Source organism: Pseudaquabacterium pictum, from assembly GCF_005403045.1.
Classification (GTDB): Bacteria; Pseudomonadota; Gammaproteobacteria; order Burkholderiales; family Burkholderiaceae_C; genus Pseudaquabacterium; species Pseudaquabacterium pictum.
Genome location: NZ_BJCL01000002.1, coordinates 611,251 through 654,939, shown reverse-complemented (window position 1 = coordinate 654,939; position 43,689 = coordinate 611,251). Strand labels below are relative to the sequence as shown.

The window sequence follows — 43,689 nt, the reverse complement described above, 5'->3', positions numbered from 1 at the left end:
TGGTCATGCAGGTGCTGCGGGGAAGGAGCCATCGGCCTGGGGCGCAGGGGCCGCAGGGGAAACATCAAACGCAAGGGCGGCCGGGGTGTCATCGGCAGCCGGGGGAAGATCGAGCGGCAGGGCCGCCGTGGTGGTGCCGACCGTGGTCCGCGCGAGGACGGCGCCCCGGCCGATGGCGCCCAGGTGCTCACCATCACCGCCACGGCAGGCGATGACGAAGATGGCGACGACGACGGCGACGACAGCCCGGCGGTGGCCATCGAACAGCCCCCGGCGTTGCCCAAGGACGTCGGCGAGACCTTCGCTGCCGTGCTGTCGGGCGACTACGACGCGCTGCCGATCGAGCTGCCCAGCGGCGAGCCCGAGCGCCGTGTGCTGGCCGCCGAGCCCGACGCGCCCAAGCTGCACAAGGTGCTGGCCCAGGCCGGCATCGGCTCGCGCCGCGACATGGAGGCCCTGATCGCCGAAGGCCAGGTGCAGGTCAATGGCCAGGTGGCCCACACCGGCCAGCGCATCAGCTTTGGTGACCGCATCAGCGTGGCCGGCCGCCAGATCAAGGTGCGCATCGCGCCGCCGGCGCCGCGCATCATGGCTTACCACAAGCCGGTGGGCGAAGTCGTCACCCATGACGACCCGCAGCACCGGCCCACGGTGTTCCGCCGCCTGCCGCGGCTGCCGCACGGCAAGTGGCAATCGGTCGGCCGGCTCGACATCAACACCGAAGGCCTGCTGCTGTTCACCAACTCCGGTGAGTTGGCCAACCAGCTGATGCACCCGCGCTTCGGCGTGGAGCGTGAATACGCGGTGCGGGTGCTGGGCACGCTGACGGCCGAGTCCAAGGCCCGCCTGCTCGAGGGCGTCGAGATCGACGGCCAGCGCGCCAGCTTCAAGTCCATCGAGGACGGCGGCGGCGAGGGTGTCAACCACTGGTACCGCGTGGTCATCACCGAAGGCCGCAACCGCGAGGTGCGCAAGCTCTTCGACAAGGTGGGCCTGGGCGTGAGCCGGCTGATCCGCATCCGCTACGGCTGCGTGGTGCTGCCGCGCGGGCTGAAGCGCGGCGTCTTCGTCGACCTGAACGAGGCCGATGTGCGCGAAGTGCGCCGCCTGGCCGGCAATGCCCGCGAACAGCAGGCCGAGGCGCGCGGCCCGAAGCCGCAGCGGCAGGATGGTCCGCGCGAGGGTGGCCAGCGTGATGGTCCCCGTGACGGCGGCCCGCGCCAGAACAACGGCGGCAACGGTAACAACAACCGCCGCAACGGCCCGCCGCAGCAACGGGCCGAGCGCGACCGCCCCGAGCGCGGCCCGCGGCCCGACCGGCCGCCGCAGGAGCGCCGCGAGCGCCCGCCCGCCGACCGCGAGGATGACGACATCGAGCACCTGAACTTCGCCGCCATCCCCAACCCGCTGATGCAGACCTTCGACAAGCGGGCCATCCGCGAGGCGCGGGCGCCGCGGCGCGAGATCTCCGAGGACGGCCCGATCCCCAACCCGCTGGAGCAGACCTACGACAAGCGCTTCGTGCAGAAGGGCAAGGGCGGCTTCGGCATCGGCGGCGGCCGCAAGGGCGGTGGTGGCGGAGGCGGTGGCGGCAATGGCGGCCAGCCCGACCCGATGAAGACCTCGCTGGGCTACATCGGCGCCGATGCCTTCGTGCGCAAGTTCCAGGGCAACGGCGGTGGTGGTGGTGGCGGTGGCGGTGGTGGTGGCAAGCGCGGCGGTGGCGGTGGCGGTGGCCGCCGTGGCGGCGGCCGCTGAAACGGCCCGCACCGCACCGACACACGCCCACGCTAGAATCCGCGATTGACCTTTAAGTCTTTGATTTCAGGAGAAATATTCCATGGCCATCGAACGCACCCTCTCGATCATCAAGCCCGACGCCGTCGCCAAGAACGTGATCGGCCAGATCTACGCCCGCTTTGAAGGCGCCGGCCTGAAGGTCGTCGCCGCCAAGATGGCGCACCTCTCGCGTGGCGAGGCCGAGGCCTTCTACGCCGTGCACAAGGCGCGTCCCTTCTTCAACGACCTGGTGACCTTCATGATCTCCGGCCCGGTGATGATCCAGGCGCTGGAAGGCGAAGGCGCCATCGCCAAGAACCGCGAGCTGATGGGCGCCACCGACCCGAAGAAGGCCGACAAGGGCACCATCCGCGCCGACTTCGCCGACAGCATCGACGCCAACGCGGTGCACGGCTCCGACGCGCCCGAGACCGCGGCCGTCGAGATCGCGTTCTTCTTCCCCGGCATGAACGTCTACTCGCGCTGATTGCCTGACTCCGTGGCCCCACCGGTCAACCTGCTCGATTTCGACCTGGACGCGCTCACCGCCTGGTGTGCCACGCTGGGTGAGAAGCGCTTCCGCGCGGTGCAGCTGTTCCGGTGGGTGCACCAGAAGGGCGAGTCGGACTTTGCCCGCATGTCCGATCTGGCCAAGTCGCTGCGCGACAAGCTGGCCAGCACGGCTGAAGTCCGCCCGCTGAAGATCCTGACCGAGCAGGCTTCGGCCGACGGCACGATCAAGTGGTTGTTCGACGTCGGCGGCGGTGATGCGGTGGAAGCCGTCTTCATCCCCGAGGACGACCGCGGCACGCTGTGCGTGTCGTCGCAGGCCGGCTGTGCGGTCGGCTGCCGCTTCTGCAGCACCGGCCACCAGGGCTTCAGCCGCAACCTGAGCACCGGCGAGATCCTCGCGCAGCTTTGGTTTGCCGAGCACCACCTGCGCCAGCGGCTGAACACCCCCGACCGCGTCATCAGCAACGTGGTGATGATGGGCATGGGCGAGCCGCTGCAGAACTACAGCGCGCTGGTGCCGGCGCTGCGGGTGATGCTCGACGACCATGGCTACGGCCTGTCGCGCCGGCGGGTCACCGTGTCCACCTCGGGCGTGGTGCCGATGATCGAGCGGCTGCAACACGATTGCCCGGTGGCGCTGGCCGTCAGCCTGCATGCGCCGACTGATGCGCTGCGCGACCCGCTGGTGCCGCTGAACCGCAAGTACCCGCTGGCCGAGCTGCTGGCCGCCTGCCGCCAGTACCTGGCGGCGGCGCCGCGTGACTTCATCACCTTCGAATACTGCATGCTCGACGGCGTCAACGACAGCCCCGAGCAGGCCCGCCAGCTGATTGCCCTGGTCAACGGCCAGGCCGGCGCGCCGCGCGTGCCCTGCAAGTTCAACCTGATCCCCTTCAACCCGTTCCCGGCCTCGGGCCTGCTGCGCTCGCCGCGCGAGCGGGTGCTGGCCTTCGCCAAGATCCTGCAGGACGCCGGCATCGTCACCACGGTACGCAAGACCCGCGGCGACGACATCGACGCCGCCTGCGGGCAGCTGGCCGGCGAGGTGCAGGACCGCACCCAGGTGCACAGCCGCCTCACCCGCCCGGATGTGCGGCCGGTGATCCCGATCACCGCCGCCCCGCCGGTGCAGCCATGAGCTGCGTCCCGCGTCCGCTCTGGCCGCTGCTGCTGGCGATGGCTGCGCTGCTGTCCGCCTGTGCCGGTGGCCCTGGCGGCACCGCGGTCGACCAGCCCGCACCGGTGCTCACCGCCTCCGACCAGACCGACCAGGATCGCCGCGCCCGGGTGCGGCTGGAGCTGGCCGCCGCCTACTTCGGCCGCGGCCAGCTGGAGACGGCGCTCGACGAGACCAAGCTGGCGGTGCAGGTCAAGCCCGACCTGGCCGAGGCCTTCAACCTGCGCGCGCTGATCTATGCCGCGATGGGCGAGGACCGGCTGGCCGAGGACAGCTTCGCCCGCGCCCTGCAGCTCAATCCGCGTGACGGCGCCGCCCTGCACAACCAGGCCTGGTTCCTGTGCCAGCGTGGCCAGTACGGCACCGCCCAGGCCCGCTTCGACGCCGCCCTGGCCCTGCCGCAGTACCGCGACCAGGCGCGCAGCCTGCTGGCCCGCGGCGTCTGCTACGGCCGCGACGGCAAGCTGGCCGAGGCCGAGGCCGCGCTGATGCGGGCCTACGAGCTGGACCCGGCCAACCCCAACACCGGCCTGAACCTGGCCGATGTGCTGTACCGCCGCCAGGCCTACGAGCGGGCCAGTTTCTACATCGGCCGGGTCAACGAGACGCCCGACGCCGTGAACGCCCAGACCCTGTGGCTGGCAGCCCGCATCGAGCGCAAGCTCGGCCGTGACGCGGCCGTGCGCGTGCTCGGCGACCGCCTGCGCCGGGGATTCGCCTCTTCTGCCGAGGCCGCGCTGTTCGACCGCGGCCGCTTTGATGACTGACTCCACCGACGCCAGCCGTGCCGCCCCGAACGCCGATGCCGTGCAGGCCGGCGCCCTGTTGCGTGCCGCCCGCCAGCAGCAGGGGCTGCACATCGCCGCGCTGGCCGCGTCGATCAAGGTCACGCCGGCCAAGCTGGAAGCACTGGAATCCGGCCGCACCGATGAGTTGCCCGACCTCACCTTCACCCGTGCGCTGGCCCAGACCGTCTGCCGGGTGCTGAAGATCGACGCCGCGCCGGTGCTGGCGCTGTTGCCGGGCGCGCCCGCCGGCAGCCTGGAGCGGGTGGATTCCGGCCTGAACACGCCGTTCCGCGAGCGCAACGGCCGCGCCGACCCGGCCGCCTGGCTGCCCTGGCGCCATCCCGTGCTGTGGCTGGCCGGCCTGCTGCTGGCCGCTGCGGCGGCCTTTGTGCTGGTGCCCAGCCAGCCCGGCCAGCTGCCCCAGCTCGACAACGCCACCGCCCCGGTGATGCCGCCCAGCGGCGCTGGCGGTCCGCCCCAGGTCAGCGAGGCGGTACCTGCCGCCGCCCCGGCGGTGGATCCGGCGTCTGGTGGCATGGGCAGCGTTGTTGCGCCCGCCACCGTGCCCGATGTCCCGGCCAGCGCGGCCCGCCCGGCTGCAGCGGCCAGCCAACCCGTGGTGGCCGATGTGGCCGCCACCGCAGCGGCGGCTGAAGCCGCCCTGGTGCTGCGTGCCGTGCAGGCCACTTGGGTGCAGGCCGTCGACGGCGGTGGTCAGACCCTGATGGCCCGCCTGGTGCCCGCGGGCGAGACGGTGGCATTGACACCTGCGCTGCCGGTTCGCCTGAGAATCGGCAACGCCAAAGGCACCGAACTGCAGTTCCGCGGCCAGCCGGTCGACCTGTCGACCGCTGCGCGGGACAACATCGCCAACATCACCCTGCCGTGACGCCAACGCCATGCCCGATCTGGACACCCTGACGCTGATCCCGCCCGCGCTGCCGCTGGCCCGCCGTTCGCTGCAGGCCCGGGTGGTCTGGGGCAGCCGGGTCGTCACCGTGGGCGGCGACGCCCCGGTGCGTGTGCAGAGCATGACCAACACCGACACCGTCGATGTCATCGGCACCGCCATCCAGGTGAAGGAGCTGGCGATCGCCGGCAGCGAGATGGTGCGCATCACCGTCAACACGCCCGAAGCCGCCCAGGCCGTGCCGCACATCCGCGAGCAGCTCGACCGCATGGGCATCGACGTGCCGCTGGTGGGTGACTTCCACTACAACGGCCACACGCTGCTGACCGAACATCCGGCCTGTGCCCAGGCGCTGAGCAAGTACCGCATCAACCCCGGCAACGTGGGCAAGGGCGAGAAGCGTGACCGCCAGTTCACCGCCATGGTCGAAGCCGCGATGCGCTTCGACAAGCCGGTGCGCATCGGCGTCAACTGGGGCAGCCTCGACCAGGAACTGCTGGCGCAGATGATGGACGACAACGCCCGCAGCGCCCAGCCCTGGGATGCCAAGCAGGTGACGTACCAGGCACTGGTCAAGAGCGCACTGCAGTCGGCCGACTGGGCGGTGGAGCTGGGCATGCCGGCGAACCAGGTCATCATCAGCTGCAAGGTCAGCGGCGTGCAGGACCTGATCACCGTCTACCAGGCGCTGGCCGCGCGCTGCAACTACCCGCTGCACCTGGGCCTGACCGAAGCCGGCATGGGCACCAAGGGCACGGTGGCCTCGGCCGTGGCACTGGGCCAGCTGCTGCAGCAGGGCATCGGCGACACCATCCGCGTGAGCCTGACGCCGCAGCCCGGCGAGGCCCGCACCCAAGAGGTGGTGGTGGCGCTGGAGATCCTGCAGGCCCTGGGCCTGCGCAACTTCAACCCCAGCGTGACCGCCTGCCCCGGCTGCGGCCGCACCACCAGCACCACCTTCCAGGAACTGGCCAAGCAGATCGACGACTTCCTGCGGGCGCAGATGCCGGTGTGGAAGGCCAGGTACCCGGGCGTCGAGAACCTGAAGGTCGCGGTGATGGGCTGCATCGTCAACGGCCCCGGCGAGAGCAAGCATGCCGACATCGGCATCAGCCTGCCCGGCACCGGCGAGGCACCGGCCGCGCCGGTGTTCATCGACGGCCAGAAGGCGATGACGCTGCGTGGCGAGGGCATCGCAGCCGAGTTCCACAAGATCGTCGAGGGCTACATCGAGCGCCGGTTCGGCACCGTGACCGCCGCGCATTGACGCGGCACGCGTCAACCTCCGCCCCGCCTCCCCGACTTCTGCAGGGGCGCCACCCGGCGCCCGACACCCCATGGCCGACAAACTCGTTGCCGTCAAAGGCATGAACGACATCCTGCCGGGCGGCGTCCCGCGCAAGGACAAGCTGCCCGATTCCGCCATCTGGCGCTGGTTCGAACGCACCGTCGACACGGTGATGTCGCGCCACGGCTACCAGCACCTGCTGACGCCCATCGTCGAGCCCACGCCGCTGTTCGTGCGCGGCATCGGCGAGGCCACCGACATCGTCGAGAAGGAGATGTACTCCTGGCACGATGCGATGAACGGCGACGCGCTGACCCTGCGCCCCGAGATCACCGCCGGCATCGTGCGGGCGATGGTCGAGCACAACGCGCTGTACAACGGCCCGCTGCGGGTGTGGTCCATCGGGCCGGTGTTCCGGCATGAGCGGCCGCAGAAGGGCCGCTACCGCCAGTTCTACCAGCTCGATGTCGAGGCCCTGGGCTTCGCCGGGCCGGATGTCGATGCCGAGCTGATCCTGATGCTGCGCAGCCTCTGGCTGGCGCTGGGCCTGCAGATCGGCACCCATGTGCGGCTGGAGCTCAACAGCCTGGGCCAGCCGGCCGAGCGCGCCGCCCACCGCGCCGCGCTGGTGGCCTACTTCACCGCGCATGCCGACGAGCTGGACGAGGACGGCAAGCGCCGGCTGCACACCAACCCGCTGCGCATCCTGGACACCAAGAACCCGGCGATGCAGGCCCTGGTGGAGGCCGCGCCCAAGCTGTCCGACCACCTGGGCGAGGCCTCGCGCGCCCACCTGGCCGCCGTGTGCGCGGTGCTGGATGCGGCCGGCCTGCCGTACCGCATCAACCCGCGCCTGGTGCGCGGGCTGGACTACTACAACCTCACCGTCTTCGAGTGGGTGACCGACCAGCTCGGCTCCCAGGGCACGGTGTGCGGCGGTGGCCGCTACGACGGCCTGTTCGAGCAGCTCGGCGGCAAGCCGACGCCGGCCATCGGCTTTGGCCTGGGCATCGAGCGGCTGCTGCTGCTGCTGCAGGAGATCGGCGTGCCGGTGCCCACGGCGGCACCGGACGTCTACGCCGTGCTGCCCGATGCCGCTGCACTGCCGCCCGCCATGGTGGTGCTGGACGCGTTGCGCCAGGCCGGCCTGGCGGTGCAGATGCACGCCGGCGGCGGCAGCTTGAAGGCCCAGTTCAAGAAGGCCGACGCCAGCGGTGCGCGGTTTGCGCTGGTGTTCGGCGCCGACGAGCTGGCCCAGGGCCAGGTGGCAGTGAAGCCGCTGCGCGACGCGGCAGCGGCGCAGGTGCTGCGGCCGCTGGCCGGCGTGGCCGCCTGGGCGCCCGAGTTGCGCAACGCATAATCCGCCCTTCGATTTCAGGGCACGGCCCACAGGCGCTTCATGGCGAACACACTCAATCTGCAGGACCAGGAACAGCTCGACGACCTCAAGGCGTTCTGGAAGCGCCACGGCAACTGGATCACCTGGCTGGTCACGCTGGTGCTGCTGGCCTTCGCCGGCTGGAACGGCTGGAACTGGTACCAGCGCAACCAGTCGGTGCAGGCTGCGGCCATGTTCGATGAACTGGACAAGGCCGCCAGCGCCGGTGATGCCGACAAGGCCGGCCGCGTCTTCAACGACATGAAGGAGCGCTACGCCGCCGCCAACCTCACCCAGCAGGGTGGCTTGATCGCCGCCCGGGTGCAGTTCGACAAGGGCCAGGCCGATGCCGCCAAGGCGAGCCTGGGCTGGGTGGCCGAGAAGGCCGCCGAGGACGAGTACCGCGCCATCGCCCGCCTGCGCCTGGCCGGCCTGCTGCTCGACGCGAAGGACTATCCCGGCGCGCTGAAGGCGCTGGACGGCGTCACGGCCAAGGAATTCGCCGCGCTGGCGTCCGACCGCCGCGGTGATGTGCTGCTGGCCCAGGGCAAGACCGACGAGGCCCGTGCCGCCTACCAGGCCGCCTACAAGGCCATGGACGACAAGATCGACTACCGCCGCCTGGTGGAGGTCAAGCTCACCGCGCTGGCTGCGCCGCCTGCGCCGGCCGTCGCCGCGTCGGGGGCCGCCAAGTGATGGCGGGTCGGAAGGTCCAGGCCGCATGGCTGGCGCTCGCCGCCGCGGTGCTGGCCGGCTGCGCGGCCGACAAGCCCAAGCCGACGCCGCTGGAACCGGTGACCGCGCAGATCGCCGGCCGCCAGGTGTGGAGCGCCAAGCTCGACTCGGTGCAGTTCCCGCTGGCCGTCACCCTGCGTGACGGCAACTTCATCGTCGCCGGCACCGATGGCACCGTGCTGTCGCTGGAGGCTCAGAGCGGCCGTGAGGTCTGGCGTGGCCAGGCCGGCGGCAAGCTGTCGGCCGGCGTGGGCAGCGATGGCCGCCGCGCCGCGGTGGTCACCGTCGACAACGAGCTGGTGGTGCTGGACCAGGGCGCGAAGCTCTGGAGCACGCGGCTGGCCTCGCGCACCACCACCGCGCCGTTGGTGGCCGGTGAACGGGTGTTCGTCATCGGCGTCGACCGCGTGGTGCATGCCTTCGACGCACTGGACGGCCGGCGCCTTTGGACGGTGCAGCGCCCCGGCGAGGCACTGACGCTGGCCCAGCCAGGCCTGCTGGCCGCGCACAAGAACACCCTGGTCGCCGGCATCGGCGCGCTGATGACCGGCATCGATCCCACCACCGGCAGCGTGCGCTGGGAGGTGCCGGTCACCTCGCCGCGCGGCACCAACGAGGTCGAGCGCCTGAACGACCTGGTCGGCCCACCGCTGCGCCTGGGCGATACCTTGTGTGCCCGCGCCTTCCAGACGGCCGTGGGCTGCGTCAACATCGCCGGCCCCGACCGTGCCAGCCTGCGCTGGAGCCGCATCGCCGGCGGCCAGCAGACCATCGGCGGTGATGCCGATTTCATCTTCGGTGCCGACGGCTCCGACCGCGTCAGCGCCTGGAAGGCCGGCGGCGGAGAACTGGTCTGGCAGAACGAGCGCCTGCTGTTCCGCGGCCTGAGCGCACCGGTCTCGGCCGGCCGCACCGTGGTGTTCGGCGACCTGGAAGGCCAGCTCCATTTTCTCGACCGCAACGATGGCAAGACCCTGCTGCGCCTGCCCACCGACGGCTCGGCCGTCGTGGGCCAGCCGGCGCTGGCCGGCACCACGATGCTGGTGGTCACCCGCAAGGGCGGCCTGTTCGCCTTCCGTCCGGAGTGACGGACCTCTTTCCTGAAAGTGCACGCCCATGAAGCCGGTGATCGCCCTGGTGGGCCGGCCCAATGTCGGCAAGTCCACCCTGTTCAACCGCATCACCAAGAGCCGTGATGCGATCGTCGCCGACTTTGCCGGCCTGACGCGGGATCGCCACTACGGCGACGCCCGCCACAACGGCCGCGAGCTGATCGTCGTCGACACCGGCGGCTTCGAGCCCGAGAAGCCCACCGGCATCGTGGCGATGATGGCCGCCCAGACCAAGGCCGCGGTGGCCGAGGCCGATGCGGTGATCTTCGTCGTCGACGCCCGCAACGGCGTGGCCGGCCAGGACCACGACATCGCCCGCTACCTGCGCGGCGCCAACAAGCGGGTGCTGCTGTGCGTCAACAAGGCCGAGGGCCTGAGCGAATCACCGCTGCTGGCCGAATTCCATGAACTGGGCATGGGCGAGCCGCATCCGGTGTCGGCCGCCCACGGTCAAGGCATCCGCAGCCTGCTCGACGCCGCCCTGGCCGACTTCTTCGACCCCGAGGACGACGACGACCCGCTGGCCGACGGCACCGACAAGCCGATCCGACTGGCGGTGGCCGGCCGGCCCAACGTGGGCAAGAGCACGCTGATCAACACCTGGCTGGGCGAAGACCGGCTGGTGGCCTACGACCAGCCCGGCACCACGCGCGATGCCATCAGCGTGCCCTTCGAACGCGACGGCAAGCGCTTCGAGCTGATCGACACCGCCGGCCTGCGCCGCAAGGGCAAGGTGTTCGAGGCGATCGAGAAGTTCTCGGTGGTCAAGACGCTGCAGGCGATCGCCGATGCCAACGTGGTGCTGCTGCTGATCGACGCCACCCAGGGCGTCAGCGAGCAGGACGCCCACATCGCCGGCTACATCCTGGAGAGCGGCCGCGCGGTGGTGGTGGCCGTCAACAAGTGGGACGCGGTCGACAGCTACCAGCGCCAGATGTTCGAGCGCTCGGTCGAGCAGCGGCTGGCGTTCCTGAAGTTCGCGCCGTTGCTGCACATCTCGGCGCTCAAGCGCCAGGGCCTGGGTCCGGTGTGGAAGGCCATCGCCGATGCCCATGCCTCGGCCACCCGCAAGATGCCCACGCCGGTGCTCACCCGCCTGCTGCAGGAGGCGGTGCAGCACCAGGCACCGCAGCGCAGCGGCGCCTTCCGCCCCAAGCTGCGCTATGCCCACCAGGGCGGCATGAATCCGCCGATCGTGGTCATCCACGGCAACGGGCTGGAGCATGTGACCGATGCCTACAAGCGCTTCCTCGAAGGCCGCGTGCGGGACCACTTCAAGCTCAGCGGCACGCCGCTGCGCATTGAATTCAAGTCCTCGCGGAACCCTTTCGACGAAGACAAGGTCTGACGGCAGCGCGCAGCTTTTTCAGGTGCCTTTCCATGGCGCCTACGCGCTTTCCCTGATGTGATAAGGTCTTCGCATCGACACTTTTCAACACGGAGTCATATCGTGAGCAACAAAGGGCAACTCCTGCAAGACCCCTTCCTGAACCTGCTGCGCAAGGAGCATGTGCCGGTGTCCATCTACCTGGTCAACGGCATCAAGCTGCAGGGTCACATCGAGTCTTTCGACCAGTACGTTGTCCTGCTGCGCAACACCGTGACGCAGATGGTCTACAAGCACGCCATCTCCACCGTGGTGCCCGGCCGTCCGGTGAACTTCCACGCCAACGAGCCGACTGACCCGGCTTGAGCCGTCACCCGGACACGACGGTCTTCCCCACCGCCTCCACCTTGAACGCCCCGCAGCGGGATGCCATGCCGCCGGCCACCGGCCCGGCGGGCGCCGCCCGTGTGGTGCTGGTCGGCGTCGACTTCGGCAACGGCCAGCACTTCGACCCCACGCTCGACGAACTGGCGCTGCTGGCCGAGAGCGCGGGCGACGTGCCGGTCGAGCGGGTGATCGCCCGCCGCAAGGCGCCGGATCCGGCGCTGTTCGTCGGCAGCGGCAAGGCCGAGGAGATCAAGCTGCTGGTGCAGATGCATGGCGCCGAATGCGTCATTTTCGACCAGGCACTGTCGCCGGCCCAGCAGCGCAATCTGGAGCGCACCCTGGGCGTGGCCGTGGCCGACCGCACCGCGTTGATCCTGGAGATCTTCGCCCAGCGCGCCCAGAGCCATGAAGGCAAGCTGCAGGTCGAGCTGGCCCGCCTGCAGTACCTCAGCAGCCGCCTGGTGCGACGCTGGAGCCACCTTGAGCGACAGACCGGCGGGGCGGGCCAGCGCGGCGGCCCGGGCGAGGCGCAGATCGAACTCGACAAGCGCATGATCGCCGAGCGGGTGAAGTCGCTGAAGGCCCGCCTGGTCAAGGTGAAGCGCCAGCGCGACACCCAGCGCCATGCACGCCGCAAGAGCGGCAGCTTCCGCGTCTCGCTGGTGGGTTACACCAATGCCGGCAAGAGCACGCTGTTCAATGCGTTGGTCAAGGCGCGGGCCTACGCGGCCGACCAGCTGTTCGCCACGCTGGACACCACCACCCGTTCGCTCTACCTCGAGCCGCTGGGCGGCACGGTCTCGCTGTCGGACACCGTCGGCTTCATCCGCGATCTGCCGCACAAGCTGGTGGAAGCCTTCGAGGCCACGCTGCAGGAGGCCTGCGACGCCGACCTGCTGCTGCATGTGGTCGATGCCGCCAGCCCGGTGCTGCAGGAGCAGCGCGACGAGGTCGAGCGGGTGCTGGCCGAGATCGGCGCGGCCGAGGTGCCGCAGATCCTGGTGTTCAACAAGCTCGACCGGATGGACCCGCTGCCCCGTGATCTGCAGGACTGGGTGGAACGCCCGGGCGCCAACGCGGTGCCGCGCGTGTTTGTCAGCGCGCTGCGCGGCACCGGCCTGGACACGCTGCGCGCCTGGATCGCGCAAGCGGCTGCACAGGGCGGCTTGAATCCGCCAGGACGCACCCCAACTGACGGGCTGTCGGAGACGCCAGCCGATCCAGGCACCGCCCAGACCCCTGCAGGTGCCCCGTTACCATCGGCGATGACATGACCATGCATTCCAACTTCCACTCCGATGCCGCTGCTGTGCCCTGGCAGGCGCGCCTCGGTGCCGTGGCCCAGGCCGCCCGGGCCCTGCTGGCCGGTGTGCTGCGCCGGCCGCAGCCGCTGCTGTCCAACGGTGGCCGCAACGACGGCCCGCCCGATCTCGACGAGCTCTGGCGCGACTTCAACCGCAAGCTCACCGGCCTGTTCAACGGCAAGGGCGGCGGCAACAACAACCCGCCGCCGCGGCGCGACCCGGGCGAGGGCGGCGGTGGCCCGTCGTTCCAGCCCGACATGAAGAGCGCCGGCATCGGCGTGGGGCTGATCGCTGTCGTCGTGGCCGTGGTCTGGCTGGGCAGCGGCTTCTTCATCGTGCAGGAAGGCCAGCAGGCCATCGTCACCACCTTCGGCCGATACAGCAGCACGGTGGACGCCGGCTTCCAGTGGCGCTTCCCCGCGCCCATCCAGGCCCACGAGACGGTGTCGGTCACCCAGCTGCGTTCGGCCGAGATCGGCCGCAGCGGCGTGGGCCAGACCACCGGCCTGCGCGATTCGTCGATGCTGACGCAGGACGAGAACATCATCGACATCCGCTTCACCGTGCAATACCGGTTGAAGGATGCGAAGAACTTCCTGTTCGAGAACCGCGACCCCGACAACGCAGTGGTGCAGGCCAGCGAATCGGCGGTGCGCGAGATCGTCGGCAAGAGCAAGGTCGACTCGGTGCTGTACGAGGCCCGCGACGCCATCGCCGCCGACCTGGTCAAGTCCATCCAGGGCCAGCTCGATCGGTTGAAGTCCGGCATCCTGGTGGTCAATGTCAACGTGCAGAACGTGCAGGTGCCCGAGCAGGTGCAGGCTGCGTTCAACGACGCGGTGAAGGCCGGTGCCGACCGTGACCGTTTCAAGAACGAAGGCCAGGCCTACGCCAGCGACGTGATCCCCAAGGCGCGCGGCACCGCCGCGCGGCTGAAGGAAGAAGCCGACGGCTACAGCCAGCGTGTGGTGGCCCAGGCCGAGGGTGATGCGCAGCGCTTCCGCTCGGTGCTGACCGAGTACCAGAAGGCGCCCGGCGTCACCCGCGACCGGCTCTACATCGACACCATGCAGCAGGTCTACTCCAACGTGAGCAAGGTGATGGTGGAAAGCCGCAGCGGCAGCAACCTGCTGTACCTGCCGCTGGACAAGCTGATCCAACAGGCCGCGCCAGGCGCCGTGCCCAGTGGCACGGTGGTGCCGCAGGCCACGCCGTCGGCCGCCATGCCCACCGACGGCGGTGCCGCTGGCGCCGCCGGTGCCGATGCCCGCTCCCGCGACAGCGGCCGCAACCGTGAGCGCGACGTGCGCTGATCAAGGGCGACCCCAACATGAACCGAATCGGACTCATCGTCGCCGGCGCCCTGCTGGCCCTGATGCTCTTCACCTCCACGCTGTTCGTCGTCGACCAGCGTCAGCTGGCTGTGGTCTACGCCCTGGGTGAAATCAAGGAAGTCGTCACCGACCCCGGCCTCAAGTTCAAGATGCCGCCGCCGTTCCAGAACGTGGTGTTCCTGGACAAGCGGGTGCAGACGCTCGACAGCCCCGAGACCCGGCCGATCTTCACGGCCGAGAAGAAGAGCCTGGTGATCGACTGGCTGGTGAAATGGCGCATCGCCGAACCGCGCCAGTTCATCCGCAACAACGGCACCGACATGCGCAACCTGGAGAGCCGGCTCAGCCCGGTGGTGCAGGCGGCATTCAACGAAGAGATCACCAAGCGCACCGTGCGCGGCGTGCTGGCTGCCGAGCGTGACAAGGTGATGCAGGACGTCATGGTGCGTCTGAAGGACGAATCCAAGGCCTTCGGCATCGAGATCGTCGACGTGCGCATCAAGCGGGTGGACTTCGTCGCCGACATCACCGACTCGGTCTACCGCCGCATGGAATCCGAGCGCAAGCAGGTGGCCAACGAGTTGCGCTCGCAGGGCGCGGCCGAGGGCGAGAAGATCCGCGCCGATGCCGACAAGCAGCGCGAGGTGATCATCGCCGAGGCCTACCGCGATGCGCAGAAGGTCAAGGGTGAGGGGGATGCCAAGGCCAGCGCCTTGTATGCCGATGCCTTCGGCCGCGATCCGCAGTTCGCCCAGTTCTACCGCAGCCTCGAGGCCTACCGCGCCAGCTTCCGCAACAAGAGCGACGTGATGGTGATCGATCCGTCCAGCGACTTCTTCAAGGCGATGCGCGGCGGTTCGTCCGTGCAGTCGGCGCCCGCCGCACCGGCCAAGCGCTGACCCTGGCTGCCCGCCATGATGGATTGGGTGTGGGGCGCCCTGGCCCTGATGCTGGTGTTCGAGGGCCTGCTGCCCTTCCTCAGCCCTACCGCCTGGCGCCAGGTGTTCGAGCGGGCACTGAAGCTGAGCGATGGACAGATCCGTTTCCTGGGTCTGTCCAGCATGCTGGTGGGCCTGTTGCTGCTGTTGCTCTGGCGCTGAGCGCGCGCACCTGCGCGGCACCGATCTGTCGCCACCGGCCGGTACAATGCCGGTTTTAATCCCCCCGGGTTGTTTCATGTCCTCTGCTTGGCTGCTGCCCGAGCACATCGCCGACGTATTGCCGGCCGAGGCCCGGCGCCTCGAAGACCTGCGCCGCACCCTGCTGGAGATGGCGCGCAGCTACGGCTTCGAGCTGGTGATGCCGCCGCTGCTGGAGCACCTGGAGTCGCTGCTGAGCGGCACCGGCAGGGCCCTCGATCTGCGCACCTTCAAGCTGGTCGATCAGTTGAGCGGCCGCTCGCTGGGCATCCGGGCCGATGCCACGCCGCAGGTGGCGCGCATCGATGCCCATCTGCTGAACCGCCAGGGCGTCACCCGGCTCTGCTACTGCGGGCCGGTGCTGCACACCCGGCCGCAGTCGGCCCAGTCGACACGTGAGCCGCTGCAGCTGGGCGCCGAGATCTACGGCCATGCCGGCCTGGAGGCCGACCTGGAAGTGCAGGACCTGGCGCTCGACGGCCTGCGAGCCGCCGGCCTGCAGAAGCTGGTGCTCGATCTGGCCGATGCCCGCATCGTGCGCGGCGTGCTGGCCGGCCTGGCGGTGGATGCGACGCAGTTGACCGAGGTGGTGGCGGCCCTGGCCGCCAAGGACAACGCCACCCTGCGCCGCCTGTCCGCCGGCTTCCCGGCCGACACCCGCGAGGCGCTGCTGGCGCTGCCGGGCCTGTATGGCGATGCCTCGGTGCTGGACGCCGCCCGGCGTGCGTTGCCCGCCCGCCCGGTGATCACCGCCGCGCTGGACGACCTGGCCAGCCTGGCCCGGCATGTCGGCCGCGCCCACCCGGACGTGCAGGTCGGCTTCGACCTGGCGGACATGGGCGGCTACGCCTACTACTCCGGAGCCCGCTTTGCGGTGTATGCGCCTGGCGCGGCCGATGCGCTGCTGCGCGGTGGCCGCTACGACGAAGTGGGCGCGGTGTTCGGCCGCAACCGTCCGGCGGTGGGCTTCTCCACCGATCTGAAGCTGCTGGCCGCGGTGGCTGCACCGGACAGCCGCCGCACCGCCATCCGCGCGCCCTGGGGCGAAGACCCCGCGCTGCGCGGCGCCGTGCGCCGCCTGCGCGAGCAGGGCGAGACGGTGGTCTGCATCCTGCCCGGCCACGGCCACGAGGGCGAGGAATTCGACTGTGACCGCGAACTGATCGCGGTCGACGGCCACTGGGTGCTGCGCACGCTCTGAGCGTGCGCCACCTGCTGCATCAACTGGACACTCTACACATGCAACAAGGCAAGACCGCGGCCGGCGGCCGCAACGTGGTGGTCGTCGGCACCCAGTGGGGCGACGAAGGCAAGGGCAAGGTCGTCGACTGGCTGACCGACCATGCCCAGGGCGTGGTGCGCTTCCAGGGCGGCCACAACGCCGGCCACACGCTGGTCATCAACGGCGTCAAGACGGCGCTGCAGCTGATCCCCTCGGGCATCATGCGTGCCGGCGTGCCCTGCTACATCGGCAATGGTGTGGTGGTCGACCCCACCCACCTGCTGATGGAGATCGAGCGGCTGGAGAAGATCGGTGTCGAAGTGCGCTCGCGCCTGTTCATCAGCGAGAGCTGCCCGCTGATCCTGCCCTTCCATGTGGCGGTGGACAAGGCGCGCGAGGCGCTGCGTGAAACCACCCCGGCCGGCAAGATCGGCACCACCGGCAAGGGCATCGGCCCGGCCTATGAAGACAAGGTGGCGCGCCGTGCGCTGCGGGTGCAGGACCTGAAGCACCCCGAGCGCTTCGCCGCCAAGCTGCGCGAGTTGCTGGCGCTGCACAATGAATCGCTGCGTGGTGCACTCAACGGCGAGGCGCTGGAGTTCCAGCCGATCTTCGACCAGGCCATGCAGGTGGCCGAGCAGCTCAAGCCGATGATGGCCGACGTGGGCTACCGCATCCACCAGGCCAGCGCGGGCGGCGCCAACATCCTGTTCGAGGGTGCGCAGGGCACGCTGCTGGACATCGACCACGGCACTTACCCGTACGTGACCAGCAGCAACTGCGTGGCCGGCAACGCCGCTGCCGGTGCCGGCGTGGGCCCGGGCATGCTGCACTACATCCTGGGCATCACCAAGGCCTACACCACGCGGGTGGGCAGCGGGCCGTTCCCGACCGAACTGGACATCAACGCCGAAGGCACCGTGGGCCACCATCTGTCGGTGGTGGGCCAGGAGCGCGGCACCGTCACCGGTCGCGCCCGCCGCTGCGGCTGGCTGGATGCCGCGGCGCTGAAGCGCTCGATGATCATCAACGGCATCTCCGGCCTGTGCATCACCAAGCTGGACGTGCTGGACAAGCTGTCAGAGATCAAGGTCTGCGTGGGTTACAAGCTGCGCGGCCAGTCCATCGACATCCTGCCGCTGGACGCCGACGACATCACCGCCTGCGAGCCGGTGTGGGAGACCTTCCCCGGCTGGGCCGACAGCACCTTCGGCATCACATCCTGGGATGCGCTGCCGGCCAATGCCCGCGCCTACCTGCAGCGGGTGCAGCAGCTGATCGGCGTGCCGATCGACATGGTGTCCACCGGCCCCGACCGCGACCACACCATCCTGCTGCGCCACCCCTACCAAGCCTGACACCCTGCGACCACGAGGAGACATGCGCATGCTGACCGACGACGGCAAACACCTGTACGTGAGCTGGGACGAGTACCACATGCTCATCGAGCGCCTGGCCCTGAAGGTGGCGCATTCGGGCTGGGAGTTCGACCAGATCCTGTGCCTGGCGCGTGGCGGCATGCGCCCGGGCGACGTTCTGTCGCGGGTGTTCGACAAGCCGCTGGCCATCATGAGCACCAGCAGCTACCGCGCCGAGGCCGGCACCATCCAGGGCCGGCTGGACATGGCCAAGTACATCACCATGCCCAAGGGCGAACTGGCCGGCCGGGTGCTGCTGGTCGACGACCTGGCGGATTCCGGCGTCACCTTGCGCGCAGTGGTCGACCGCCTGCGTGGCGTGCCGTCGATCAGCGAGCTGCGCACCGCGGTGATCTGGGTGAAGGGTGTGTCGACCTACACGCCCGAGTACTACGTGGAGATGCTGCCCAGCAGCCCGTGGATCCACCAGCCGTTCGAGGACTACGACAACCTGCGGCCCGAAGGGCTGGCGAAGAAGTTCTCGGTTTGAAGCGCTGCTTGACCGACGACCTGCAACACCCCATGGCTGCCCCGTGCAGCCAGCAACAACCCACCGGCCGGCCTGCTGCGATTGCAGTGGTGTCGGCCATTGTTTTTGCGGCGCCCCAGATGCAGGGACACACCGTCCCGCGCATCTTTCGAACGGCCAAAACAAAAGGCCAGCACGTGTGTGCTGGCCTTTATGATTTTGGTGCCCAGAAGAGGACTCGAACCTCCACGCCGCTAAGCGCTAGTACCTGAAACTAGTGCGTCTACCAATTCCGCCATCTGGGCAGGTACTGAACTACTGAAGCTAGGAGTATAGCATCATCAAAAACGAGAAGACAAGCCCCCCCGCCACCGGCGCTGCATTGCTGAGTGAAGTGGAGGGCACCGTGCTCGGACACCGCGACGGCCACGGCTTTGTGCGGCGTGACGACAACGAACCCGACATCTACCTCTCGCCGCAGGACATGCGCTCGGTGCTGCACCGCGACCGCGTGCGCGTGCGTGTGGTGCGCTTTGACCGCAAGGGCCGGCCTGAAGGCCGTGTGATCGACATCGTCGAGCGGCGCAAGAGCCCGATCATCGGCCGCCTGCTGCATGAAAACGGCACCTGGCTGGTGGCCCCTGAAGATCGGCGTTATGGCCAGGACATCCTGATTCCGAAGAACGCCACCGCCAGTGCGGCGGTGGGCCAGGTGGTGGCCATCGAGCTGACCGAGCCGCCGTCGATGTACTCGCAGCCGGTGGGCCGCATCACCGAGGTGCTGGGCGAGATCGACGACCCCGGCATGGAGATCGAGATCGCGGTGCGCAAGTACGAGGTGCCGCACCGCTTCTCGCCCGAGACGCTGGCCCAGACCGCCGCACTGCCCGACCATGTGCGCCCGGTGGACAAGCGCCACCGCATCGACCTGACCGACGTGCCGCTGGTCACCATCGACGGCGAAGACGCCCGCGACTTCGACGATGCGGTGTATTGCGAGCCGCTGAAGAAGGGCCGCGGCAAGAGCGCGTTCGAGGGCTGGCGCCTGATCGTCGCCATCGCCGACGTGAGCCACTATGTGAAGCCGGGCGACCCGGTGGACGACGACGCCTACGAGCGCGCCACCTCGGTCTACTTCCCGCGCCGGGTGATCCCGATGCTGCCGGAGAAGCTGAGCAACGGCCTGTGTTCGCTGAACCCCGACACCGAGCGGCTGAGCATGGTCTGCGACATGCTGGTGGATGCCACCGGCGAGATCACCGCCTACCAGTTCTACCCGGCGGTCATCCGCTCGCATGCGCGGCTGACCTACACCGAGGTGGCGGCGGTGCTGGCCAACACCCGCGGTGCCGAGGCCCAGCGCCGCGCCGACCTGGTGCCGCACCTGATCCACCTGCACGAGGTCTACCGCGCGCTGCTGAAGCAACGTGCCGGCCGCGGCGCCATCGACTTCGAGAGCACCGAGACGCAGATCGTCTGCGACGACAACGGCCGCATCGAGAAGATCGTGCCGCGCACCCGCACCGAGGCGCACAAGCTGATCGAGGAATCGATGCTGGCGGCCAATGTCTGCGCGGCCGAGTTCATCGAATCGCACAAGCACCCGGCGCTGTTCCGCGTGCATGAAGGTCCCACGCCCGAGAAGCGGGTGACGCTGCAGAACTACCTGCGTGCCCTGGGCATCGGCGTGAGCCTGAGCGACGATCCCAAGCCGGCCGAGATCCAGGCCATCGCCCAGGCCACCAAGGACCGGGTGGATGCGGCGCAGATCTCGTCGATGCTGCTGCGCTCGATGCAGCAGGCGATCTACACCCATGTGAATTCGGGTCACTTCGGCCTGGCCTACGAGGCCTATGCCCACTTCACCAGCCCGATCCGGCGCTACCCCGATCTGCTGGTGCACCGGGTGATCAAGGCGCTGCTGCTGGGCAAGCGCTACCCGCTGGGCGGTGGTGCGGTGGAGGCCACGGCCGCCTCGGCGCCAGCGGCCAAGACAGTGCGCAAGGGCAGCAAGCCGGCCAAGGCGCCCACCAGCAGCCAGGATGCCGCGCTGTGGGACGCCGCCGGCGCGCACTGCAGCGCCAACGAGCGGCGCGCCGACGAGGCCAGCCGCGACGTGGAAGCCTGGCTGAAGTGCCGCTTCATGCGCGACCACCTGGGCGAGGAGTACGCGGGCACGGTCAACGCGGCCACCAGCTTCGGCCTGTTCGTCACGCTGGACCAGCTGTACGTGGAAGGCCTGGTGCACATCACCGAGCTGGGCGGCGAGTACTTCCGCTTCGACGAGGCGCGGCAGGAACTGCGTGGCGAGCGCAGTGGCGTGAAGTACGCGGTGGGCTCGCGGGTGCGGGTGCAGGTCAGCCGGGTCGACCTGGACGGCCGCAAGATCGACTTCCGCCTGGTGCGCGAGGGCGAGACCGATGCCCTGGTGCCGCGCAAGCCGGCCAGCGGCAAGGGCGCTTCTGCCAGCGACGAACTGAAGGACGTGCAGACCCGCGACCGCGCTGCGAAGGCCGCCCGCGCCAAGGCCGTGGCCTCGCGCGGCGCGCCGGCGGGCAAGAAGTCGCGCGGCGGCGCCAAGTCGACCAAGCGCAGCACCCGACGCTGACGCCGAATGGCCGGGCTGCGGTCCGGCCTAGGCCGGCAGCGACGCGGCCATGGCGTCGATCAGGTCGCCAGCCCGCAGCGGCAGCCTTGGGTCGCCGGCCTCGGCGGCGCGGCCATGCAGCCACGCCGCCGCCGCAGCGGCGGTGTGGGCATCGCGGTCGGCTGCCTGGGACCAGAGGCCGCCCAGCCAGCCGGCCAGCACATCGCCGCTGCCGCCGGTGCCCAGGCGGGCGTTGCCGGTCGGGTTGATCCAGGGCGGGCGGCCCGGGCTGGCGATCACGCTGCCCGATCCCTTCAGCACCACCGTGGCCTGCAGGGCCTCGGCCAGCGCCTGGGCCTGGCCGAGGCGGTCGGCCTGCACGGCGGCCGTGCTGCTGCCGAGCAGGCGGGCGGCTTCCAGTGGATGGGGCGTCAGGACCGTGGCCTGACCGCGGGCTGACCGTGCCTGCAGGGCCGTGCGCAGCGCGCCGTCGGCGGCCACCGCGTTCAGGCCGTCCGCATCCAGCACCAACTGCGGCGCGTGCAGCAGCACGGCGGCCAGATGTTCGGCGACCGCGCTGCCGCCACCGCAGCCGCAGACCACGGTGGCACGCTGCAGCAGTGCGGGCTGCAGCGCATCGGCCAGGGCACGCGGCATCAGCTCGGGCCGCAGCGGGTCGGGTGCGTGGTCGCCGTCCAACCGCGTCACCAGGGTGCGGCCAGCGCCAGCGGCCAGCGCGGCACGGGCGGCCAGCAGGGCCGCGCCGCCCATGCCGGTGGCACCGCCGAGCACCAGCACATCACCGAAGCTGCCCTTGTGCTGGGCATGCAGGCGGCCGGGCAGCGTCTGTTGGATGGCCTCGGGGCCGGTCAGCCAGGCGGTGGTGCTGTTGGTCGCTGCTGCCACGCCCAGGCCGTCCAGCCACACCCGGCCGGCGTGGTCGCGGCCCTGGGCGGTGAACAGGCCGGGCTTGAGCGTGAGCAGCGCCAGCGTGTGCTGGGCGTTCACGGCGGTCTCGCCCAATGGGCGGCCGCTGTCGGCGCACAGGCCGGTGGGCAGGTCGACGGCCAGCACCGGCGCCGGGCCCTGGTTCAGCAGGCGCACGGCCTCGGCCAGCAATCCATCCGGCGCGCGCCGGCTGCCCAGGCCCAGCAGGGCATCGATGGCCAGGCCAGGTGCCGCCGTGTTGCCGGCCATCGGCAGACCGGGTGTGATCGGCACACCGGCCTGTCGGGCCTGCTGCAGCGCGTCGGCGGCATCGGCCGGCAATCGGGCGGTGTCGCCGAGCAGGCTGACGGCCGCCTCCCAGCCCAGTGCCTGCAGGTGCCGCGCCGCCACCAGGCCGTCACCCCCGTTGTTGCCGGGCCCGCAGGCGATCCACACGCGGCGTGCGCCCGGCGCCAGCGCCACCGCCAGGCGGGCCACTGCCAGGCCGGCGCGGGCCATCAGCGCATGCGGTGCGGCGGAGGCCAGCGCAGCCTGCTCGATCGCCCGGCTGGCGCTGCTGCCATGCAGGGCCCAGCCGCGCAGCGAGGGCAGCACCGGCTGCGGACCGTGGGCAGGGCAGGGCAGGGGCATGGGGCTGGCGACGGCCGGGCGGGGCAGGGCGGATCGCCCCGGGTTCGCCGCCTTGGAGGCGCGCACGCATTGTGCTTTACTGCCCGCCTCAGGTGCCAACCGGCACCGTCTGGAACAGCAGGAGAGTCCTCGTGATGTGCAATCGTTTCTGGGTGGGTGTGTCGGCCGCAGCGGCCCTGGTGTTGGCCACTGGTGCGGTGCAGGCGCAGCAGTTCTTCCGCATCGGCACCGGTGGCACCGCCGGCACCTACTACCCGGTGGGCGGCATGATCGCCAACGCCGTCAGCCAGCCCGGCAAGCTGGTGGTCACCGCCCAGGCCAGCAACGGTTCGCTGGCCAATGTCACCGGCATTGCCGGCGGCGCGCTGGAATCCGGCTTCAGCCAGGCCGACGTGGCCAGCTGGGCCTACACCGGCAAGGGCGTGTTCGAGGGCAAGCCCAAGATCGCCGGTCTGCGGCTGATCGCCAACCTGTACCCCGAGAGCGTGCACATCGTGGTGCGCAAGGGTTCCGGCATCAATTCGGTGGCCGACCTGAAGGGCAAGCGGGTGGCGCTGGATGAGCCCGGCTCCGGCACGCTGATCAACGCACGCACCATCCTGGCCGCCTACGGCATCAAGGAAGCCGACATCAAGCCCGAGTACATCAAGCCCAACCAGGCCGGCGACAAGCTGAAGGACGGCGCGCTCGACGCCTTCTTCTTCACCGGCGGGTCGCCGGCCGGCGCGATTGCCGAACTGGCCTCGGCCGGCGCCGGCATCGCGCTGCTGCCCATCGACGGTCCGCAGGCCGACGCCCTGCGCAAGAGCGACGGCTTCTTCGCGCCCGACCTGATCGCCGAGGGCACCTACAAGGGCGTGGCCAGCACCAAGACCCTGGCCGTGGGCGCGCAGTGGGTCACCAGCGACAAGGCCGATGCCACCGCGGTCTACGAGATCACCAAGGCGCTGTTCAGCGAGGCCGGCCAGAAGGCCATGGCCGCCGGCCATGCCAAGGGCAAGTTCATCACCAAGGAGAACGCGGTCAACGGTGCCGGCATCCCGTTCCATCCGGGCGCCGAGAAGTTCTACAAGGAAGCCGGTCTGATCAAGTGACCCCACGGTCGACCTGACCGGCAGGGCAGCGTGGCTGCCCTGTTTTGTTTCCAGCCGGACCGCCCTGCATGACCACCTCCCTGCCCGACGACAAGACCCTGGCCGACCTGGAACAGAAGTTCGACCCCGAGATGCGCTTCCGCCCGCTGGCCCAGCCAGCGGCGGCTGTGGTGGCCGCGGGGCTGGTGCTGCTGTCGGTCTTCCACTACTACACCGCCGGCTTCGGCCTGCTGCAGGAGGTGACGCACCGCGGCGTGCACCTGGCCTTCGTGCTGGGGCTGATCTTCCTGGTGTTTCCCCACCGCGCAGCGCTGCTCGGCACGCCGGCGCGCCACCGCTGGTCCGCACCCGGCGGCGTGCCGCTGCTCGACTGGCTGCTGGCCATCGGCATCGCGCTGTCGGTGCTCTACATCCCGTGGATCTTCGATGACCTGGCCTTCCGCGTGGGCAACCCCGGCCCGCTGGATGTGGCCATGGGCACGCTGCTGATCCTGGCCCTGCTGGAGGCCACCCGCCGCAGCATGGGCTGGCCGCTGCCGGTGATCGCGATCTGCTTCATGGCCTATGCGCTGGCCGGTCCGGTCTTCCCGGGTTTGCTCAAGCACGCCGGCGCGAGCTGGAGCCAGCTGGTCAACCACCAGTACCTCACCAGCCAGGGCATCTACGGCGTGGCGGTGGGCGTGGTGGCCACCTATGTCTTCCACTTCGTGCTGTTCGGCGTGATGGCCACCCGCATCGGCCTGGGCCAGCTGTTCCTGGATGTGGCCTCCACCATCGCCGGGCGCCAGGTGGGCGGGCCGGCCAAGGTCAGCGTGTTCGGCTCGGCGCTGTTCGGCACGCTCTCGGGCTCGTCGGTGGCCAATGCGGTCACGGTGGGCTCGTTGACCATCCCCGCGATGATCCGCGTGGGCTACAAGCGCGAATTTGCCGGCGCGGTGGAGGCCGCGTCGTCCACCGGCGGCCAGATCACGCCGCCGGTGCTGGGCGCAGCGGCCTTCCTGATGATCGAGTTCCTGGCGGTGCCGTACCAGACCATCATCGCCGCGGCCGCCATCCCGGCCTTCATGCACTTCTTCGGCGTGTTCATGCAGGTGCACTTCGAGGCCAGGCGCCATGGCCTGCGCGGCCTGACCGACGACGAGATGCCCGACCTGCGCGCCAGCCTGCGCCAGCGCTGGCCCACGCTGATCCCGCTGGCGTTGCTGGTCACCGTGCTGGTGGCCGGCCGCACGCCCTACCTGGCGGCCTTCATCGGCATCAGCTCCTGTGCCATCGTCGGCCTGTGCACCCGGCCGGGTGACAACCGCCTGGCCAACTGGGGGCTGCTGGTGCTGCTGCATGCGCTGCTGGGCGTGATCGTCTTCGGCGGGCTGCAGACCGAGCTGGCACGGGTGGGCGTGTTCGCCGCCGGCGCGGCGGTGGCGGTGGTCGCCATCCGCGGGCTGAAGATCCAGGGCCGCATCGCGCCGGCTGCCCTGCTGGAAGCCGCCGAGACCGGCGCCAAGTACGCCCTGGCGGTCGGCGCCGCGGCGGCCACGGTGGGCATCGTGATCGGCGTGGTCACGCTCACCGGCGTGGGCTTCAAGCTCAGCACCATCATCACCGGCGCGGCCAATGCCATGGCCGGCGGGCTGGGCAGCTGGATTCCCGCGGCGCTGATCGAGCCCAAGAGCCTGGCCCTGCTGGCCGCCCTGGTGATGACCGGCCTGGTGTGCATCCTGCTGGGCTGCGGCATCCCCACCACGGCCAACTACATCATCATGGTGACGGTGGCCGCGCCCACCCTGGTGCTGATGGGCGTGGAGCCGCTGGTGGCGCACTTCTTCGTCTTCTACTACGGCGTGCTGGCCGACATCACGCCGCCGGTGGCGCTGGCCGCCTATGCCGCCGCCGGCATGGCCGGCAGCGATCCGTTCAAGACCGGCAACATGGCCTTCCGGCTGGGGCTGGCCAAGGCGCTGGTGCCCTTCGTCTTCGTGTTCTCGCCGTCGCTGCTGCTGGTGGCCAAGGGCTTCACCTGGCCCGACTTCATCGTCACCTTCACCGGCTGCATCGTCGGCATCACGCTGCTGGCGGCGGCGCTGTCGAAGTTCCTGTTCGTCGAGATGAAGCGCTGGGAGCAGCTGCTGTGCGGCCTGGGGGCGCTGCTGCTGGTGGCGCCGGGCTGGGCCAGCGGCCTGGTGGGCCTGGCGGTGGCCGCGCCGGTGCTGCTGCGCCAGTGGGCGGCGCGTGGTGCGGTCAGCGGGCCAGGCGCGCCACGTCCAGCCCGCTGACGTCGATGGCTGCAGCGCGGCCGGCCAACTGATCGGCCAGCACCCGCGCCGAGCCGCAGGACAGCGCCCAGCCGCTGGAGCCGTGGCCCAGGTTCAGCCACACGCCGGGCGCGCCGCTGGCGCCCAGCACCGGCGGGCCGTCGGGCAGCATCGGCCGCGCGCCCTTCCAGCGCTGGGCCTGGGCGAGGTGGGCGCTGCCGGGGAACCAGTCGTCCAGCACCTTGTGCAGGGTGGACAGCGCCGCTGGGGCCATGACGTCGAGCCGGCCGCCCACCTCGGCGCTGCCGGCCACGCGGACGCGCTGGCCCAGGCGGCTGATCGCCACCTTGTACTTCTCGTCCATCACGCCGGCCTGCGGACCCAGGTGCGGATGGCCTTCAAGCACCCGCAGCGGCGCGGTCAGCGAGAAGCCGTGCACCGCCAGCAGCGGCAGGCGCAGGCCCAGCGGGCGCAGCAGGGCCGCCGAGCCCAGCGCAGCGCACACCACCACCGCATCGAAGGCATCGGCCTGCGGCGCGGCGGTGCCGCCAGCGGCGCGGTGCTGCACCACCGGCGCCGCACCGGGCGTGATGGCCAGCACCTGGCGCTGGAACTGGAACACCGCACCCAGCCGTTGCGCCTCGGCCCGCATTGCCTGGGCGAACTGTCGGCAGTTGCCGACTTCGTCCGACGGCAGGTGCACCGCCGCGTGCAGCGGTGCCGACGGGTTCAGGCCGGGCTCGACCTGGCGTGCACGCGCTGCATCCACCAGATGGAAATCCACACCCAGCTCGGCCAGCAGCTTCAGGCTGCCACGGGCACCGGCCAAGTCTTGCGCGCTGCGCAGCAGCACCAGGTAGCCCTGCGCCTGCTCATGCTCCAGTTGCAGCGCCTGGGTCAGCGCCTGCAGGCGCTGCTGGCTGTAACGCGCCAGCCGGTACATCTGGGCCCGGTTGGCCGCGAACACCGGTGCGCGGCAGGCCCGCCACCAGCGCCACAGCCAGCCCAGCTGGCCGGGTGCCGGCGGCCAGGCCATGCGCACCGGGGCGTGGCGGCTGAGCAGGTGCTTCAGCACCTTGGCCGGCATGCCGGGCGCGGCCCAGGGCGTCACATAGCCCGGTGCCACCACGCCGGCGTTGGCGAAGCTGGTCTCCTCGGCCACGCTGCCGCGGCGCTCGAACACCGTGACGGCATGGCCGTCCTGGGCGAGCTCGAACGCTGTCGTGACGCCGACGATGCCGGCGCCGATCACTGCGACCCGCATGTCAGCGCCGCCCGGCCGCCCGAAGGCGGTGACGCGCCCCCTGGGGGGGCAGCGAGCACAGCGAGCGTGGGGGCCTCATGTCAGCGTTCGCGCGCGGGCGATTCGCCGGCGGCCAGGGCGGCTTCGATGGTCAGGCCCACGCCCAGCACCATGTCGTCGGCCATGGCCGGGCCCCAGACCATCAGGCCCACCGGCATCTGCCCGGGCTGGTGGCAGGGGATGGACAGCGCGCAGCCGTCCAGCATGTTCACCACCGACGCATTGCGCAGCAGCATCGCGTTGATGGCGAAGAAGCGGCTGTCATTCGTCAGCAGCGGCGCGATGGCCGGCGCCACCATCGGCACCGTGGGTGCCAGCACCGCGTCGAAGCCCTGCAGCTCGGCCTGCACGCGGGCGATCCACAGGCTGCGGGCGTGCAGCAGGTCGATGTAGTCGGCCGCGCTCATCGCCTCGCCGCGGCGGATGCGCTGGGCCACGCGGGGGTCGTAGTCCGCCTCCTGCGCGGCCAGCCGGCTGCGGTGCCAGGCCCAGCTCTCGGCGGCGGTGAAGCCGCCCTGGGCTTGCAGGCCGGCCAGGTCGGCCAGGGCGCCGAGCGGCAGGTCCTCGATCAGCGCGCCGCCGGCGCGCAGCACATCCAGCGTGCGGTCGAAGGCGCGCGCGACATCGGCATCCAGGCCGTCGAGCATCAGCGTGCCCGGCACCGCCAGGCGCAGTGCATGCACCGGTTTGCGCAGCGGCGCCGGCGTGCGCGCGGCCAGGATGCCGTGCACCAGCACTGCATCGCGCACGCTGCGGGTGATGGCGCAGGCGGTGTCCAGCGTGCTCGACAGCGGGATGGCGCCCTGCAGCGGTGTCAGCCGCTGGGTGTTCTTGAAGCCGACCAGGCCCTGCAGCGCCGCCGGGATGCGGATCGAGCCACCGGTGTCCGACCCCAGCGCTGCCCAGGCTGCACCGGTGGCCACGGTGACCGCGCCGCCCGAGGTGCTGCCGCCAGGCACCCGCGGCGTCGGGTTGATGCTGGCGGTGACCGGATTGACCGGCGTGCCGTGGTGCGGGTTGATGCCCACGCCGGAGTAGGCGAACTCGCTGAGGTTGGTGTGGCCGGTCAGCGCGGCACCCGCGGCGCGCAGGCGGGCCACCGCCGGGCAGTCGGCCAGCGCCGGCAGCGCCGCCGACAGCGAACGCGAGGCGGCGGTGGTGGGCCAGCCGGCCACGTCGAACAAGTCTTTCACCGACACCGCCAGCCCGGCCAGCGGCGGCACCGGCAGGTTGGCCGCACGGGCCACGTCGACCGCGGTGGCTGCCAGCCGGGCCTGGGCATCGAAGCGGCGGAGGTAGGCACGGGCATTGGCCGGGCTGTCGGCCGCGGTCAGCGCGGCCTGCAGCAGCGCGCTGGCGCTGCTGCGGCCATCGGCCACCGCCTGCACGGCATCGCAGAGGTCGCGCGGCGGCAGGTCAGCTGGGTCGGTGGAGTGGGGTGCGGAGGCCATGGCGCCGGATGCTATAATCTTTGGGTTTACCTGGATGCCGGCTTGCAATGCAGCACGCCAGCCCGGGCAGACAAATCAGCGAACCGGCTGCCGAAAGGTGTCGCCGCGGGCCGCAGCGCAGAGGGCCGATCTCTCAGGAGAGGGCCGCTGCACCCCCACTCAGGGGCTTGCAAACCGCGTCGATTCGCGCCGGATTCTAGACCCAACCTTCGGAGTGACTTCATGTCCGTGACCATGCGTGAAATGCTGGAAGCCGGTGTCCATTTTGGCCACCAGACCCGCTTCTGGAACCCCAAGATGGCCCCCTTCATCTACGGCCATCGCAACAAGATCCACATCATCAACCTCGAGAAGACGCTGCCCAAGTTCGAGGAGGCGATGAAGTTCGTGCGCCAGCTCAGCGGCAAGCGCGGCACGATCCTGATGGTGGGCACCAAGCGCCAGGCCCGTGAAGTGGTGGCGATGGAAGCCAACCGCGCCGGCCAGCCCTTCGTCGACCAGCGCTGGCTCGGCGGCATGCTGACCAACTTCAAGACGGTCAAGGGCTCGCTGAAGAAGCTGAAGGACATGCAGGCCACCAAGGAAGGCGGCATGGAGTCGCTGACCAAGAAGGAAGCGCTGATGTTCGACCGCGAGATCGCCAAGCTCGAGAAGGACATCGGCGGCATCCAGGACATGAGCGCCCTGCCCGACGCCCTGTTCGTCATCGATGTCGGCTACCACAAGATCGCCGTGGCCGAGGCCAAGAAGCTGGGCATCCCGGTGATCGGCGTGGTCGACACCAACCACTCGCCCGAGGGCATCGACTACGTCATCCCCGGCAACGACGACTCGGCCAAGGCCGTGGCGCTGTACGCCAAGGCCGTGGCCGACGCCGTGCTGGAAGGCAAGGCCAACGCGGTGAACGACGTGGTGGCGGCCGTGGCCGGTGGCGATGAATTCGTCGAAGTGAGCGAAGAGGCCTGATCCTCTCGCCGGCAGGCCTGGAACCAGGGGCTGTACAGCCCCTTTTTCACGCGCCTTGATCTGATCCAACCGGGTGCCAGCCGTGCACCCGCATGCAAGGAGATTGAAATGGCAGCAATTACCGCAGGCATGGTGGGCGAACTCCGCGCCAAGACCGACGCCCCGATGATGGAGTGCAAGAAGGCCCTGACCGAGGCCGAGGGCGACATGGCGCGCGCCGAGGAGATCCTGCGCGTCAAGCTGGGCAACAAGGCCGGCAAGGCCGCCGCCCGCATCACCGCCGAAGGCGTGATCGCCTACGCCTCGGCCCTGGGTGCCGGTGCGATGATCGAAGTCAACTGCGAAACCGACTTCGTCTCGAAGAACGATTCCTTCCTCGGCTTCGTCAAGGCCTGCGCCGAGCTGGTGGCCCAGCACGACCCGGCCGACGTGGCCGCGCTGTCGGCCCTGGCCCACAGCCAGGACGGCTTCGGCCCGACGGTGGAAGACGTCCGCAAGGGCCTGATCGGCAAGATCGGCGAGAACATGGCCATCCGCCGCTTCCAGCGCTTCGGCGGTGGCAACGCGCTGGCCCACTACCTGCATGGCACCCGCATCGGCGTGGTGGTCGAGTACGCCGCCGGCAGCGATGCCCAGGCCGTGGCCGCCAAGGACGTGGCCATGCACGTGGCCGCGATGAAGCCGGCCGCGCTGTCGTCGGCCGCCGTGCCGGCCGAGCTGGTCGAGAAGGAGCGCCGCATCGCTGCCGAGAAGGCTGCCGAGAGCGGCAAGCCGGCCGACATCGTCGCCAAGATGGTCGAAGGCTCGGTGCAGAAGTTCCTGAAGGAAGTCTCTCTGCTCGACCAGGTCTTCGTGAAGGCCGCCGACGGCAAGCAGACCGTGGCCGCCTACCTGAAGGCCACCGGCACCCAGGTCAACGGCTTCACGCTGTACATCGTGGGTGAAGGCATTGAGAAGAAGGTGGACGACTTCGCCGCCGAAGTGGCCGCCCAGGTGGCCGCTGCCAAGGGCGCCTGAGCGCCCGCCGGCTGCCCTGCGGGGCAGCCCGGTTGCGCGCCGGCCGGCCGATCGCCGCCGGCGCCAACCTCAGACCCTGACGGGCTCCCGCGGCCAACCCGCGTGGCGCCCTTAAACTCGTCCACCGCGATCCAGGAGCCGCCCGCATGCCCGCTTACAAGCGCATTCTTCTCAAGCTGTCGGGCGAAGCCCTGATGGGCGACGATGCCTACGGCATCAACCGCGCCACCATCGTGCGCATGGTGCGCGAGGTGCAGGAGGTGACGGCGCTGGGCGTGGAAGTGGCGGTGGTGATCGGCGGCGGCAACATCTTCCGCGGTGTGGCCGGCGGCTCGGTGGGCATGGACCGCGCCACCGCCGACTACATGGGCATGCTGGCCACGGTGATGAACGCCCTGGCCCTGGCCGACACCATGCAGCGCGAAGGCCTCACTGCCCGGGTGATGTCGGCCATCGCGATCGAACAGGTGGTCGAGAGCTATGTGCGCCCCAAGGCGCTGCAGTACCTGGAAGAGGGCAAGGTGGTGGTCTTCGCTGCCGGCACCGGCAACCCCTTCTTCACCACCGACACCGCCGCCGCGCTGCGCGGCGCCGAGATCGGCGCCGAGATCATGCTGAAGGCCACCAAGGTCGACGGCGTCTACACCGCCGATCCCAAGAAAGACCCGGCGGCCACCCGCTACCACAGCCTCACCTTCGACGAGGCCATCGCCCGCAACCTGCAGGTGCTCGACGCGACCGCCTTCGCGCTGTGCCGCGACCAGAACCTGCCGATCAAGGTGTTCTCGATCTTCAAGCCCGGCGCGCTCAAGCGCGTGGTCCTGGGCGAGGACGAGGGCACGCTGGTGCACGTCTGAACCCGTGTGATTTCTGCCTGAAACCTTGAGCCCGCCATGACCATCGCCGACATCAAGAAGACCGCCGAGACCAAGATGGCCAAGTCCATCGATGCGCTGAAGAACGACCTGCAGAAGATCCGCACCGGTCGTGCCCACCCCGGCATCCTGGACCAGGTCAGCGTCGACTACTACGGCTCGATGGTGCCGATCAGCCAGGTGGCCAACGTCTCCTTGCTCGATGCCCGCACCATCAGCGTCCAGCCCTGGGAAAAGGGCCTGGGCGCCAAGATCGAGAAGGCCATCCGCGAAAGCGACCTGGGCCTGAACCCGGCCAGCCAGGGCGACCTGATCCGCGTGCCCATGCCCGCGCTGACCGAGGAGCGCCGCCGCGACCTGACCAAGGTGGTGCGCCATGCTGGCGAGGACGCCAAGGTGGCCGTGCGCAACCTGCGCCGCGAGGCCAACGAGCACCTGAAGAAGCTGCTGAAGGAGAAGGCGGTCACCGAGGATGACGAGCGCCGCGCGCAGGACGAGGTGCAGAAGCTCACCGACCGCACCGTGGCTGAGGTCGACAAGCTGGTGCACGCCAAGGAAGCGGAAATCATGGCGGTCTGATGGTCCCCCCCCGTAGCGCCTTCGGCGCTCCCCCCCGGGGGGGCGAACCCAGCGGCCCGGCGAAGCCGGTTCCGCGGCTTCTGCTTGGTGGTTCCTCGGCACGATGAAAAGAGACCTGTCGGTGCCACGCCACGTGGCCATCGTGATGGACGGCAACGGCCGGTGGGCGAAGAAGCGCTACCTGCCGCGCTTCTTCGGCCACAAGGCGGGGGTCGATGCGCTGGTGAAGGTGATCAACGCCTGCGCCGACCGCGGTGTCGAATACCTGACGGTCTTCGCCTTCTCGTCCGAGAACTGGAAGCGGCCCGAGGACGAAGTCTCCGGCCTGATGGGTCTGGTGCTGGTGGCTGTCACCAAGTACCTGGGCAAGCTCGCGCGCGATGGCGTCAAGATCGTCATCGTCGGCGACCGCAATGCGGTCTCCGACCGGCTGCGTGCCGCCTGGGCCGAGGCCGAGGAAACCACCCGCCACAACACCCGCATCACCTTGAGCGTGGCCTTCAACTACGGCGGCCGCTGGGATGTGGTGCAGGCCTGCCGCCACGCGGTGGCCGACGGCCTGCAGCCCGACGAGATCACCGAGGCACGGCTGTCGGGCTACATGGCAATGAAGCACGCGCCCGACCCCGACCTGTTCATCCGCACCGGCGGCGAGGTGCGCATCAGCAACTTCCTGCTCTGGCAGGTGGCCTATTCCGAGCTGGTGTTCACCGATTGCCTGTGGCCCGACTTCGATGTGCATGCGCTTGATGCGGCGCTGGCCGCCTATGCCGCGCGCGAACGCCGCTTCGGCGCGGTCTCGCCCGGCCATGCCGACGTGCCTGCCGGCTAGAACCGCATGCTCCGCCAGCGAGTGATCACCGCCCTGGTGCTGCTGGCGCTGCTGCTGCCGGCGCTGTTCGCGCGCAGCCCGCTGCCGTTCGCGCTGTTCACCGGTGTGCTGATCAGCGCCGCCGGCTGGGAATGGGCGCGGCTCAACGGCGCCACCACGGCCGTGCCGGCGCTGGCCAGCGGCGCGCTGCTGGCCGTGCTGTGCGGCGCCAGCCTGCTGCGGCTGCCGGCGATGGGCCAGGCCGGCGGGCTGTGGAATGCCGGCACGCTGGCCTGGATCGTCGGTGGCGCGCTGGTGCTGCGTGCCGGCCCGGCCGGCTGGCCCAAGTGGCCGCCGCTGCTGCGCTGGGCGCTGGGCCTGGGCCTGCTGTGGCTGGCCTGGCTGGCGCTGGCCCAGGCCCGCACCATCGGCATCAACTTCCTGCTGTCGGTGCTGTGCGTGGTGTGGGCGGCCGACATTTCCGCCTACTTCTGCGGCCGTGCCTTCGGTCGCAACAAGCTGGCGCCCACCATCAGCCCGGGCAAGAGCTGGGAGGGCGTGTACGGCGGCGTGGCCGGCGTGCTGCTGCTGGCGCTGGCCTGGATCGCGCTGGAATCGCAGTTCGAGCTGGGCTCGGCCAGCGTCTTCAAGCTGCTGCAGCAGACCCTCGGCTGGGGCGGCTTGTTGCTGGCAGCTTTACTGTTGACGGCGTTGAGCGTGGTCGGCGATCTGTTCGAATCGCTGGTCAAGCGTGCCGCCGGCGCCAAGGATTCCAGCGCGCTGCTGCCCGGTCATGGCGGCGTGCTCGACCGGGTCGACGCGCTGCTGCCGGTGCTGCCCGCCGCCCTGGCGCTGATCAGTCTCAAACCGCTCTGGTGAAAGCTTCTTCGATGGTTCAACGCGTGTGCATCCTCGGCGCCACCGGTTCGGTGGGCGGCAGCACGCTGGACGTGATCGCGCTGCATCCCGGCCGCTACGAGGTGTTTGCCCTCACCGCCTTCCAGAAGGTGGATGCGCTGGCCGCGCTGTGCCTGCAGTGGCGGCCGCGCTTTGCCGCCGTGGGCACGCCGGCCCAGGCCGCTGCCTTGCGCACCCAGTTGCAGGCCGCCGGTGTGGCCACCGAGGTGCTGCACGGTGCGCAGGCGCTGTGCGACCTGGCCGCCCACCCCGAGGTCGACAGCGTGATGGCGGCCATCGTCGGCGCCGCCGGCCTGCCGGCCTGCCTGGCCGCAGCGCGCGCCGGCAAGCGGCTGATGCTGGCCAACAAGGAGGCGCTGGTCGTCGGCGGCCGGCTGTTCATGCAGGCGGTGCAGCAGGGCGGGGCGCTGCTGCTGCCCATCGACAGCGAGCACTCCGCCATCTTCCAGTGCCTGCCCGAAGACCGTGGCACCTGGGCTGACCGCATCGACCACATCGTGCTCACCGCCTCCGGCGGGCCGTTCCGCACCCGCGACCCGGCCACGCTGCACACCGTCACGCCGGATGAGGCCTGCGCCCATCCCAACTGGGTGATGGGCCGCAAGATCTCGGTGGATTCGGCCACGATGATGAACAAGGCGCTCGAGGTGATCGAAGCGCGCTGGCTGTTCGACCTGGCGCCCGCCCAGGTGCGGGTGGTGCTGCACCCACAGAGCATCATCCATTCGATGGTGGTCTGCCGCGACAACAGCGTGCTGGCCCAGCTCGGCACGCCCGACATGAAGGTGCCGATCAGCGTCGGCCTGGAATGGCCGGGCCGCGCCGCCTCGGGCGCCGACGCGCTGGACTTCCTGACGTGCAAGCCGCTGACCTTCGAGCCGGCCGACCATGGGCGCTTCCCCGGCCTGGGCCTGGCCTACGACGCGCTGGCCGCGCCCGAGGGCAGCACCACGGTGCTCAATGCAGCCAACGAAGTGGCGGTGGCTGCCTTTCTGGCCGGCCGGGTGCGCTTCACCGACATCCACCGCATCAATGCCGAGGCCGTGGCCGGCCTGCTGCCCACGCCGGCCGATGCCGCTTCGCTGGACGACCTGCTGGCCCTTGACCAGCGCGCCCGCCGCCATGCCCAGGCCCACGCCGAGGAGCTGACCCGATGATCACCACCGTGCTGGCCTTCCTGCTGACCCTGGGCGTGCTGATCGTCGTGCACGAGTACGGCCACTACCGGGTGGCCGTGGCCTGCGGCGTCAAGGTGCTGCGCTTTTCGGTCGGTTTCGGCCAGGTGCTGTGGCGGCGGCAGACCTCGCCCAACCACACCGAGTTCGTGCTGTCGGCGCTGCCGCTGGGCGGCTATGTGCGCATGCTCGATGAACGCGAAGGCCCGGTGGCGCCGCATGAGCAGCACATGGCCTTCAACCGCAAGCCGCTGAAGCAGCGCGCGGCCATCGTGCTGGCCGGCCCGCTGGCCAACCTGGTGCTGGCGGTGCTGCTGTATGCCAGCTCGCACTGGATCGGCGTCGAGGAGCCCAAGGCGGTGCTCGGTGCGCCGGTGGCCGGCAGCATTGCCGAACGCGCCGGCCTGCGCGCCGGCGACTGGGTGCAGGCGCGCCAGAACGCCGACGGCGAGTGGGAGGATGTGCGCTCGCTGAACGATCTGCGCTGGCATGTCACCCAGGCGCTGATGATCGGCCAGCCGCTGCAGCTGCAGGTCAGCGACGCCGCCGGCCGCGGCGCCCGCCAGGTGCGCCTGGGTCTGGACGAACTGGGCGCGCAGGAGATGGATGCCGACCTGGTCAAGCGGGTGGGCCTGGGCGGCGCCTACAGCGAGCCGGTGATGGGCGAGGTCAAGGCCGGTGGCCCGGCCGCCGCCGCCGGGCTGCGCCAGGGCGACCGGGTGCTGCGTGTGGACGGTGCGGCAGTGGCCGACGCCCAGTCGCTGCGCGAGCGCATCCGCGCCGCGGTGCAGGGCAGCGAAGGCCGGCCCATGGTCTGGCAGATCGAGCGCGGCGGCCAGGTCAGCACGCTGGACATCACGCCGCGTGCGGTGCGCGATGGCGAGCGCACGCTGGGGCGGGTGGATGCCTTCATCGGCGCACCGGCCGCGCTGGTCACCGTGCAGCTGGGCCCGATCGACGGCCTGGTGCAGGGAGCCCAGCGCACCTGGGAGGTCTCGGCACTCACGCTGCGCATGATCGGCCGCATGCTGATCGGCGAGGCCTCGCTGAAGAACCTGAGCGGCCCGCTGACGATTGCCGACGTGGCCGGCCAGTCGGTGCAGCAGGGCCTGGCCTACTACCTGGGCTTCCTGGCCCTGGTCAGCGTCAGCCTGGGGGTGCTGAACCTGCTGCCCCTGCCCATGCTCGATGGTGGCCACCTCATGTATTACATTTTCGAGGCCCTGACCGGGCGCCCCGTGTCCGAGACCTGGCTGGCGCGCCTGCAGCGCGGCGGCGTCGCCGTGCTGCTGATGATGATGTCGGTGGCCCTCTTCAACGATGTCGCCCGCTTGCTGGGCCTGCACTGACCGCCCATTCCCGATGCTTCCCCTGCCCCCCCATCGCCTGTTCCGCCCTGCCATGGCCGTGGTGGCCATCGCCGCCGCGCTGGCCGCCCCCGCAGTCCAGGCGATCGAGCCCTTCGTGCTGCAGGACATCCGTGTCGAAGGCCTGCAGCGCACCGACCCCGGCACCGTGTTCGCGGCCTTGCCGTTCCGCGTGGGCGACACCTACAGCGACGACAAGGGCGCCGCCGCGCTGCGCGCGCTGTTCGCCACCGGGCTGTTCAAGGATGTGCGCATCGAGATCGAGGGCCGCATCGCGGTGCTGATCGTCGAGGAGCGCCCGGTCATCGAGACCGTCACCTTCGTCGGCCTGAAGGAATTCGACAAGGACGTGCTGGTCAAGTCGCTCAAGGACAGCGGCATCGGCGAGGGCCTGCCCTTCGACCGCGCCCTCATCGACCGCGCCGAGCAGGAGATCAAGCGCCAGTACCTGTCGCGCAGCCTCTACGGCGCCGAGGTGGTCACCACCATCACGCCGACCGAGCGCAACCGCGTCAACGTCAGCTTCACGATGACCGAAGGCGATGCCGCCAAGATCAAGGAGATCCGCATCGTCGGCGCCAAGGTCTTCAAGGAAAGCGAGCTGACCGGCCTGATGGACCTGACCACCAGCGGCTGGCTGACCTGGTACACCAAGAACGACCGCTACTCGCGCGCCAAGCTCAATGCCGACCTGGACAACCTGCGCGCCTACTACCTGAACCGCGGCTACCTCGAGTTCAACGTCGAGAACGCCCAGGTCACCATCTCGCCCGACAAGCAGGACATCAGCCTGACCATCACGGTCAAGGAAGGCCAGCCCTACACCGTGACCGGCGTGCGCCTGGAAGGCGAGTACCTGGGCAAGGACGAGGAGTTCAAGCAGTTGATCGGCATCCGCGCCGGCGAGCCATACCGCGCCGCCGCCGTCACCGCCACCACCAAGGCCTTCACCGACCGCTTCGGCAACTTCGGCTATGCGTTTGCCCGGGTCGAGGCCCGCACCGAGATCGACCGTGCCAACGGCACGGTGGGCGTGGTGCTGGCGGCCGATCCGCAGCGCCGGGTGTACGTGCGCCGCATCGATGTGGCCGGCAACACCCGCACCCGCGACGAGGTGGTGCGGCGGGAGTTCCGCCAGCTCGAGTCCAGCTGGTACGACGGCGAGCGCATCAAGATGTCGCGCGAGCGGGTCGACCGCCTGGGCTACTTCAAGGAGGTGGAGGTCAACGAGAACGAAGTGGCCGGCACCGCCGACCAGGTCGACCTCACCGTCAACGTCACCGAGCGGCCCACCGGCAACCTGCAGCTGGGCGTCAGCTTCTCCAGCGCCGACCGGCTGGCGCTGAGCGCCTCGGTCAAGCAGGAGAACGTGTTCGGCTCGGGCAACTACCTGGGGCTGGAGGTCAACACCAGCAAGACCGGCCGCAGCCTGGTGTTCTCCACCGTCGACCCGTACTTCACGGTGGACGGCATCTCGCGCGGCATCGACCTGTACTACCGCACCTCGCGGCCGTTCAACAGCCTGGGCGACCAGTACCAGATCGCCAACCCGGGCGGTGCCATCCGCTTCGGCGTGCCGTTCTCCGAGTACGACACGGTGTTCTTCGGCATCGGCATCGAGCAGACCAACATCGGCGCCAGCTCGGGCATCCCGGCGCAGTACTTCAACTACCGCCGGCTGTACGGTGCCAACTCCACCTCGCTGCCGCTGACCCTGGGCTGGGCGCGTGACCAGCGTGACAGCGCGATCAGCCCCACCGCGGGCCGGTACCAGCGCGTCAACGTCGAGTGGAGCATCGCCGGTGATGTGCGCTTCGTCCGCCTCAATGGCCAGTACCAGCAGTTCTTCCCGCTGTGGCAGAAGCTCACCCTGGGCCTGAACGGCGAAGTCGGCTGGGGCATCGGCCAGGGCAGCCGGCCGTATCCGGTGTTCAAGAACTTCTACGGTGGCGGCCTGGGCTCGGTGCGGGTGTTCGAGCAGAACTCGCTGGGTGTGATCGACCCGACCGGCGCCTACATCGGTGGCGCGCGCAAGATCAACCTCAACAGCGAGCTGTACTTCCCGGTGCCCGGCACCGGCAACGACAAGTCGCTGCGCATCTTCGCCTTTGCCGATGCCGGCAATGTCTGGCGCGAGGGCGAGAAGATCACCGGTGCCAGCATCCGCGCCTCGGCCGGCCTGGGCCTGTCGTGGATCTCGCCGGTGGGCCCGCTGAAGCTCAGCTGGGGGGTGCCGTTGAAGAAGCAGCCCACGGATAGAATCCAGCGTTTTCAATTCCAGATCGGGACTGCGTTCTGATGATCACGATGTCTTTGAAGTCCCTGGCCAAATCAGCGGTTGCCTCCAGCCTGATCGGCCTGTCGGCCTTGCTGGCGGCAGGCACCTCGTTGGCGCAAGAGCTCAAGATCGGCTACGTCAACAGCGAGCGGGTGCTGCGCGAGGCCGCTCCCGCCAAGGCCGCCCTGGCCCGCATGGAAGCCGACTTCAGCAAGCGCGACAAGGACCTGAACGACCAGGGCGCCAAGCTCAAGGCCGCCGCCGACAAGCTGGAGAAAGACGCCCCCACGCTGCCCGAGAGCGAGCGCAACCGCCGCCAGCGCGAGCTGGTCGAGCAGGACCGCGATCTGCAGCGCAAGCGCCGCGAGTTCCAGGAAGACCTGAACCAGCGCCGCAATGAAGAGACCGCCGGCATCGTCGAGCGGGCCAACAAGGTCATCAAGCAGATCTTCGAGACCGAGAAGTACGACCTGATCCTGCAGGACGTGGTCTTCGCCGGGCCCCGGGTCGACATCACCGAGAAGGTGATCAAGGCCCTGAACGCCGGCGGCAAGTAAGCGGTCCGCATCCCGTGCCCACCCCCGTGCGGCTCGCCGATGTGGTGGCCGCCCTGGGCGGTGTGCTGCACGGTGACGGTGATCTGGCGATCACGCGGCTGGCGCCGCTGGAATCGGCCGACGCCAGCAGCCTGAGCTTCCTGGCCAACCCCCGCTATGCGGCCAAGCTGGCCGCCTCGGCCGCCGGCTGCGTGGTGGTGGCGCCGGCCCAGCAGGACCTGGTACTGGCCCGCGGTGCGGCCATCGTCACGCCCGACCCCTACCTGTACTTTGCCCGGCTCACCCAGTGGTGGGCGGCACGCACCCGGCCGGCTGCCGTGCCGGGGGTGCACCCCAGCGCCGTGGTGGAGCCCGGCGCGTTGATCCACCCCACCGCCACCATCGGCGCGCTGGCCTATGTGGGCGCCAGCGCACGCATCGGCGCGGGGGTGGTGGTCGGCACGCACGGCCACATCGGCGCCGGCGCCGCCATCGGCGAGGGCACGCGCCTGGCGCCACGTGTCACCGTGGGCGATGCCTGCGTGCTGGGCGCCCGCGGCATCCTGCACAGCGGCGTGGTCGTCGGTGCCGACGGCTTCGGCTTTGCGCCCAGCCAAGGCACCTGGGTCAAGATCGAGCAGCTGGGTGCGGTGCGCATCGGCGACGATGTCGAGATCGGCGCCAACACCTGCATCGACCGCGGTGCGCTCGACGACACCGTGCTGGACGACGGCGTCAAGCTCGACAACCTGATCCAGGTCGGCCACAACGTGCACATCGGCGCCCACAGTGCGATGGCCGGCTGCGTCGGCATCGCCGGCAGCGCGAAGATCGGCCGCCACTGCACCGCCGGCGGCGGCGCCATCATCCTGGGCCACCTGGAGCTGGTGGACCATGTGCACATCACCGCCGCCACGGTGGTCACCCGTTCCATCCTGAAGCCGGGCCAGTACAGCGGCCTGTTTCCCTTCGATGACAATGCGTCATGGGAGAAGAATGCCGCCACGCTGCGGCAGCTGCACACCTTGCGCGACCGCATCCGGGCGCTGGAGAAGACAAGACCATGACCGCCCCCGTGCTCGACATCCACCGCATCCTGAAGCTGCTGCCGCACCGCTACCCGATCCTGCTGGTCGACCGCGTGCTGGAGATCGAGAAGAACCAGCGCATCAAGGCGCTGAAGAACGTCACCATCAACGAGCCGTTCTTCACCGGCCACTTCCCGCACCGCCCGGTGATGCCCGGCGTGCTGATGCTGGAGGCCCTGGCGCAGACGGCCGCGCTGCTGTCGTTCGAATCGATGGGCCAGGAGCCGGATGCGGACACGGTGGTGTACTTCGTCGGCATCGACGGCGCCCGCTTCAAGCGGGTGGTCGAGCCGGGCGACCAGCTGATCCTGGAAGCCACCATCGACCGCGCCCGCGGCGGCATCTACAAGTACAAGACCCGCGCCAGTGTCGATGGCGAGACGGCCGTGGAAGCCGAGCTGATGTGCACCATGCGCAAGGTGTCGTGAGCGGGCGCCTGGCATGACGCGCATCCACGCCACCGCCCTTGTCGATCCGCAGGCCGAGCTGGCCGAGGATGTCGAAGTCGGCCCCTACGCCATCATCGGCCCGCAGGTGCGCATCGGCGCGCGCACCGTGGTCGGCGCCCACGTGGTGATCGACGGCCGCACCACCATCGGCTGCGACAACAAGTTCTTCCCGTCCAGTTCGATCGGCGCCCTGCCGCAGGACATCAGCCACAACGGCGAGGTCACCGCGCTGGAGATCGGCGACCGCAACACCATCCGCGAGTTCTGCACCTTCAACACCGGCACCTTCAAGGAAGACGGCGTCACCCGGATCGGCAGCGACAACTGGATCATGGCCTGCGTGCATGTGGCGCACGATGTGCGGCTGGGCAGCCACACCATCCTGGCCAACAACGTGATGCTGGCCGGCCATGTGCACATCGGTGACTGGGCGGTGCTGGGCGGCGCGACCGGCGTGCACCAGTTCGTGCGGGTCGGCGCCCATGCGATGGTCGGCTTCCAGGGCCATGTGTCGCAGGACGTGGCGCCGTTCATGACGGTGGACGGCAGCCCGCTGGCCACGCGGGCCGTCAACCTGGTGGGCCTGAAGCGCCGCGATTTCAGCGCCGAGCGCATCGCGGTGATCCGCAAGATGCAGAAGCTGCTCTTCCGCGCGTCCCTGCCGCTGGAGCAGGCCTGCAGCGAGATCCAGGCCCTGCGCGGGCAAGGTGCCGATGCCGACATCGCGCTGATGCTCGACTTCCTGGCCCACAGCGGCAAGCGCGGCCTGGTGCGCTGACCGCCGACCGATGGCAGTGACGACGGGGCCCCGCCTCGCGCTGGTGGCCGGCGAGGCCTCGGGCGACCTGCTTGGCGGCCTGCTGCTGGCCGGCCTGCGGCAGCGCTGGCCACAGCTGCAGGCCGGCGGCATTGCCGGGCCGCGCATGCAGGCCCAGGGCTGCGCCTCCTGGTGGCCGCAGGAGCGGCTCAGCGTCTTCGGCTATGTCGATGCCCTCCAGCGCCTGCCCGAGCTGCTGCGCATCCGCCGCCAGCTGGGCGACCGGCTGCTGGCCGAGCGGCCGGCCGCCTTCATCGGCATCGACGCGCCCGATTTCAACTTCGGTCTGGAGACGCGGCTGCGCGCCGGCGGGCTCAAGACCATCCACTTCGTCTGCCCGTCGATCTGGGCCTGGCGCGGCGAGCGGGTTGTCAAGCTGAAGGCCGCGGCCGACCATGTGCTGTGCCTGTTTCCGTTCGAGCCGGCACTGCTGCAGCAGCATGGCGTGGCCGCCACCTTCGTCGGCCACCCGCTGGCCGATGCCATCCAGCTGGAGGTGCCCAGGGCCGCCGCACGCACCGCGCTGGGCCTGGCCGAGGCCGCCACCGTGGTGGCCCTGCTGCCCGGCAGCCGCCGCAGCGAGATCACCCACATCGCGCCGCGCCTGGCGGCTGCGGCGGTGTTGATGCGCCGCGCCCGGCCGGGGCTGCGCTTTGTGCTGCCGGTGGCGCCCGGACTGCGCGATCTGGTGGCGCCGATCGTGGCCCGGCACGGCGCGGGCGCCGACATCCAGCTGCTGGACGGCCAGAGCCATGCCGCGCTGGCTGCCTGCGATGTCACGCTGGTCGCCAGCGGCACGGCGGCGCTGGAGGCGGCGCTGTTCAAGCGGCCGATGGTCATCACCTACCACCTGGCCTGGCTGAACTGGCGGCGCATGCGGCGCATGGCGTACCAGCCCTGGTTCGGCCTGCCCAACATCCTGAGCGGTGATTTCGTCGTGCCCGAGCTGATCCAGGACGCCGCCACGCCCGACGCCCTGGCGCGGGAGGGGCTGGCCTGGCTGGACGATGCGCCGCGCTGTGCCGCGCTGGTCCGGCGTTTCGACGACCTGCACCTCAGTCTGCGCCAGAACACCGCGCAGAAAGCCACCGATGCCATCGCGCAAGTCCTCCAAGGCTGAGCCCGAGCAACTGGGCCTGCGCTGGGACGCGCCGGGCCTGGTGGCCGGCGTCGACGAGGCGGGCCGCGGCCCGCTGGCCGGCCCGGTGGTGGCCGCCGCGGTGATCCTGGACGAGCTGCAGCCGATCCGCGGCCTCGCCGACAGCAAGCAGCTGACCGCCCGCCGGCGCGAGGCGCTGTTCGACGAGATCCGCGCCAAGGCCCTGGCCTGCTGCATCGCCGAGGCCAGCGTGGAGGAGATCGACCGCCTCAACATCCTGCAGGCCACCATGCTGGCCATGCGCCGGGCGGTGGAGGGGCTGCGCCTGCTGCCGCACAAGGTGCTGGTGGATGGCAACCGCCTGCCGGTGTTGAAGATGCCGGGCGAAGCCATCGTCAAGGGCGACAGCAAGGTGGCGGCGATCTCGGCCGCGTCCATCCTGGCCAAGGTGCACCGCGACCGGCTGTGCGACCTGCTGCATGCCGCCCATCCGGCCTACAACTTCGCCGGCCACAAGGGCTACCCCACGGCCGAGCATCTGGCCGCACTGCAGCAGCACGGCGCCTGCCCGGCCCACCGCCGCAGCTACGCGCCGGTGCGGGCCGTCATCGAGGCCGGGCAGCGATGAGCGAGCCGCTGGACATCTCCTCGAAGGACAACCCGCTGCTGCAGCGGCTGCGCAAGCTGGCGCGCGACCCGGCTGCCTACCGCAAGAGCGGCGAGCTGTGGCTGGAGGGCGAGCACCTGTGCAGCGCGCTGCAGCAGCGCGGCCAGCGGCCGGCGCAGGCGGTGGTCAGCCAGGCGGCCTGGGCGCAGCCGGCACTGCGTGCGCTGGCCCTGTGGGCACCGCGGGTGCTGCGGGTGCCCGATGCGCTGTTCGACGGCCTGAGCGCGCTGCCGTCGCCCGCGCGCATCGGCTACCTGCTGCCGCTGCCGGCCACGCCGGCCATCGATCCGCGGGCCGCCAGCGTGGTGCTCGACCGGCTGCAGGATGCCGGCAATGTCGGCAGCATCCTGCGCAGCGCGGCGGCCTTCGGCGTGGGCCAGGTGCTGGCGCTGCAGGGCACCGCGGCGCTGTGGTCGCCCAAGGTGCTGCGTGCCGGCATGGGCGCGCACTTCGGCCTGCGCCTGGTGGAAGGCCTGCTGCCCGACGACCTGGCAGCGCTGCA

40 protein-coding genes and 1 tRNA gene (1 of these 41 only partly in view) are annotated in these 43,689 nt (G+C 70.1%); 37 read left to right on the top strand and 4 right to left on the bottom strand.

The window, feature by feature from the left end; all coding sequences use genetic code 11:
* From FFT10_RS07000 to FFT10_RS06915, 18 genes are all read left to right on the top strand, one after another.
* On the top strand, positions 1-1,758 hold a 1,758-nt coding region (locus FFT10_RS07000), incomplete at its 5' end, for a pseudouridine synthase (protein WP_174246084.1).
* Between the two features lie 82 nt (positions 1,759-1,840).
* A complete protein-coding gene (gene ndk, locus FFT10_RS06995) occupies positions 1,841-2,266 on the top strand; it encodes a nucleoside-diphosphate kinase (protein ID WP_137732044.1) in 426 nt (141 codons plus the stop codon).
* Between the two features lie 12 nt (positions 2,267-2,278).
* Positions 2,279-3,430 (top strand): dual-specificity RNA methyltransferase RlmN, encoded by a 1,152-nt coding sequence (gene rlmN, locus FFT10_RS06990; protein ID WP_137732043.1) that lies wholly within the window; start codon positions 2,279-2,281, stop codon positions 3,428-3,430.
* Positions 3,427-4,236, top strand: coding sequence for a type IV pilus biogenesis/stability protein PilW (gene pilW, locus FFT10_RS06985; RefSeq protein ID WP_137732042.1), 810 nt, complete (start codon positions 3,427-3,429; stop codon positions 4,234-4,236). Before rlmN ends, pilW begins: the two co-directional genes overlap by 4 nt.
* On the top strand, positions 4,229-5,146 hold the full coding sequence (locus FFT10_RS06980; protein ID WP_137732041.1) for a helix-turn-helix domain-containing protein: 918 nt from the start codon (positions 4,229-4,231) through the stop codon (positions 5,144-5,146). Before pilW ends, FFT10_RS06980 begins: the two co-directional genes overlap by 8 nt.
* A gap of 10 nt (positions 5,147-5,156) precedes the next feature.
* A complete protein-coding gene (gene ispG / locus FFT10_RS06975) occupies positions 5,157-6,434 on the top strand; it encodes a flavodoxin-dependent (E)-4-hydroxy-3-methylbut-2-enyl-diphosphate synthase (protein WP_137732040.1) in 1,278 nt (425 codons plus the stop codon).
* A 70-nt stretch (positions 6,435-6,504) separates the two neighbouring features.
* On the top strand, positions 6,505-7,815 hold the full coding sequence (hisS, locus tag FFT10_RS06970; RefSeq protein ID WP_137732039.1) for a histidine--tRNA ligase: 1,311 nt from the start codon (positions 6,505-6,507) through the stop codon (positions 7,813-7,815).
* 39 nt (positions 7,816-7,854) lie between these two features.
* A complete protein-coding gene (locus tag FFT10_RS06965) occupies positions 7,855-8,529 on the top strand; it encodes a YfgM family protein (protein WP_137732038.1) in 675 nt (224 codons plus the stop codon).
* The gene (bamB, locus tag FFT10_RS06960) at positions 8,529-9,656 is read left to right on the top strand and encodes an outer membrane protein assembly factor BamB (protein WP_137732037.1); all 1,128 of its coding nucleotides are present in this window, start codon (positions 8,529-8,531) and stop codon (positions 9,654-9,656) included. Before FFT10_RS06965 ends, bamB begins: the two co-directional genes overlap by 1 nt.
* A gap of 28 nt (positions 9,657-9,684) precedes the next feature.
* Complete coding sequence (gene der / locus FFT10_RS06955; protein WP_137732036.1) at positions 9,685-11,028, top strand: ribosome biogenesis GTPase Der; 1,344 nt, start codon at positions 9,685-9,687, stop codon at positions 11,026-11,028.
* Between the two features lie 102 nt (positions 11,029-11,130).
* Complete coding sequence (hfq, locus tag FFT10_RS06950; RefSeq protein ID WP_137732035.1) at positions 11,131-11,373, top strand: RNA chaperone Hfq; 243 nt, start codon at positions 11,131-11,133, stop codon at positions 11,371-11,373.
* A 65-nt stretch (positions 11,374-11,438) separates the two neighbouring features.
* Complete coding sequence (gene hflX, locus FFT10_RS06945) at positions 11,439-12,668, top strand: GTPase HflX (RefSeq protein ID WP_137732088.1); 1,230 nt, start codon at positions 11,439-11,441, stop codon at positions 12,666-12,668.
* Positions 12,665-14,011, top strand: a complete 1,347-nt coding sequence (hflK, locus tag FFT10_RS06940; protein ID WP_228026983.1) for an FtsH protease activity modulator HflK — start codon at positions 12,665-12,667, stop codon at positions 14,009-14,011. Before hflX ends, hflK begins: the two co-directional genes overlap by 4 nt.
* A gap of 17 nt (positions 14,012-14,028) precedes the next feature.
* Positions 14,029-14,931 (top strand): protease modulator HflC, encoded by a 903-nt coding sequence (gene hflC / locus FFT10_RS06935; RefSeq protein WP_137732033.1) that lies wholly within the window; start codon positions 14,029-14,031, stop codon positions 14,929-14,931.
* A 15-nt stretch (positions 14,932-14,946) separates the two neighbouring features.
* Complete coding sequence (locus tag FFT10_RS06930) at positions 14,947-15,132, top strand: DUF2065 domain-containing protein (protein ID WP_137732032.1); 186 nt, start codon at positions 14,947-14,949, stop codon at positions 15,130-15,132.
* Between the two features lie 76 nt (positions 15,133-15,208).
* On the top strand, positions 15,209-16,372 hold the full coding sequence (locus tag FFT10_RS06925) for an ATP phosphoribosyltransferase regulatory subunit (protein WP_137732031.1): 1,164 nt from the start codon (positions 15,209-15,211) through the stop codon (positions 16,370-16,372).
* Positions 16,373-16,410: 38 nt separating this feature from the next.
* Complete coding sequence (locus tag FFT10_RS06920; RefSeq protein WP_137732030.1) at positions 16,411-17,751, top strand: adenylosuccinate synthase; 1,341 nt, start codon at positions 16,411-16,413, stop codon at positions 17,749-17,751.
* Positions 17,752-17,779: 28 nt separating this feature from the next.
* Positions 17,780-18,301 (top strand): phosphoribosyltransferase, encoded by a 522-nt coding sequence (locus FFT10_RS06915; RefSeq protein ID WP_137732029.1) that lies wholly within the window; start codon positions 17,780-17,782, stop codon positions 18,299-18,301.
* Positions 18,302-18,500: 199 nt separating this feature from the next.
* On the opposite strand, the gene FFT10_RS06910 is transcribed toward FFT10_RS06915, so the two are convergent.
* Positions 18,501-18,585, bottom strand: a tRNA-Leu gene (locus FFT10_RS06910).
* Between the two features lie 80 nt (positions 18,586-18,665).
* On the opposite strand from FFT10_RS06910, the gene rnr reads away from it, so the two are divergent.
* Positions 18,666-20,888 (top strand): ribonuclease R, encoded by a 2,223-nt coding sequence (gene rnr / locus FFT10_RS06905; protein WP_137732087.1) that lies wholly within the window; start codon positions 18,666-18,668, stop codon positions 20,886-20,888.
* 27 nt (positions 20,889-20,915) lie between these two features.
* Here rnr and FFT10_RS06900 read toward each other — a convergent pair whose 3' ends face one another.
* Complete coding sequence (locus FFT10_RS06900; protein WP_137732028.1) at positions 20,916-22,445, bottom strand: NAD(P)H-hydrate dehydratase; 1,530 nt, start codon at positions 22,443-22,445, stop codon at positions 20,916-20,918.
* 134 nt (positions 22,446-22,579) lie between these two features.
* Between FFT10_RS06900 and FFT10_RS06895 the strand changes: the two genes are divergently transcribed.
* Positions 22,580-23,539, top strand: a complete 960-nt coding sequence (locus tag FFT10_RS06895; protein WP_137732027.1) for a TAXI family TRAP transporter solute-binding subunit — start codon at positions 22,580-22,582, stop codon at positions 23,537-23,539.
* A gap of 68 nt (positions 23,540-23,607) precedes the next feature.
* Positions 23,608-25,812 (top strand): TRAP transporter permease, encoded by a 2,205-nt coding sequence (locus FFT10_RS06890; RefSeq protein ID WP_137732026.1) that lies wholly within the window; start codon positions 23,608-23,610, stop codon positions 25,810-25,812.
* Here the strand turns inward: FFT10_RS06890 and FFT10_RS06885 are convergent.
* Positions 25,778-27,055 (bottom strand): D-amino acid dehydrogenase, encoded by a 1,278-nt coding sequence (locus tag FFT10_RS06885; RefSeq protein ID WP_137732025.1) that lies wholly within the window; start codon positions 27,053-27,055, stop codon positions 25,778-25,780. The genes FFT10_RS06890 and FFT10_RS06885 overlap by 35 nt on opposite strands.
* A gap of 80 nt (positions 27,056-27,135) precedes the next feature.
* Positions 27,136-28,545, bottom strand: a complete 1,410-nt coding sequence (locus tag FFT10_RS06880; RefSeq protein ID WP_137732024.1) for an amidase — start codon at positions 28,543-28,545, stop codon at positions 27,136-27,138.
* Between the two features lie 222 nt (positions 28,546-28,767).
* Here FFT10_RS06880 and rpsB point away from each other — a divergent pair, with 222 nt between their 5' ends.
* From rpsB to FFT10_RS06800, 16 genes are all read left to right on the top strand, one after another.
* The gene (gene rpsB / locus FFT10_RS06875) at positions 28,768-29,511 is read left to right on the top strand and encodes a 30S ribosomal protein S2 (RefSeq protein WP_137732023.1); all 744 of its coding nucleotides are present in this window, start codon (positions 28,768-28,770) and stop codon (positions 29,509-29,511) included.
* 108 nt (positions 29,512-29,619) lie between these two features.
* A complete protein-coding gene (gene tsf / locus FFT10_RS06870; protein WP_137732022.1) occupies positions 29,620-30,528 on the top strand; it encodes a translation elongation factor Ts in 909 nt (302 codons plus the stop codon).
* A 146-nt stretch (positions 30,529-30,674) separates the two neighbouring features.
* Positions 30,675-31,385: a UMP kinase gene (pyrH, locus tag FFT10_RS06865; RefSeq protein WP_137732021.1), complete on the top strand. Its 711-nt coding sequence runs from the start codon at positions 30,675-30,677 to the stop codon at positions 31,383-31,385.
* A gap of 36 nt (positions 31,386-31,421) precedes the next feature.
* Positions 31,422-31,982, top strand: a complete 561-nt coding sequence (gene frr / locus FFT10_RS06860; protein ID WP_137732020.1) for a ribosome recycling factor — start codon at positions 31,422-31,424, stop codon at positions 31,980-31,982.
* A 103-nt stretch (positions 31,983-32,085) separates the two neighbouring features.
* Positions 32,086-32,814 (top strand): polyprenyl diphosphate synthase, encoded by a 729-nt coding sequence (uppS, locus tag FFT10_RS06855; RefSeq protein WP_137732019.1) that lies wholly within the window; start codon positions 32,086-32,088, stop codon positions 32,812-32,814.
* A gap of 6 nt (positions 32,815-32,820) precedes the next feature.
* Positions 32,821-33,672: a phosphatidate cytidylyltransferase gene (locus FFT10_RS06850; RefSeq protein ID WP_137732018.1), complete on the top strand. Its 852-nt coding sequence runs from the start codon at positions 32,821-32,823 to the stop codon at positions 33,670-33,672.
* 11 nt (positions 33,673-33,683) lie between these two features.
* Positions 33,684-34,868 carry a 1-deoxy-D-xylulose-5-phosphate reductoisomerase gene (gene dxr, locus FFT10_RS06845; protein WP_137732017.1) on the top strand — a complete coding sequence of 395 codons (1,185 nt, stop codon included), beginning with the start codon at positions 33,684-33,686 and terminating at the stop codon, positions 34,866-34,868.
* A complete protein-coding gene (rseP, locus tag FFT10_RS06840; RefSeq protein WP_137732016.1) occupies positions 34,865-36,235 on the top strand; it encodes an RIP metalloprotease RseP in 1,371 nt (456 codons plus the stop codon). Before dxr ends, rseP begins: the two co-directional genes overlap by 4 nt.
* 13 nt (positions 36,236-36,248) lie before the next feature.
* On the top strand, positions 36,249-38,552 hold the full coding sequence (gene bamA, locus FFT10_RS06835; protein ID WP_137732015.1) for an outer membrane protein assembly factor BamA: 2,304 nt from the start codon (positions 36,249-36,251) through the stop codon (positions 38,550-38,552).
* 14 nt (positions 38,553-38,566) lie between these two features.
* Positions 38,567-39,088 carry an OmpH/Skp family outer membrane protein gene (locus FFT10_RS06830; protein WP_373282472.1) on the top strand — a complete coding sequence of 174 codons (522 nt, stop codon included), beginning with the start codon at positions 38,567-38,569 and terminating at the stop codon, positions 39,086-39,088.
* 14 nt (positions 39,089-39,102) lie between these two features.
* Complete coding sequence (lpxD, locus tag FFT10_RS06825; protein ID WP_137732013.1) at positions 39,103-40,134, top strand: UDP-3-O-(3-hydroxymyristoyl)glucosamine N-acyltransferase; 1,032 nt, start codon at positions 39,103-39,105, stop codon at positions 40,132-40,134.
* Positions 40,131-40,583: a 3-hydroxyacyl-ACP dehydratase FabZ gene (fabZ, locus tag FFT10_RS06820; RefSeq protein ID WP_228026982.1), complete on the top strand. Its 453-nt coding sequence runs from the start codon at positions 40,131-40,133 to the stop codon at positions 40,581-40,583. Before lpxD ends, fabZ begins: the two co-directional genes overlap by 4 nt.
* 13 nt (positions 40,584-40,596) lie before the next feature.
* The gene (gene lpxA / locus FFT10_RS06815) at positions 40,597-41,382 is read left to right on the top strand and encodes an acyl-ACP--UDP-N-acetylglucosamine O-acyltransferase (RefSeq protein WP_137732012.1); all 786 of its coding nucleotides are present in this window, start codon (positions 40,597-40,599) and stop codon (positions 41,380-41,382) included.
* Between the two features lie 10 nt (positions 41,383-41,392).
* On the top strand, positions 41,393-42,541 hold the full coding sequence (lpxB, locus tag FFT10_RS06810) for a lipid-A-disaccharide synthase (protein ID WP_137732011.1): 1,149 nt from the start codon (positions 41,393-41,395) through the stop codon (positions 42,539-42,541).
* Positions 42,513-43,148 (top strand): ribonuclease HII, encoded by a 636-nt coding sequence (gene rnhB, locus FFT10_RS06805; RefSeq protein ID WP_137732010.1) that lies wholly within the window; start codon positions 42,513-42,515, stop codon positions 43,146-43,148. Before lpxB ends, rnhB begins: the two co-directional genes overlap by 29 nt.
* Positions 43,145-43,689, top strand: the 5' portion of a protein-coding gene (locus tag FFT10_RS06800; protein ID WP_137732009.1) for a TrmH family RNA methyltransferase. The gene runs 226 nt beyond the window's last position; the window shows 545 of its 771 coding nt (coding positions 1-545); the start codon lies at positions 43,145-43,147; its stop codon lies off the right edge, out of view. Before rnhB ends, FFT10_RS06800 begins: the two co-directional genes overlap by 4 nt.

Excerpts from the sequence above, each read along its gene's own strand:
- ndk (WP_137732044.1), top strand. The coding sequence starts at position 1,841 with ATGGCCATCGAACGCACCCTCTCGATCATCAAGCCCGACGCCGTCGCC.
- pilW (WP_137732042.1), top strand. The coding sequence starts at position 3,427 with ATGAGCTGCGTCCCGCGTCCGCTCTGGCCGCTGCTGCTGGCGATGGCT.
- FFT10_RS06980 (WP_137732041.1), top strand. The coding sequence starts at position 4,229 with ATGACTGACTCCACCGACGCCAGCCGTGCCGCCCCGAACGCCGATGCC.
- ispG (WP_137732040.1), top strand. The coding sequence starts at position 5,157 with ATGCCCGATCTGGACACCCTGACGCTGATCCCGCCCGCGCTGCCGCTG.
- hisS (WP_137732039.1), top strand. The coding sequence starts at position 6,505 with ATGGCCGACAAACTCGTTGCCGTCAAAGGCATGAACGACATCCTGCCG.
- FFT10_RS06965 (WP_137732038.1), top strand. The coding sequence starts at position 7,855 with ATGGCGAACACACTCAATCTGCAGGACCAGGAACAGCTCGACGACCTC.
- bamB (WP_137732037.1), top strand. The coding sequence starts at position 8,529 with ATGGCGGGTCGGAAGGTCCAGGCCGCATGGCTGGCGCTCGCCGCCGCG.
- der (WP_137732036.1), top strand. The coding sequence starts at position 9,685 with ATGAAGCCGGTGATCGCCCTGGTGGGCCGGCCCAATGTCGGCAAGTCC.
- hflX (WP_137732088.1), top strand. The coding sequence starts at position 11,439 with ATGCCGCCGGCCACCGGCCCGGCGGGCGCCGCCCGTGTGGTGCTGGTC.
- hflK (WP_228026983.1), top strand. The coding sequence starts at position 12,665 with ATGACCATGCATTCCAACTTCCACTCCGATGCCGCTGCTGTGCCCTGG.
- hflC (WP_137732033.1), top strand. The coding sequence starts at position 14,029 with ATGAACCGAATCGGACTCATCGTCGCCGGCGCCCTGCTGGCCCTGATG.
- FFT10_RS06930 (WP_137732032.1), top strand. The coding sequence starts at position 14,947 with ATGATGGATTGGGTGTGGGGCGCCCTGGCCCTGATGCTGGTGTTCGAG.
- FFT10_RS06925 (WP_137732031.1), top strand. The coding sequence starts at position 15,209 with ATGTCCTCTGCTTGGCTGCTGCCCGAGCACATCGCCGACGTATTGCCG.
- FFT10_RS06920 (WP_137732030.1), top strand. The coding sequence starts at position 16,411 with ATGCAACAAGGCAAGACCGCGGCCGGCGGCCGCAACGTGGTGGTCGTC.
- FFT10_RS06915 (WP_137732029.1), top strand. The coding sequence starts at position 17,780 with ATGCTGACCGACGACGGCAAACACCTGTACGTGAGCTGGGACGAGTAC.
- FFT10_RS06900 (WP_137732028.1), bottom strand. The coding sequence starts at position 22,445 with ATGCCCCTGCCCTGCCCTGCCCACGGTCCGCAGCCGGTGCTGCCCTCG.
- FFT10_RS06895 (WP_137732027.1), top strand. The coding sequence starts at position 22,580 with ATGTGCAATCGTTTCTGGGTGGGTGTGTCGGCCGCAGCGGCCCTGGTG.
- FFT10_RS06890 (WP_137732026.1), top strand. The coding sequence starts at position 23,608 with ATGACCACCTCCCTGCCCGACGACAAGACCCTGGCCGACCTGGAACAG.
- FFT10_RS06885 (WP_137732025.1), bottom strand. The coding sequence starts at position 27,055 with ATGCGGGTCGCAGTGATCGGCGCCGGCATCGTCGGCGTCACGACAGCG.
- FFT10_RS06880 (WP_137732024.1), bottom strand. The coding sequence starts at position 28,545 with ATGGCCTCCGCACCCCACTCCACCGACCCAGCTGACCTGCCGCCGCGC.
- rpsB (WP_137732023.1), top strand. The coding sequence starts at position 28,768 with ATGTCCGTGACCATGCGTGAAATGCTGGAAGCCGGTGTCCATTTTGGC.
- tsf (WP_137732022.1), top strand. The coding sequence starts at position 29,620 with ATGGCAGCAATTACCGCAGGCATGGTGGGCGAACTCCGCGCCAAGACC.
- pyrH (WP_137732021.1), top strand. The coding sequence starts at position 30,675 with ATGCCCGCTTACAAGCGCATTCTTCTCAAGCTGTCGGGCGAAGCCCTG.
- frr (WP_137732020.1), top strand. The coding sequence starts at position 31,422 with ATGACCATCGCCGACATCAAGAAGACCGCCGAGACCAAGATGGCCAAG.
- uppS (WP_137732019.1), top strand. The coding sequence starts at position 32,086 with ATGAAAAGAGACCTGTCGGTGCCACGCCACGTGGCCATCGTGATGGAC.
- FFT10_RS06850 (WP_137732018.1), top strand. The coding sequence starts at position 32,821 with ATGCTCCGCCAGCGAGTGATCACCGCCCTGGTGCTGCTGGCGCTGCTG.
- dxr (WP_137732017.1), top strand. The coding sequence starts at position 33,684 with ATGGTTCAACGCGTGTGCATCCTCGGCGCCACCGGTTCGGTGGGCGGC.
- rseP (WP_137732016.1), top strand. The coding sequence starts at position 34,865 with ATGATCACCACCGTGCTGGCCTTCCTGCTGACCCTGGGCGTGCTGATC.
- bamA (WP_137732015.1), top strand. The coding sequence starts at position 36,249 with ATGCTTCCCCTGCCCCCCCATCGCCTGTTCCGCCCTGCCATGGCCGTG.
- fabZ (WP_228026982.1), top strand. The coding sequence starts at position 40,131 with ATGACCGCCCCCGTGCTCGACATCCACCGCATCCTGAAGCTGCTGCCG.
- lpxA (WP_137732012.1), top strand. The coding sequence starts at position 40,597 with ATGACGCGCATCCACGCCACCGCCCTTGTCGATCCGCAGGCCGAGCTG.
- lpxB (WP_137732011.1), top strand. The coding sequence starts at position 41,393 with ATGGCAGTGACGACGGGGCCCCGCCTCGCGCTGGTGGCCGGCGAGGCC.
- rnhB (WP_137732010.1), top strand. The coding sequence starts at position 42,513 with ATGCCATCGCGCAAGTCCTCCAAGGCTGAGCCCGAGCAACTGGGCCTG.